At 49.0% G+C, this 57,671-nt stretch carries 44 protein-coding genes and 1 other annotated feature (1 of these 45 running past the window's edge); of the genes, 16 read left to right on the top strand and 28 right to left on the bottom strand.

The features are described from left to right. The 8 genes from infB to BT105_RS09270 all read right to left on the bottom strand — a co-directional run. Positions 1-2,188: the 5' portion of a translation initiation factor IF-2 gene (gene infB, locus BT105_RS09305; protein WP_072300457.1), read on the bottom strand. The gene continues 530 nt to the left of window position 1, outside the view; only the first 2,188 of its 2,718 coding nucleotides appear in the window; its start codon is at positions 2,186-2,188; its stop codon lies off the left edge, out of view. 74 nt (positions 2,189-2,262) lie between these two features. Next, a complete protein-coding gene (locus BT105_RS09300; protein WP_072300456.1) occupies positions 2,263-2,586 on the bottom strand; it encodes a L7Ae/L30e/S12e/Gadd45 family ribosomal protein in 324 nt (107 codons plus the stop codon). After that, on the bottom strand, positions 2,555-2,833 hold the full coding sequence (gene rnpM / locus BT105_RS09295; RefSeq protein ID WP_028514117.1) for an RNase P modulator RnpM: 279 nt from the start codon (positions 2,831-2,833) through the stop codon (positions 2,555-2,557). The genes BT105_RS09300 and rnpM overlap by 32 nt, the downstream gene beginning before the upstream one ends. A gap of 2 nt (positions 2,834-2,835) precedes the next feature. Beyond that, complete coding sequence (gene nusA / locus BT105_RS09290; protein WP_081367852.1) at positions 2,836-4,038, bottom strand: transcription termination factor NusA; 1,203 nt, start codon at positions 4,036-4,038, stop codon at positions 2,836-2,838. Between the two features lie 55 nt (positions 4,039-4,093). Further along, entirely contained in the window at positions 4,094-4,567 is a 474-nt protein-coding gene (rimP, locus tag BT105_RS09285) for a ribosome maturation factor RimP (protein ID WP_072300455.1), read from the bottom strand. 292 nt (positions 4,568-4,859) lie between these two features. Next, positions 4,860-5,309, bottom strand: a complete 450-nt coding sequence (locus BT105_RS09280) for a hypothetical protein (protein WP_072300454.1) — start codon at positions 5,307-5,309, stop codon at positions 4,860-4,862. 268 nt (positions 5,310-5,577) lie between these two features. Further along, the gene (locus tag BT105_RS09275; RefSeq protein WP_072300453.1) at positions 5,578-6,363 is read right to left on the bottom strand and encodes a hypothetical protein; all 786 of its coding nucleotides are present in this window, start codon (positions 6,361-6,363) and stop codon (positions 5,578-5,580) included. Positions 6,364-6,375: 12 nt separating this feature from the next. After that, positions 6,376-6,822: a LytTR family DNA-binding domain-containing protein gene (locus tag BT105_RS09270; protein WP_072300452.1), complete on the bottom strand. Its 447-nt coding sequence runs from the start codon at positions 6,820-6,822 to the stop codon at positions 6,376-6,378. A 430-nt stretch (positions 6,823-7,252) separates the two neighbouring features. Between BT105_RS09270 and BT105_RS09265 the strand changes: the two genes are divergently transcribed. The 4 genes from BT105_RS09265 (at position 7,253) to BT105_RS09250 (ending at position 10,967) form a co-directional block, all read left to right on the top strand. Further along, the gene (locus BT105_RS09265) at positions 7,253-9,670 is read left to right on the top strand and encodes a glycoside hydrolase family 94 protein (RefSeq protein ID WP_072300451.1); all 2,418 of its coding nucleotides are present in this window, start codon (positions 7,253-7,255) and stop codon (positions 9,668-9,670) included. A gap of 397 nt (positions 9,671-10,067) precedes the next feature. Next, a complete protein-coding gene (locus BT105_RS09260) occupies positions 10,068-10,397 on the top strand; it encodes a DUF6442 family protein (protein ID WP_072300450.1) in 330 nt (109 codons plus the stop codon). Positions 10,398-10,411: 14 nt separating this feature from the next. Next, on the top strand, positions 10,412-10,750 hold the full coding sequence (locus tag BT105_RS09255) for a DUF6442 family protein (protein ID WP_024861471.1): 339 nt from the start codon (positions 10,412-10,414) through the stop codon (positions 10,748-10,750). A 7-nt stretch (positions 10,751-10,757) separates the two neighbouring features. Then, positions 10,758-10,967 (top strand): helix-turn-helix transcriptional regulator, encoded by a 210-nt coding sequence (locus tag BT105_RS09250; RefSeq protein WP_028514108.1) that lies wholly within the window; start codon positions 10,758-10,760, stop codon positions 10,965-10,967. A 179-nt stretch (positions 10,968-11,146) separates the two neighbouring features. Here the strand turns inward: BT105_RS09250 and BT105_RS09245 are convergent, their stop codons facing one another. The 4 genes from BT105_RS09245 to BT105_RS09230 form a co-directional block, all read right to left on the bottom strand. Continuing rightward, complete coding sequence (locus tag BT105_RS09245; RefSeq protein WP_072300449.1) at positions 11,147-12,262, bottom strand: hypothetical protein; 1,116 nt, start codon at positions 12,260-12,262, stop codon at positions 11,147-11,149. 368 nt (positions 12,263-12,630) lie between these two features. Beyond that, complete coding sequence (mfd, locus tag BT105_RS09240; protein WP_072300448.1) at positions 12,631-16,095, bottom strand: transcription-repair coupling factor; 3,465 nt, start codon at positions 16,093-16,095, stop codon at positions 12,631-12,633. A gap of 11 nt (positions 16,096-16,106) precedes the next feature. Next, complete coding sequence (gene pth, locus BT105_RS09235) at positions 16,107-16,733, bottom strand: aminoacyl-tRNA hydrolase (protein WP_028514105.1); 627 nt, start codon at positions 16,731-16,733, stop codon at positions 16,107-16,109. Between the two features lie 208 nt (positions 16,734-16,941). After that, positions 16,942-17,706 carry a histidinol-phosphatase gene (locus BT105_RS09230; RefSeq protein ID WP_072300447.1) on the bottom strand — a complete coding sequence of 255 codons (765 nt, stop codon included), beginning with the start codon at positions 17,704-17,706 and terminating at the stop codon, positions 16,942-16,944. Positions 17,707-18,247: 541 nt separating this feature from the next. On the opposite strand from BT105_RS09230, the gene BT105_RS09225 reads away from it, so the two are divergent. The 4 genes from BT105_RS09225 to BT105_RS09210 all read left to right on the top strand — a co-directional run bounded on the left by BT105_RS09225 (position 18,248) and on the right by BT105_RS09210 (position 22,896). Beyond that, on the top strand, positions 18,248-19,687 hold the full coding sequence (locus BT105_RS09225; protein ID WP_072300446.1) for a glycoside hydrolase family 26 protein: 1,440 nt from the start codon (positions 18,248-18,250) through the stop codon (positions 19,685-19,687). 25 nt (positions 19,688-19,712) lie between these two features. Next, positions 19,713-20,390 (top strand): 2-C-methyl-D-erythritol 4-phosphate cytidylyltransferase, encoded by a 678-nt coding sequence (gene ispD / locus BT105_RS09220; protein WP_072300445.1) that lies wholly within the window; start codon positions 19,713-19,715, stop codon positions 20,388-20,390. A gap of 128 nt (positions 20,391-20,518) precedes the next feature. Beyond that, on the top strand, positions 20,519-21,034 hold the full coding sequence (locus BT105_RS09215) for an RNA polymerase sigma factor (RefSeq protein WP_072300444.1): 516 nt from the start codon (positions 20,519-20,521) through the stop codon (positions 21,032-21,034). After that, on the top strand, positions 21,004-22,896 hold the full coding sequence (locus tag BT105_RS09210) for a hypothetical protein (RefSeq protein ID WP_072300443.1): 1,893 nt from the start codon (positions 21,004-21,006) through the stop codon (positions 22,894-22,896). The genes BT105_RS09215 and BT105_RS09210 overlap by 31 nt, the downstream gene beginning before the upstream one ends. Before the next feature lie 377 nt (positions 22,897-23,273). Here the strand turns inward: BT105_RS09210 and metG are convergent, their stop codons facing one another. Further along, positions 23,274-25,259 (bottom strand): methionine--tRNA ligase, encoded by a 1,986-nt coding sequence (gene metG / locus BT105_RS09205; protein WP_072300442.1) that lies wholly within the window; start codon positions 25,257-25,259, stop codon positions 23,274-23,276. A 366-nt stretch (positions 25,260-25,625) separates the two neighbouring features. Between metG and BT105_RS09200 the strand changes: the two genes are divergently transcribed. Continuing rightward, positions 25,626-26,300, top strand: a complete 675-nt coding sequence (locus BT105_RS09200) for a dockerin type I domain-containing protein (protein WP_072300441.1) — start codon at positions 25,626-25,628, stop codon at positions 26,298-26,300. 154 nt (positions 26,301-26,454) lie between these two features. Continuing rightward, complete coding sequence (locus tag BT105_RS09195; RefSeq protein ID WP_072300440.1) at positions 26,455-27,927, top strand: zinc-ribbon domain-containing protein; 1,473 nt, start codon at positions 26,455-26,457, stop codon at positions 27,925-27,927. A 207-nt stretch (positions 27,928-28,134) separates the two neighbouring features. Here the strand turns inward: BT105_RS09195 and BT105_RS09190 are convergent, their stop codons facing one another. The 7 genes from BT105_RS09190 to BT105_RS09160 form a co-directional block, all read right to left on the bottom strand. After that, positions 28,135-29,103 (bottom strand): GTP-binding protein, encoded by a 969-nt coding sequence (locus tag BT105_RS09190; protein ID WP_072300439.1) that lies wholly within the window; start codon positions 29,101-29,103, stop codon positions 28,135-28,137. A 39-nt stretch (positions 29,104-29,142) separates the two neighbouring features. Beyond that, a complete protein-coding gene (locus tag BT105_RS09185; RefSeq protein ID WP_072300438.1) occupies positions 29,143-30,792 on the bottom strand; it encodes a dockerin type I domain-containing protein in 1,650 nt (549 codons plus the stop codon). A 195-nt stretch (positions 30,793-30,987) separates the two neighbouring features. Continuing rightward, positions 30,988-32,010, bottom strand: coding sequence for a sensor histidine kinase (locus BT105_RS09180; protein ID WP_072300437.1), 1,023 nt, complete (start codon positions 32,008-32,010; stop codon positions 30,988-30,990). Continuing rightward, the gene (locus BT105_RS09175; protein ID WP_072300436.1) at positions 32,007-32,669 is read right to left on the bottom strand and encodes a response regulator transcription factor; all 663 of its coding nucleotides are present in this window, start codon (positions 32,667-32,669) and stop codon (positions 32,007-32,009) included. Before BT105_RS09175 ends, BT105_RS09180 begins: the two co-directional genes overlap by 4 nt. Before the next feature lie 308 nt (positions 32,670-32,977). Continuing rightward, on the bottom strand, positions 32,978-34,303 hold the full coding sequence (locus BT105_RS09170) for a hemolysin family protein (protein WP_072300435.1): 1,326 nt from the start codon (positions 34,301-34,303) through the stop codon (positions 32,978-32,980). A gap of 489 nt (positions 34,304-34,792) precedes the next feature. Beyond that, positions 34,793-36,925: a sensor histidine kinase gene (locus BT105_RS09165; RefSeq protein ID WP_081367850.1), complete on the bottom strand. Its 2,133-nt coding sequence runs from the start codon at positions 36,923-36,925 to the stop codon at positions 34,793-34,795. Positions 36,926-36,943: 18 nt separating this feature from the next. Then, positions 36,944-37,612 carry a response regulator transcription factor gene (locus tag BT105_RS09160; RefSeq protein ID WP_072300433.1) on the bottom strand — a complete coding sequence of 223 codons (669 nt, stop codon included), beginning with the start codon at positions 37,610-37,612 and terminating at the stop codon, positions 36,944-36,946. 388 nt (positions 37,613-38,000) lie between these two features. Between BT105_RS09160 and BT105_RS09155 the strand changes: the two genes are divergently transcribed. After that, positions 38,001-38,702 (top strand): hypothetical protein, encoded by a 702-nt coding sequence (locus BT105_RS09155; RefSeq protein WP_072300432.1) that lies wholly within the window; start codon positions 38,001-38,003, stop codon positions 38,700-38,702. A gap of 1,084 nt (positions 38,703-39,786) precedes the next feature. On the opposite strand, the gene BT105_RS09150 is transcribed toward BT105_RS09155, so the two are convergent. After that, positions 39,787-40,953, bottom strand: coding sequence for a nucleotide disphospho-sugar-binding domain-containing protein (locus BT105_RS09150; protein WP_072300431.1), 1,167 nt, complete (start codon positions 40,951-40,953; stop codon positions 39,787-39,789). Between the two features lie 391 nt (positions 40,954-41,344). Between BT105_RS09150 and BT105_RS09145 the strand changes: the two genes are divergently transcribed. Beyond that, complete coding sequence (locus BT105_RS09145; RefSeq protein WP_072300430.1) at positions 41,345-42,337, top strand: GDP-mannose 4,6-dehydratase; 993 nt, start codon at positions 41,345-41,347, stop codon at positions 42,335-42,337. A gap of 130 nt (positions 42,338-42,467) precedes the next feature. Here BT105_RS09145 and BT105_RS09140 read toward each other — a convergent pair whose 3' ends face one another. The 5 genes from BT105_RS09140 to BT105_RS09120 form a co-directional block, all read right to left on the bottom strand. Continuing rightward, entirely contained in the window at positions 42,468-43,334 is an 867-nt protein-coding gene (locus tag BT105_RS09140; protein ID WP_081367848.1) for an alpha/beta hydrolase, read from the bottom strand. A 1-nt stretch (position 43,335) separates the two neighbouring features. Further along, entirely contained in the window at positions 43,336-43,548 is a 213-nt protein-coding gene (locus tag BT105_RS09135) for a DUF3006 domain-containing protein (protein WP_072300428.1), read from the bottom strand. Further along, positions 43,545-44,309 (bottom strand): ComEC/Rec2 family competence protein, encoded by a 765-nt coding sequence (locus BT105_RS15290; protein WP_072300427.1) that lies wholly within the window; start codon positions 44,307-44,309, stop codon positions 43,545-43,547. The genes BT105_RS09135 and BT105_RS15290 overlap by 4 nt, the downstream gene beginning before the upstream one ends. 101 nt (positions 44,310-44,410) lie before the next feature. Continuing rightward, positions 44,411-46,393 carry a YgiQ family radical SAM protein gene (locus tag BT105_RS09125; RefSeq protein WP_072300426.1) on the bottom strand — a complete coding sequence of 661 codons (1,983 nt, stop codon included), beginning with the start codon at positions 46,391-46,393 and terminating at the stop codon, positions 44,411-44,413. A gap of 9 nt (positions 46,394-46,402) precedes the next feature. Next, positions 46,403-47,131 (bottom strand): M48 family metallopeptidase, encoded by a 729-nt coding sequence (locus BT105_RS09120; protein WP_072300425.1) that lies wholly within the window; start codon positions 47,129-47,131, stop codon positions 46,403-46,405. Between the two features lie 385 nt (positions 47,132-47,516). Continuing rightward, positions 47,517-47,760, top strand: a binding site (T-box leader). A 114-nt stretch (positions 47,761-47,874) separates the two neighbouring features. Between BT105_RS09120 and BT105_RS09115 the strand changes: the two genes are divergently transcribed. After that, positions 47,875-50,217 (top strand): AMP-binding protein, encoded by a 2,343-nt coding sequence (locus BT105_RS09115; protein WP_143186567.1) that lies wholly within the window; start codon positions 47,875-47,877, stop codon positions 50,215-50,217. Between the two features lie 181 nt (positions 50,218-50,398). Here the strand turns inward: BT105_RS09115 and BT105_RS09110 are convergent, their stop codons facing one another. Continuing rightward, the gene (locus tag BT105_RS09110; RefSeq protein ID WP_072300423.1) at positions 50,399-50,863 is read right to left on the bottom strand and encodes an NUDIX hydrolase; all 465 of its coding nucleotides are present in this window, start codon (positions 50,861-50,863) and stop codon (positions 50,399-50,401) included. Positions 50,864-51,003: 140 nt separating this feature from the next. Between BT105_RS09110 and BT105_RS09105 the strand changes: the two genes are divergently transcribed. After that, positions 51,004-51,957, top strand: a complete 954-nt coding sequence (locus BT105_RS09105) for a hypothetical protein (protein ID WP_072300422.1) — start codon at positions 51,004-51,006, stop codon at positions 51,955-51,957. Positions 51,958-52,230: 273 nt separating this feature from the next. Here BT105_RS09105 and ppdK read toward each other — a convergent pair whose 3' ends face one another. Then, positions 52,231-54,858 (bottom strand): pyruvate, phosphate dikinase, encoded by a 2,628-nt coding sequence (ppdK, locus tag BT105_RS09100; protein WP_072300421.1) that lies wholly within the window; start codon positions 54,856-54,858, stop codon positions 52,231-52,233. Positions 54,859-55,104: 246 nt separating this feature from the next. Between ppdK and BT105_RS09095 the strand changes: the two genes are divergently transcribed. Together BT105_RS09095 and glmU are read left to right on the top strand one after the other, a co-directional pair. Then, positions 55,105-56,241 carry an alpha/beta hydrolase gene (locus BT105_RS09095; RefSeq protein WP_072300420.1) on the top strand — a complete coding sequence of 379 codons (1,137 nt, stop codon included), beginning with the start codon at positions 55,105-55,107 and terminating at the stop codon, positions 56,239-56,241. Between the two features lie 19 nt (positions 56,242-56,260). Further along, positions 56,261-57,637 (top strand): bifunctional UDP-N-acetylglucosamine diphosphorylase/glucosamine-1-phosphate N-acetyltransferase GlmU, encoded by a 1,377-nt coding sequence (gene glmU / locus BT105_RS09090; RefSeq protein WP_081367847.1) that lies wholly within the window; start codon positions 56,261-56,263, stop codon positions 57,635-57,637. The last annotated feature ends 34 nt before the right edge of the window (positions 57,638-57,671 follow it).

Below are 57,671 nucleotides of genomic sequence, written 5' to 3'. Positions count from 1 at the left end.
TGGAGAGCTTTTCAAGGGACTGCTTTACAGCCTCGACCGAGCCCTGTACGTCAGCCTTTACTACGATAGGAAGCTCCTTTATCTCGCCCTCTGCTATCTGGCTGAACAGGTTATCGAGAGTTACCTTGCGGTATGCGTTGAACTGCTCCTGCTTCTGCTCGTGCTTTCTCTGCTCAACGAGCTCGCGGGCAAGTCTCTCGTCCTCAACTGCGTTGAAGATATCGCCTGCGCTGGGGACTTCTGCAAGACCTGTTATCTCAACAGGTACGGAAGGACCTGCTGCCTTTACAGTTCTGCCCTTGTGGTTGGTCATTACACGCACACGGCCGACTGCTGTGCCTGCGATGATGATATCGCCCTGCCTGAGTGTACCGTTCTGTACGAGAAGTGTTGCGATAGGACCTCTGCCCTTGTCAAGACGCGCTTCGATAACTGTACCCTTTGCAAGTCTGTCGGGATTAGCCTTCAGCTCCTTGACCTCTGCAACGAGAAGCACGTTTTCGAGAAGCTCGTCGATGCCCTCGCCTGTCTTGGCTGATACGGGTACGCAGATAACGTCGCCGCCCCAGTCCTCGCATACGAGGTCGTACTTTGTGAGTTCTTCCTTTATACGGTCGGGGTTTGCGCCCTCCTTATCCATTTTATTGATAGCAACGATAATGGATACGCCTGCTGCCTTGGCATGGTTGATAGACTCAACTGTCTGGGGCATGATACCGTCGTCTGCGGCAACAACAAGGATAGCGATATCGGTGATATTCGCACCTCTTGCACGCATTGATGTGAATGCCTCATGTCCGGGGGTATCAAGGAATGTGATGTCCTGTCCGTTTACGTTTACCTGATAAGCACCGATATGCTGTGTGATTCCGCCTGCTTCGCCTGCTGCAACGTGAGCGTTTCTGATACGGTCAAGGATAGATGTCTTACCGTGGTCAACGTGTCCCATTACAACTACAACAGGGCAGCGCGGCTGGAGGTTTGTATCGTCGTCATCGGTATCGTCGATAAGACGCTCCTCGATAGTCACGATAACTTCCTTTTCTACCTTTGCACCCATTTCGTCTGCAACGATAGCTGCGGTATCAAAGTCTATCTCCTGATTGATAGAAGCCATTACGCCCAGCTTCATAAGCTGCTTGATGACCTCGGTTGCTGTAGCCTTGAGTCGTGTTGCAAGCTCGCCTACAGTAATGCTGTCGGGGATAAGTACCTTGAGCTGCTGCTTTCTTGCTCTTTCAAGCTCCAGTCTCTTGAGCTTCTCAGCCTCGGACTCCTTCTTGGAGAACTGCTGACGTGTTCTCTGTGCGGACTTCTGGTTTATCTTCTGCTTCTTGGAGGAGTAGTTGTCGTTCTTGTGCTTGTTGGAGGCTGCCATCTGGTCGTATCTCTCGTTGTACTTGTCGAGGTCAACGTAGCTTCCTCTTGTATCGACAGTTCTTCTCTGAGTAGAGGTCTGAGCTGTCTCAGAGCTGAATGTTGCGTTGAACTTGGTTCTCTCGCCTCTGTCCTGTGCCTTTGCAGGCTCTGTCTTTTTCTTGTCCTTCTTCTTGTCGCTCTTCTTTTCGGGAGTTGGTGCAGGAGTCTTTGCTTCGGGCTTTGTCTCAGCCTTGGGAGCTTCCTTGACAGGAGCTGTTTCCTGCTTCTTCTCGGGCTCGGCAGCCTTTACAGGCTCTGCCTTTGGCTCGGGCTTTGCCTCAGCCTTGGGAGCCTCCTTGACAGGAGCTGTCTCCTGCTTCTTCTCGGGCTCTGCTGCCTTAACGTGCTCTGCTTTCTTTGCAGGAGCCTCCTGCTTTGGCTTCGGCTCTTCCTTTTTCTCGGGAGCTGCTGCCTTTGCAGGCTTTTCTTCCTTCTTGTGAGCTGCCTTTTCCTTTTTCTCGGCAGGAGCTGCTGCTTTCTTCTCCTCGCTCTTAGGCTCGGACTTCTTTGCAGCAGGCTTCTTCTCAGCCTTGGGAGCTTCTTCCTTTACAGGACGGGGATCGTTCTTTGAGTTGAAGTAATCGTTCAGTGAATCCACGGAATAACGGTTCTTCATGTAGTGCTCAAGAACAGAGTTCATCTCCTCCTCTGTAAGTGAAGAGCCTGTTTTCTTTTTATTATCTCCCTTTTCAGTGAAAAAATCAATTAATTCCTGTGCAGGGACGTTGATATCCTTTGCTGCGTCGCTAAGCTTTATCTTTTTTGCCATAGGCTTTATTTACCTCCATTGTACTATGCCGTGCGTGTCACGGCGAAATTATGATCCGTATCTATATAAACGCATTACTGCGATATTTCGGATATTATCTTTTCAAAACCGTCTGCAAAGCCCTTGTCCGTCACTGCTATGACGGCGGTCTCCTTGCCGCAGAGCCTTCCGATATCGGATTTGCTGATGTCTGCTTCAAGGTGCTTCACCGAGTATTTCTCACAGTAGAAGCGGACCTCCTTGACGGTCTTGGGAGAAGCGTCAGAGGCTGTGAGCAGACACTGTGCTGTGCCGTTCTTTGCAGCTTCTACCGAGCTGTCAAAGCCCTTTACGGTCTTTCCTGCTCTTATACAGATACCCAGCAGATTAATTATCCTGCGGCTGCTCTCCGAGCTCATTCATCATCACCTCGTAAACGCTGTCCTCTATTTTACATGAGAAGGATTTCTCAAAGCGTCTTGCCTTTCTGGCTTTGTCGAGACACTCGCGGCTGCGGCAGATATACGCTCCTCTGCCTGCTGCCTTGCCCTTGAAGTCAAGGCTTATATCGCCCTCGGGAGACTTTACCACGCGGATAAGCTCCATTTTGGGCTTCATCTCGTTGCAGCCGAGACACATTCTCATGGGTATTTTCTTAGGCTTCATAATTATTCCTCGTTTGCAGGAGCTTCTTCCTCTGCTGCTGCCTCGGCTGTTTTCTCGGCAGGAGCTGTCTCCTCCGCCTCTTCCTCAACAGGAGGAGCTGCTTCAAATACAGGAGCTACAAAGTCGGGGCTCATCTCGGGAGCTTCTTCGCCTGTTATGTTGTCGAACTGGGGCTTGATGTCTATCTTGAAGCCTGTCAGCTTTGCTGCAAGCTTTGCGTTCTGTCCCTTGTTGCCGATAGCAAGCGAGAGCTGATTGTTGGGAACGATAACTGTGCAGGCTTTTTCCTCCATAGAGGTGATGACTGTCTTTAATACCTCGGCAGGAGCAAGCGCTCTTGCGATGAATTCCTCGGGAACTTCGCTCCATGGGATAATGTCTATCTTCTCGCCGCTGAGCTCGTTCACTACTGCGGTGATTCTTGAACGCTTAGGTCCGATGCAGGCACCTACTGCGTCTACGTTCTCGTCCTTTGACCATACGGCTATCTTGGTTCTTGAGCCTGCTTCACGGGATATGGACTTTACTTCAACTGTGCCGTCGTATATCTCGGGAACTTCCTGCTCGAAGAGTCTCTTTACGAGATCCTTGTGTGTACGTGATATCTTTACTACAGGCTTCTTGTTCTTGCCGATGATACCTGTGATGTATACCTTTACAGACTTGCCCTCTTCAAGGTTCTCGCCCGGTATCTGCTCGTTGCGGAAGAGATAGAGCTCTGTTCCGTCATATACAACGGTAACTGTACCTCTGCCCGGCTCTACCTGTGATACCTTGGCAGTTATGCACTCGTGCTCCTTCTGCTCGAACTTGCTGAGCATCTGCTCACGGTTTATCTCGCGCAGGTCGCCCTTGATGGACTGCTTTGCGGAGAGGGCAGCCATTCTGCCAAGCTTGGAGATATCCAGCTCCTTCATGATAGTGCCGCCTACCATAGCGTTGGGATCAATAGTTCTTGCAACGTCGATGTTTACCTCGTTCTCGTCGATAGGCTCATCGTCGATGATGTCCTGTCTGATATACATCTCGAACTTCTTGGTCTTGGGATCAATCTCAACGGAAATTCTCTCCTCGCTGTGGGGGTAAGCTCTTCTTGCTGCCTTGAGCATTGCCGATTTAACCTTTTCGATGAGAAGCTCGGTCTCTACGCTGTTTTCTTCACCGAGAGCTTCAAGCGCTCTGAAAAAGTCCTTATTCATGTTCATGTCTGTAAATTCCTCCAGTATATTTTATTTTGGTTTTAAGCAAATATGTTATTTTTCAGAAATCCAGATAAAGCTTTACAAAAGCTATATCTGCCAGAGGGAACTTCTTTTCCTCTCCGCTTTCCAGTATGACGGTCACGCCGTCCTTGTCCGCACCTGCAAGCTGTGCGACTATTTCCTTTTCGCCGTCAACAGCTCTGATGAAATGCACCCTTACGGTGTCGCCCTGACAGACCTCGAAGTGCTCCTCCTTGACAAGCTCGCGTTCCAGACCTGCCGAGCCCACTTCAAGCATATAGCTCTGAGCGATGAGGTCCTTCTCGTCAAGGATATCGCTTATGGGAGCGTTTGCGCGTTCACAGTCCGCAATGGTTATGCCCTCGTCCTGATCGATGAACACGCGGAGATACCACATAGCGCCTTCCTTTTCGTAGCAGACGTCCCAGAGGTAGTAGCCCAGCTCGTCGGTAATGGGCTTGATAAGGTCGTATACCTTTTGTTCCGTACCGCCGAATTTTTTGAATTTCATAGGCAGTTTTTCCCGATATTTCGGGTTTCTCCTTTCTCTGTAATGTAATAGTCCCAATATAAATACTAAAGACCGGAAGGGTTCCGGTCTTTGGGTTTACTATCATCATAAAGTATTATACCACGGTTTTTCGCAAAAATCAAGTGTTTTTCGGAATTTTTTTCAAAAAATCGCAGTTTTTTCCTGAGAGTATAAAAATCCTCCCCCGAAGCCTGTGTACCAGACCTCAGGGGAGCGATTCTATATATAAATTATTAAATCCCTTGTTCTATTCCTATATCAATGATTTTTATCACTTTTTCGTATATATTGTTCCTTTACCCGCAAGAACTATATCCGATTTTAACGGACCAGTATAATCCGGAGTATATTTGCCGCCGACGATCTCGGTACCGGCTAATACAGCAGAGCTGTCTGCTAAAGCATATTCAGGATTTATTGGATCGCCGCCGTGTATCATTTTCCAGACTTCAAATCTTCTTTTTGCTTCCCTCTCTTCGCGTACCTTGATCGGATCTTTTAAAGTATAGGAAACCGAACCTCTTACTATTGTCACATCTTCACTGTTGACCTGTTTGAGAAGTTCCGCTATATAAGCTTCTTCAGCCTGCTTATCAGCCTTTGCCAGACTGTAACTGCGTTCTGCGTATTCCGCACTTGCGGACATTGCACTTGTCATTGGTACTGCGCACATTGCGGCAGCTGCTAATGCTGTTATCATTCTTTTAAAATTGACCTTCATAATAATTTCTCCTTAATTTAAATTTAAAAAATACTGATTCGTAAAATAAAATTATGCCTGTGTGATATTGTCTGTTTTTGTTTGGATTTTGTTTGGATCAAGATTTGTTTTAGGTGTCGCGCAACCCTATGCTTTTATTATACTCATTTTTTTGCGTTTGCATAGATGACATTTGTCACTTTCGCAGTGACATTTGTCACTAAAAAAGTGACATTTGTCACTTCTGTGTACTAAAGCAAACAGGCGGCAAGTGCCGCCTGCTGTATGTTTATTTCCTTTGTCCGTCTGTGTTTTTGCCGAATATATCTTCCTTTGTGAGCACAAGAACTGCTTTCTGCGCCGCTTTTTCTTCCATCTTTTTCTCAAAATCAATATCTCTCGCGTCAGATTCAGGCTCTTCAAAGTAAACACTCACTGTAATCTCTACAGTCTCTATATCATTATCTCCATTCGTACCCAATTCAAGAACATTCAGCTGCTTGTCGAGAATGAACTTCTTTCCGCCGTAACCGTTTCCGCCGCCGTAGTTTTTCCCCTGTATCATATTTCTTTCATATACATATACAGCATCTTTATCTCCCGTATAATCAGCAGAATATACAGCATGGGGCAAAAAGCTCAGCTCCTTGTTTTCAAGGATATAATAATTGATGATGATGTCGCCCTCCTGCTTTGTGTACTTCTTATAGCCGCTTATCTCGTCGCCGAATTTCTTATACTCGGCAAACGGAGTATTTTTCAGCTGTGATATACCATACGAGTGAAACTGAGTTGTCGAGTTCGTTCTGACCGTTATATCTTCTTTATAGCTGAGACTTGCAATACCTGCCATAGCAAGCAGGAACACGAACGCCATTACTATTGTAAGAAAAAGCGTCACTATGAAAAACTTTACAGGCGGAATCATGGGCTTTTTATTTGTCTCTATGCCCTCTGCCGCTTCTTTAAGACGTCTGTTGACTTTTTTCCTGTACAAAACCATAAATACTATCATAGTAACTATTATAAATAAAGCCGCCGCACCAAAGGCTATGATAACTGTTCTTTCCGACATTGTTCTCCCTCCTTATATACCTAAAAATTCCTTGAATATGTAGTAATACGTCCGCGTTACGTCTACCTTTGCGCCGTTTTTCATGGTCAGCAGAAACTTCTGCGACAGCGCAGGACGTATGCTCTTTATGTGCGATACGGACACTATGACTGAATTGCTCACGCGGATAAACTCCTTTGAGTCGAGTATCTCCTCGAGACGTTTCAGCGGCTCGGACAGCTTGTACTCGTCCTCTCCGCAGTATGCCACTATATCATGGGCAAAGCTCTCGATGTGGGATATATCCTTTGTTTCGAGCCTGTATATCTCGTCGCTGCGCCGCGCTATAAGGTGCGACACAGTGACGTTGCTCTCGGAGAGTATCAGCTCGGCACTGTCGTCTATGTCTATGCCCTTTTTTATTAGCTCAGCCGCTATGGAATCGTAGTGTTCGTCGCTTACAAGCAATCTTATCTTCATTTGCTCACATCGCCTCCCTGTATCATTTTTTATATTTTCCCCGCCGCAGGCGGGGAAAATATCCTCAAAGCCCTTAGCAAAAGAATATATGTAATCAGTGGTAATAGCTATTCCCTGTGATTATATTATATTAGACCTCTGTGCAAAAATCAATACGCTATGCATACCTTGCACTCTCCGATTCACAGCTTGCACAGGGCTCTCCCTAAAACGAAATGTATAAACCTCTGTCACGAATATATCAACTATAAGCAAATCTATAACACTATATTACGATTTGTAGTAAAAAACTGCACTTTTATGGCTGATGTTCATAATTTGTTCATCATCACCCCCTTGTCAAATTTTGCATTACATGGTATACTTAGAATGATATTTTATGCCCGAGGCAAGCACTGTCCAAGGGCAGAATGAGAAGGAGAAATGTTTTATGCAGTTTGGACACTTTGACCTTGAAAATAAGGAATATGTCATCACTAACCCAGCGACTCCCGCGCCATGGGCTAACTACCTCGGAGACCCCGAGTACGGCGCTATGATATCCAATAACGCAGCAGGCTACAGCTTCGTTAAGTCAGGCGCTAACGGACGTCTTTCACGCTTCCGCTTCAATTCGGATATGGCGCTCCCAGGACGTTACATCTATATAAGAGACAACGACACAGCAGACTACTGGTCGGCTTCATGGCAGCCTGTAGGCAAGCCCCTTGACAAGTACAAGAGCGAATGCCGCCACGGTACTGCTTATACTGTTATTTCAGCTGAATACGCTGATATCAAGTCCGAAACTACATACTACGTTCCCTACGGAAAGACATACGAAGTATGGAGAGCTAAGATAACAAACAACTCCTCAAAGGAGAGAAAGCTCTCTGTATTCGGCTTTATCGAGTTCACCAACGAGCCTAACTACGAGCAGGATCAGGTAAACCTCCAGTACACACTGTTCATCACCCGCACAAGCTTTGAGGGCGGCAACCGTATCCTCCAGCACATGAACGAGAACACAGGCTTCGACGAGAACGGCTACAACGGTCAGGAGAGATTCTTCGGCATGGTAGGTCAGCCCGTTACAGGCTGCTGCGGAAGCCTCAGCGACTTCATCGGACCTTACAGAACTTTCTCAAATCCTATCGCTGTCGAGAACGGCAAGTGCAGCGGCGTTATGAACTATAACTCCAACTCCTGCGGCGCTCTCCAGAGCGATATCACTCTTGCTCCCGGCGAGACAAAGGAGTTCATCTTCGTACTCGGCGAGCGCAAGGATCCCGAGGCTGCTGCTATCCTCGACGAATACAAGGCAGCAGGCAAGGTAGACGCTGAAGTAAAGCAGCTCAAGGACTACTGGCACGGTCAGCTCTCTAACTTCAAGGTAGAGACTCCGTCAGACGAGTTCAACAACATGATAAATGTATGGAACGCTTACCAGTGCTTCATCACATTCATCTGGTCAAGAGCAGCTTCATTCGTATACTGCGGTCTCAGAAACGGCTACGGCTACCGCGATACTGTACAGGATATTCAGGGTATCATTCACCTTGATCCCGAAATGGCAGCTGAGAAGATACGCTTCATGCTCTCCGCTCAGGTAAGCAACGGCGGCGGTCTCCCGCTTGTTAAGTTCGACCACAACGCAGGTCACGAGACCTGTCCCGACGAGAACGACGAGCACAGCGTTTACGCCAAGGAAACAGGTCACCCATCTTACCGTGCTGACGACGCTCTCTGGCTCTTCCCCACTATCGTAAAGTACCTCGGCGAGAGCGGCAATAAGGGCTTCCTCGACGAAGTTATCACATACGCAGAAGAAGGCGGCGGAAAGGCTACTGTTTACGAGCACCTCAAGAACGCTATCCGCTTCTCTATGGAGCGCCTCGGCAGTCACGATATGCCGGCAGGTCTCCACGCTGACTGGAACGACTGCCTCCGCCTCGGCGCACAGGGCGAGTCCACATTCGTGGCATTCCAGCTCTACTACGCTATGAACGTTATGCGCGACATGGCTAAGGACAAGAACGATACAGACTACATCGCATACCTCGACGGCGTTCAGAAGAAGCTGGGCGACGCTCTCGAAAAGTGCTGGGACGAGGACAGATTTATCCGCGGTATCCGCGACAACGGCGTTATCGTTGGTGCAAAGAAAGATCCCGAGGCTAATATGTGGCTCAATCCTCAGAGCTGGAGCGTAATCTCACGCTTTGCTTCCGAAGAACAGGCTGAAAAGGCTATGAACAGCGTTCACGATATACTCAATACACCTTACGGTGCTAAGCTCCTCGAACCGCCTTACAAGTACCACCACTTCAAGGGCGCTCTCATGCAGGTATTCAACCTCGATACAAAGGAAAACGGCGGTATCTTCTCACAGTCACAGGGCTGGCTGATACTTGCAGAGGCTCTCCTCGGTCACGGTGACCGCGCATTCGAGTACTTCCTTGAAAGCTCGCCTGCCGCTATGAACGACAAGGCTGAAATTCGTGTTATGGAGCCATATGTTCACGGTCAGTTCACCGAGTCGAAGGCTTCTCCTTACGAGGGACGTTCACACGTTCACTGGCTCACAGGTACAGCTTCTACTGTAATGGTAGGCTGTGTTGAGGGTATCTGCGGTATGCGCCCCGACCTTAACGGACTTGCTATCGCTCCGTCTATCCCTGCTAAGTGGGACGGATTCAAGATTGAGAAGAACTTCCGCGGCAAGAAGCTCAACATCACTATCAACAACTCCGCACACGTTCAGAGCGGCGTAAAGGAGCTCACTCTCAACGGCGAGAAGCTTGCAGGCAACTATGTTCCTGCCGATAAGCTTGCCGATGTTAATGAGATAAAGGTAGTTATGGGCTAACAGAACTAAGAACTAAGAACTAAGAGCTAAGAATTAAGGCACCGTAAAATTACGGTGCCTTTTCATTTTTATAGTATGATATGTAGGGGAGCCCGCCCTCGGGCTCCCGACATGGATTATACGCCTATCACGGGCTGTCGGGGACGCCAGCCCCTACATATGGTCATTTATAGCCGCTGCAAGACCTTCGGGCGGCGTTCCGCCGCCCCTACAGGCTAAGGGCTTTATTGTGCATATGCAACTATTCGATGACCGCCTGATTGGTAAAAATCACGAAAATGACAAGTTTGCTTTGCAAAGTCTTGACAAGTACACTTGGCAGTGCTATAATACAATTACCAAGTATACTTGTCAAAATCTGACAACAAAACTTTGCATGATATGGGAGGTAACATTTATGAATAAAGAAGAAATACTCGCTAAAAGCCGACAGGAAAACAAAAACCGCGATATCGCAGAGATAGACCATTTCAAAAGCGCTGCAAGATTCGCTCTGATAATCAGTATGGCTTTCACGGTATTATGGACTATGCTGTCCCTGATCGCTACACAGCGTGTTAATTATGGTATTATCGCTGTAGAATTCTGCATGTCGTTCTCAATGTGGCTTTACAGAGCAATAAAAAGCAAAAAAGCCTCGGATATTTTATTGGCAACAGTCTCGGGCTTAACCTTTCTTATCCCCGCTTTCATCGGAATATGCGAGCTTTTCGGCTTCAAAACATAAGGCGGTGAGAGCACATGAACAAAAAAGATATACTCAAAAAAAGCAGGAAGGAATTCAAAAATCAGGATCTGCCCGAAATTGAAGAAATAAGAAAAATGTCAGTTTTTTCTCTTGTAGCAGTTGTGATTTTCGCATGTGTTATCGTTCTTGCGGAAAAGCATGTTTACGGTGAGTACAACATCGGACTGATGACAGTTGTTTTCAGCGCTCCTGTTATTATGGGACTGTACAGGTGCTTCACAAGCAAAAAGAAGCATAAGCTGCCCATAATTGCAGCCACCGTATGGTTCGCGCTGTGGTTCGGATTTTTAGCATTCTGTGAAATTACTTCACTTATGGACTATAAGAGGTGAGCACATGATAGACGATTCACTTATACTCCGAAACCGCCTCAAAGAAATACGCAAGGAGCAAAGACTCTCGCAGGACGAGCTTGCGAAAATGGTGGGTGTTTCCCGTAATACCATAAGCTCCATAGAAACGGGACAGTTCAGTCCTACGGCTAAGCTTGCACTGATACTCTGCATTGCTCTTGATAAGAAGTTTGAGGATATTTTTTATTTTGATTGAATTATAAAAATACATTCAAAAGGCGTCCTTTCTTGCAGGACGCCTTGCTTCTTTTGGCTCCGTAAGCGATGTACAATAAACACTCTTTATAAAAGTGAGCGCGTGAAGCAAGCGACAACGCGGCAAGGGTGCAGCGTCACGCTGCAAAAAAGCTCCCGAAAATCGGGAGCTTTTTCATGTCATTTTTTCTTTGCTTCTTCGATAGCCTTGGAAGCTTCTTCAATAGCTGATTTCGCCTTTTCGGTGTCCTCTTTCAGCTTTGCCTCGGCTTCGTCTATCTTTGCCTTTACCTTTTCGTATTCCTCGGAGTTAGCTATCTCGCTCTTTGCCTTTTCAAAATCAGACTTCATGTCGGCAACTGCCTTTTCATAGTCCGCTTTCATTTCTTCCTTAGTCTTTTCAGCTTCGGCTTTCATTTCTTCCTTGGTCTTTTCAGCGTCAGCCTTTGCATTCTCAACTGCCTCGTCGAACTGAGCCTTTGCCTCGGAAGCCTTCTCCTTTGCAGCGTCTTCAAGCTGCTCCTTTTTTGACTTCTGATCAAGAAGCGGTATGGACTTGCCGTCCTCGTCATAGAACACGATATTGTCAATGTACATATCGGACTCGTTTGCTACGCCCCAGCGCATGATAAGGAAGTTTGCGTCTTCCATATCCTCGTTCCAGCACTGTCCGCTGTCAGCAAGAAGGAACTTGAATACCGCATGGACGTTGCCCGAGGTCTCGAAGTTGTACTCGCCGCCGCTGAACTCCTTGAAATCGTACCACTTTTCCTGTGCGGTAACTGTACCGCCGCCGCCGCCTATCCAGCCCGGAGCTCTTACTCCGTCAGCGTCGTCGGTCTTGAGGTGGTCGGCTGTAGCCTGAGCATACATATCAAACTCAATGCTACGGACCTTTGCTGCGCCCTCATTTCCGAGAAGCTTCGTTGCGCTGATGCCTATTTTCTGCACCTTTCCTTTGAGGGGAACGGTATTGTCGTCGGTGAATTTCAGCATTTTATTGCCCATGAGCTCCACAACGGAAAGCTCGCCCTTTGCGCAGTCATCGTCGTCGCCCTTTGCAAATGCAAAGTCGAAAACTCCGTCGTCAAAGGTAACCGTATTGGGATCTGTAGCCTCTACAGGCTTCGGAGGCTCTTCTTCTGTAACTTCCTCGGCAGTCGCTTCTGTGGGAGCTGCCGTAGTCTCTTTATTGCTGTCAGGCTTGCTGTCGGACTCCTTTTTCTCTCCGCAGCCTGCCGCGCAAGCCGCCAGAGCAAAAGCCATAGCGCCTGCGATAAAGCTTTTATAGTTCATAATGTCACTCCTTTTTATATCTTACGGAGCTCTCGCTCCTTTTGTGTTTACACCAACATTGTAGCACAAATGGTCATTCAAGTAAAGTCTTTTCTGTTAATTTTTATGATTTTCACGCGGTTTTCACGTAGGGACGCGCATTGCGCTTCCGAGCCGTTAGCCTTTAGCCATTAGCTTGCAGAGACGAGTTCCGCTCGCCCGAATAAATTTGCCGCATATCCCGACGGGCGCACACTGTGCGCCCCTACAAAAAAGGCGAACCATGCGGTTCACCTTTAATTATGAATTATCCATTGGACGGGCGGATAATATCCGCCCCTACTAATGGCTAAAGGCTCGGGACGTCGAGGACGCCGTCCCCTACAGTCTTAGTTCTTTTCCCTATTTTGGTAGATTATCTCCACGGTGTCGCGCATCATATCGAATGGGCGTACCTTAGGCGATATCTTCACCGAAACATAGGACTTACCTGCGCCGTTGAAGGCTATCCTGCCCTTGTATGCCTGCTGGAGCGCTACTATCTGGTCAGGCACAAGGTACTCGGTATAGAAGTACATAGCGCCGTTTTTCTGAGATATTTCGGTGATTCCGAGATGCGCTGCCTTGTTTCTCAGCAGCGACACGTCGATAAGTCCCACAACGGACTTAGGCGGCTCACCGTAGCGGTCTATGAGCTCGTCGATGAGGTCGGTCTTGTCGCTGTCCTCGTTGACCAGCATTATCTTGCGGTACATATCTATTCGCTGATTAAGGCTTGAAATGTACTTTTCGGGGATATGTGCGTCTATCTGAATATCCACAAGGCACTCGGGCACCTTTTCGGGCTGTATGCCCTTTTCCTCGGCTATGGCTTCGGAGAGGAGCTGTAAGTACATATCGTATCCAACAGCTTCCATATGTCCGTGCTGTCTGCCGCCCAGTATGCTTCCTGCGCCTCTTATCTCAAGGTCGCGGAGGGCTATCCTAAAGCCGCTGCCGAACTGGGTAAACTCCCTCATGGCGTTCAGTCGCTTGGTGGCTATCTCCGTCAGAACTTTGTCGCGCTGATAGGTGAAATACGCATAGCCGCGGCGGTTTGAACGTCCCACACGTCCGCGGAGCTGATAGAGCTGGGAAAGTCCGAAGCGGTCGGAATCCTCGATGATAAGGGTATTGACGTTTGGTACGTCCACGCCTGTTTCGATGATAGTGGTGCAGACAAGGATATCTATCTCGTGCTCCACAAGCTGCTCCCATATGTCGGACATCTCGTCCTCGCTCATCTGTCCGTGTGCAACTGCGATACGGGCTTCGGGCAGCATTTCCTGCAAACGCGAAGCACAGGCGCGGATAGTCTCCACGCGGTTGTGGATATAGTAGACCTGTCCGCCGCGGCGGAGCTCCCTGACGATAGCTTGGACTACTGTGCCCATGTTGTACTCGATGACGTAGGTCTGGACGGGGTATCTGTCCTGCGGAGGTTCTTCAATTACCGACATATCACGTATGCCGCTCATAGCCATGTTAAGGGTACGCGGGATAGGCGTTGCGGAGAGCATGAGAACGTCCACACCCGTAAAGCTCTCCTTGAACTTCTCCTTGTGGGCAACGCCGAAGCGCTGCTCCTCGTCGATTATGGCAAGTCCCAAGTCCTTGAAAACTACGGACTTCTGGATTATCTTGTGTGTGCCGATGATGAGGTCTATACGTCCCTGTTTAAGCTTCTTGATTATCTCCTCCTGCTGTTTCGGGGAGCGGTAACGGCTGAGGAGCTCTATCTGCACGGGGAAGTGCTCGAAACGGCGGAGCGCCGTCTGGTAATGCTGATAGGCGAGCACCGTTGTAGGCGCAAGGATAGCGCACTGCTTGCCCGAAAGTACGCACTTCATGGCAGCTCTGAGGGCTACCTCGGTCTTGCCGAAGCCTACGTCGCCGCAGAGCAGTCTCTCCATAGGACGGGGGCGCTCCATGTCAGCTTTTATCTCGGCAATTGAAGTTAGCTGGTCGTCGGTCTCCACATAGGGGAAACGCTCCTCGAAATCGCGCTGTATCTCGTCGTCGGGATAGAATGCGAAGCCCACGCTCTTTTCGCGCTTTGCATAAAGGGCAATGAGCTCGTGAGCCATGTCCTTGACGGCGCGTTTTACGTTGCTTCTGGTCTTCTGCCATTCGCCCGAGCTGAGCTTGTTCAGCTTCACGCCGCTGTCGTCCCTTGGACCGATGTATTTTGACACCATATCGAGCTGTGTTACGGGGATATAAAGCTTATCCGTGCCTGCGTACTGTATGGTGATGTAGTCCTTGGTAACGCCGTCCATTTCAAGCTTGCGGATACCGATGAATCGTCCGATACCGTGTCCCGAATGAACTATGAGGTCGCCCTCGGAGATGTCCGCAAGAGAGCGTATCTCCTCGGCTTTGTTCTTCTTTTTGCGGCGCTTTCTGCGGACTGCGTCCATAGAGCGCCCCTGTGTGATGAGAACGGTCTTGTTCTCGGGATACTCGAAGCCGCCGCCGAAGCTGCCCGACATGAGCACAACTCTGCCCTCGGCAGGCTCGATGTTATGCTCCGCAAGGTCGCAGGGTATGCCCTTTTCGGTGATATCCTGCTGTATTATAGGGAGCGTCTTGTCGCTGCCTGCCGCAAGTATCATGCGGTAGCCGCGGCGCTTGTACTCCTCAAGGTCTTCGATGAGCTGCTTCATCTCGCCGCTCCACGGTGCGGTCTGCATTGCCTCGAAGCTTACCAGTCTGCGGAAGTCAATACGCTCGCCGCCCTGCATGAAGCTGCTCATGTACAGGCAGACGCGCTTCTCGGCGCGGTGCTGTACCTCGGGGAGCTCCAGCACATAGCCGTCAAGTCCCTTGCAAAGCTGACCGTCCTCCATGAGTATCTTTACGTCCTCATTGTGACGGGTGAGTATGCCTGCGGCGTTGTCCATAATGTCGGAATAATCGCTGAAAAGTACCGCTCCGTCGATATAGTCGAAAACCGTGGAGGGCTCGCCGTATACAAGTGGGTAATACTTGACGCTGTGAGCCAGTATCTCCCCTGCCCTCAGTCTGTGAACGTCTGCGCCCAAGTGTTCGCGGACTGCGTCCATGCGTTTGCCGCGCACCTTTTTGCAGAGCTCCTCTATCTTGTCGGCAAGCTCCTCGTTGTCGTAGAGGACTTCTCCTGATGGGTATATCTCCACCTTGTCAAGGGAGTCCGTGCGGCGCTGGGTATCGGTCTCAAACTCGGAAATGCTGTCTATCTCGTCGCCCCAGAGCTCGATACGGACGGGCTTGTCAGCCTGCACTGGGAAGATGTCAAGGATAGAGCCGCGAATGGAGAACTGGGAAGCTCCCTCCACCTTTTCGCAGCGCTGATAGCCGCACTTTGCAAGTGTCACCGCAAGCTCTGTGAGGTTTACCTCCTGTCCCTGCGTAAGCTCGATACCTGCGGCAATGAGGACTCCCACAGGGATAACTGGCTGCATGACAGCCTCGATACTCGCGCAGATAACGCTGCAACGACTTTTAGCCGCCTTTATGAGGGCGGCTATACGCATATGTTCGTATTCGTGATTGGTGCTGTCAACGGGAGTGAAAACCAGCTCCTTTGACGGGAACAGCACTGCTTCTTCGCAGCCTGCCATCATGTTGATATCGTCGCAGAGCTTTTTCGCTTCGGCTTCCGTGCCCGTTATAACAATGTCTATCTTTCCCCTGTCCCCGAGAGCGTAAATGAGCTGCGCCCTGTGTATATGGGAAAGACCTGTCACGGAGACAGGTGAGATGTTTTTGTCAACAGCCTCCCGCAGGCTCTTGAAGCCTGCAAGCTCGCTGAATATTTTTCTGAAAAGTTCCATTTGTTTCTCCGTTAGGAATTGTACTTGTTCATGGCTTCGTCGGTCTTGTCCTGAACCATGAGCTTTATGCACTCGCAGGCGTTTTTCGCGGACTCAGCCATTTTCTCCGAGTCCTCCTTGCCGAACTTGCCCAGAACCCACTTTGCAAGGTCATAGTCGGGGTGGGGCTTCTTGCCAACGCCCATTTTTATGCGTGGGAAGTCGTCCCTGCCCGTCAGCTCGCATATGCTGCGGAGACCGTTGTGTCCGCCGTGGCTGCCCTTGCGGCGTATGCGGAGCTTTCCGCAGTCCAGCGATATATCGTCGCATACGACTATAAGGTGGTCAGCTTCTATCTTGTAGAACTCCAGCGCCTGCACGATAGCTTCGCCGCTGTTGTTCATGTAGGTGGTGGGCTTCAGCAGCAGGCAGCGCTTGCCCTCGATAGTGACCTCGGCAGTCTTGCCCTTGAATTTAAGGCGGTCTATCTTCTCGCCCAGCTGCTCCGCCAGCATATCCAGCACCATGAAGCCTGCATTATGTCGGGTGTTCTCGTATTCAAGCCCCGGATTGCCAAGACCTGCTATTACATATTCTATTTTACCTCTTGCCGCATTAGAATTTGCGGAAATCCTGTCGAACACATCAAAAATACTCATTTTATCTTCTTCTCTCTTAAATTTATATCCGTAGGGAACGCCGCCCTCGGCGTTCCGATGTAGTGGCGGATAATATCCGCCCCTACACGCCATACAATTATATTCATCACGCGGACTACCAATGGTCGTCCCTACATTGTTGTTACACGGGCGCACACTGTGCGCCCCTACAAGCAGCGGAACGGCGAGGGCGCCGTTCCCTACAAAATCATTCAAGACCGCTCAGCGACTCCACCAGCTCCAGCTTCATCAAGTCCGCAAAGGCTTTGCCTATTTTCATTATGGAGGAGTCATTCAAAAACCCGGGGATATGTGCGTCACAGCCTATTATAGCCTTGTTGCCTACCTTCTGCGCGATACGGAAAAAACGCTCCGACGGGTAATGCTTGTTGTTCATCATGCCAAGCATATTTATCTCAACAGGGATATCCTTTGCTTTGAGATACTCGCAGAGCCGCGTATAATGCTCCTCGTATGCCTGCTTGCTGCCTGTGAAGTCCAGCAGGTCGGGGTGCGCAAGATAGCGGTATCTTCCCGAATCCATGCCCTCAATGATACGGTCAACGTACTCCCTGAGAAGTCCCTCGTCGCTCGTTGGCACTCCCATGTACTCGCCGCAGTTCTCGGGGTTGTTGAAGTGCTGTCCCATTATCATATAATCCAGCGGATAGTCAGCAAGAAGCCTGTCCTGCGCCTCTATGAGCTGCGGTATGAACTCCGCTTCAAAGCCGATATAAATGCGGATATCGTCGGCGTACTCCTTTTTCAGCGCGGTCAGGGACGCAAAATAGCCGTCTACCTCCGCAGGAGTCATTCTTATATGTGAAACATATCCGTCCCCGAACACCCACGGGCAGTGGTCCGCAAAGCCAAGCACATCGAAGCCGCCTTTGATAGCGCTTTCCACGAATTCCCTGTCTGTGCCCCTTGCGTGTCCGCAGCGCTCGGTATGGGTATGATAATTAGCAAGCATAAACAGCTCTCCTTTCAAAGTATGATTATACCACTTTCCGTGAAAAAATTCAAGTGTAATGCAGGACGGTTTATGTTGACATCTTTTCGGCGGTATATTATAATTAATCTATAAATCATGATATACTAACTTGCCGAGCCCACGAACGGGATTCCAAAGGGACTGTGTTCCTTTGGCGGAGTCCAGAGGCAGCGCCTCTGGTGGGGCGTGGGGCAAAGCCCCGCAGTTACGAAGGCGCTTCGCAAGGGTGAATTTCAAAAACAGTCCTGTGGACTGTTTTTGAAAGAGGGTGACTCCCCACGGGGTGGGGAGATGTCGCAACGCGACAGAGGGGACGGACCCGATTAGGGTGCCTTGCAAGTGAAGGCGTCCCTTAATGGGCTGTCGAGGACGCCAGCCCCTACAAATGGTTATTTGAAGTTGATTCGTCAGGCTCGGAACGCCGAGGGCGGCGTTCCCTACACATGGTTGTTTGAAGCCGTTTCGTCAGGTGCGGACTGCCAAAGGCAGTCCCTGCAAATAAATACTCGGGAGGGATACAATGGACAAGATATTCTCCGTAAAACTGAATAAGGCTCGGTGCGCCGCGGATATCGGCGACGGCAGCGAGCGCGGCGAGTACGTCCCTCAGGACTACATTCTCCGCAGGCTGGGCAGACCCCACCGCGCTGTCAGTCTCATGTACTGCTACTACCCGCTGGACAAGGAGTTCCCTGCCCGTATCTCGGAAGTCCCAGACATGAGAAAGGCGCGTTTTCAGTGGGACTACCCATATGATGACTATTTCCCCTACCTCGGCGGTCTCAGCGGCAATATCGACGGTGAGCCCTTTGCTTCAATGCGCGATATACGCCGACACGGTCAGGACGTTATCCTCACCCTCACCATTGACCCCTTTGTCTCCGACGAGCACCTCGCCGCTATCGGCGATGACCTGCGCCCGTTCGGCAGGCTCTTCCTGCGTATCAATCACGAAGCCACGGGAAACTGGTTCGAGTTCAACAAGCGTGCGACCTATCAGCAGGTAGCGGACTTCTACTGCCGTGCCATACACATCATAAAGGAACACGCTCCAAATGTGCTGACTATCCTCTGCATCGGCGGAGTCGAGGACCTGAACGCTGAGGAAATGGTAAAGGAAAAGGAGTTCGCACAGGCTGTCCGCGAGACCGATATCTGGTCGGTGGACAAGTACATCTCCCTCCACTGGGGATTCCCCTTTGATATAGCCGAAAGGGGCGGAAACTCTCATCAGCGCACCTCCGTAAAGGACATTTTCGAGATGATAAAGCGGAGCTATGAGCGCTTCATGTACCTCAACGGCGGCGTTCCAAAGCCCATGCTGGTGTCGGAGCTCAACTCCGACGGCGACGTGTCGGGAGCATACGGACAGGCTGAGGATATACAGCGATTCTACGACATGATAGAAGCCGAAAACGCCGACTGGCTGTCGGGTGTGACATTTTATCAGTTCCGTGACCGCGGCAGGCTCGGTCTGGAGATACAGGACGTGAACCACCGCGATACAGGCGTTCCACAGCCTGTTATGGACGTTTACAGGGAGATAATACACCGTCCCCGTTTTATGCCGACTATGGTCAAGGGAGAAGAAATTACCCTGCCTGTGAAACTGCGCTGGGGCAGCTCCGAGGACGCAGAGGGCATTGCCATACCTCTGCATTTCGACGGCGAGCCTCACTTCTGCGAGCTTCACTTCGAGGATGATTCAAACCTTATGATAGAAGTAAACGGACAGTGGTTCTACAAGTCTCCCGAGGCTAAGATAATAGACCTTATGCCTGCATTTTTCGGCAAAACGATAAACGCTCCCACGGATATGGAGCTGAGGATATTTGCTCCCCCTGCCAGCGGCGAGAACGACCTGTCGCTCCCCGACGGGCTGTACAATTATTACTGTACGCTGGAGAAGCTGCCGAAAATACGCATAAGAACAGCTCCCACAGAGCCGCGTCCCGATTAATCAGTTTAAATAAAGGAGAAATAACATGAAAACATCAGTTGTAATAGTTTGCGCAGGAAACTCCACCAGAATGGGCGGAGTAAACAAGATACTGCTCCCACTTGGCGAGCGAAAGGTCATAGGCGTTACCATGCAGGCTTTTCAGGCTTGCGAGAGCGTCAGCGAGATAGTCATAGTTGCCCGTGAGGACGATATCCCTGCTATCAAGGCTGAGGCGGAAGCCGCAGGGATAACAAAGCTCAAAGAATGTACCACAGGGGGCTCTACCCGTCAGGAAAGCGTTATCAACGGCGTCCGCAAAATATCAAAGGATACCGAGCTGATAGCTGTTCACGACGGAGCACGTCCCCTTGTCAAGCCAGAGCACATCGAAAAAGTAATCAAGGACGCTTCTGTTTTCGGCGGCGCTACACTGGGAGTCCCCGTAAAGGACACTATCAAGACCGTTGAGGGCGGACTTATCACAGATACTCCGCCGAGGAAGTACCTCTATATCACTCAGACTCCGCAGATATTCAAGAGAAAGCTTTATTTCGAGGGCATTGATTTTGCACTCGAACACGGGCTGGACTTCACCGACGACTGCCAGCTCGTAGAGGCTATCGGCGGCAAGGTGGCTATGACCGTGGGAGATTATACAAATATCAAGATAACTACTCCCGAGGATATAGCTATCGCGGAAATCCTGCTTAAACAGAAATGAATTTGTAGGGGACGCCGAGGGCGGCGTCCCCTACAAGATAACAAATAAAAATTTTTCAAAGAAAAATTTTTATCCCTGCACAATTCTGTCTCCCCCATGTGTGTTATATGTGAAAGGAGGTCACTGCAATGAATAACGAAAACACAGCATTATATGCTTTCAAAAAATACGGAAACACCGTTCTGCGCGCTGCTTTCGCTTTCAGCGGCAGCTACGCCGAGGCAGAGGACATCGTTCAGGACGTTTTTCTTTCACTGCACACAAATCCCCAGAACTTTAACAGCGACGAACACTTAAAAGCGTGGCTTCTCCGAGCCGCTATAAACAAATGCAAGAATTTCCGCAGAAGCTTCCGCTTCAGCAGGACCTGCTCCATTGACGACCTTGAGCACTCAGAGGTCATCTGCGAAATGGATACCGAAAGCCGTGAGCTCAGACAGCAGATAGCGGCTCTGCCGAAAAAATACGCAGAGGTAATATTCCTGCATTACTATGAGGGCTATTCAATCAAGGAGATAGCTTCTATGCTGAATAAAAACGAGAATACCGTGGGTTCGCTGCTCAGACGAGGACGGGAAAAGCTCAAAGCAGAACTTGAGGAGGAGGGAGATCTATGTCAAGTAAAGATTATAAAAACGCTCTGAACGATATCCGTCTGAGCTCGGATTTCTGCGCAAAAATGGAGAAACAGCTCTTGAAATCCAACTTTGACGACGACGGCTATGAGGAAGTAGAAAATCACGTCGAGGTCATCGAGAACAAGGGCTTCAAAAAGTATCTGGCAGCAGCGACTGTTATCGCTGTTATCGGAGCTGTCGGCGGCGGCGGTTATATGAATCTCAGAGGCGGTCTCGGCTCTGACGCGCAGTACGGCGTGGAATCAGAGGTAGAGGAAGTGTCCTCCGAGACAAAAAACAGCGACAGCGTATTTGATTTTCCCTTTGCTTCTATAGAGCTTAAAGGCGCTACCTTTATTTTGCAGGAAACGAACTACGGCAGCATACATTCAAAGGTGCCTGTTGTCGCTTCTTATGATATGGCGGCTCAGCTCATTGAGGTATTTTCTCAGGTGAACTGGAACGAAAGCAAAAGTGTAACATATGCTATAAATATCCCCGATGATAAAGACGACGACAATAATTCCGAGGCAGATGAGCTTTTAACTGCTATCAATGCTTCTTTAAACGGCGAAAATATCACATTCAATTACGTATATAACGAAGATTATTACTATGTGCATATGTATGAAAGCGGTATGATAAATGTATACATTAGAAGCACAAACAACGGACTCGAAAAAGAGCTCGGATACAACATGACGTCCGAACAGTACAAAGAAATAAGGACGATTATCTTCGGCAAAGAAGAAAACAAGGCTTTCTTTGCAGGCATAAATGCTGACCTCAGCGGCGTAAGATACGCCATAAACGGTCAATCAGGCACTGTCACCGATGAACAGGCAAAATATCTCGCCAAATGCCTGAATGAAATGTCAGATACCCTGCTTTCCGAGGGACACAAGGAGAGACCTGCCAACGAAGAGCCTATTTCTCTCTTTATCAAGGACGACGCTTACGATTGCAGAGTAGACTTTTACTCCACCGGCGAAGCCTTCAATAAAAAGATGATAAACTCCACAAACGAGATAACAGAAAGAGCCTATATGTTCAATCCTATCATTTACAGCGACATCAAAAACATACTCGCAGGTTTGGACGATATACCCTGTCCTGTGGATATCGCAGATATGGACGGCACTTTGCTTAAATGCACTTTTGATAATAAGTGCAATGTTTATACCCTCGATAAAGAACAGCTGAAACAATTGCAGTCACTGCTGGAGAACTGTAACTGGAAGCCCGAGCTGTATACCACTGCTATAATGGGTTCATCTGCATTTGCCGAAACTTCATTTTATAATAACAGCATTGTCCTGAAGAATAAAGAGCAGTTTTTGTTCATATACTCGGGCGGCTTGGCGATATACTCCGATAAAAACGGAACGGCGTCATCTATGCCTGATATCTACCGTATCGACCATATCGACGGCATTGACCAGCTTATCTCCGAGATAAAGGCGATGAACAGCAAGATGACTCCGCTCAGCACTAACGAGCTCATCAACAGGGAGCTTGATATCTGTCTCAGCGGAGATATAGCAGAAGTCAACATACGCGGCACCAATTATCCTTATACAGAAAGCGGACGTAAGATACCGACAGCAAGACTCCGTGAAGTATTTGAGGGACTTGAATGGGAAGAAATGGAATTCAAGGAATATGACGATGAAAGCGACATCTACGATGAGATCTATTCTCAATATGACGATGAAGACGGAACTGAGCTAAAGCTCTACATGATAAATCAGAACTCGGTTTACAAAATGTTTGGTATCAACAATCTGGGCACCTACACCAATCAGGAGACAGGCCGCGGCTACCGCTGCAGCGAGCCCGAAAAGGTTGCAGAAAGGCTGGATAAGCTGTACGAAGAATATAAAAAATAACTCCTGCAAAAGCTTTGATACATGATATAGTGAAATAGAAAAACTCCGCTTCACAGCGGAGTTTTTTTATGTGTATCTGCTATGTAGGGCTGGCGTCCACGACACCTCTTTTCGCCCGAACGACAATGCTGTGTATCCCGACGGGTGCTCGGAAAGCGCACCTACTAATCACTACTCACTTTGGAACGCCGAGGGCGGCGTTCCCTACAGAGCGTTATCCACGCTCTAATCGTATCCTGCGGACTGCCAAAGGCAGCCCCTACAGGCTAACGGCTAAGGGCTCAGACGCGCAATGCGCGTCACTGCCTACTACTCACTACTTACTATTCACTACTCACTATATACTGAAAAACGGCGCAATAATGCGCCGTTTTTTCTTATCTTATCTTAGAGCCTACAGGTATGCTGTCATCTACGAAGATGACCTTTACTCCGTCGGGAGTATCTGCGGCGCATATCATTCCGTTGCTGTCAACGCCTCTCAGCTTTACAGGCTTGAGATTTGCTATAAGCTGGAGCTTTTTGCCGATGAGGTCCTCGGGCTGATAGTACTGCGCGATACCCGATACTACCTGACGTCCGCCCATGCCGTCGTCAAGCTGTAAGCACAGGAGCTTGTCGGACTTCTTCACCTTTTCGCAGGCTACTACCTTTGCAACTCTTATCTCTACCTTTGCAAAGTCATCGATAGTTATCTCGGGCTTCAGCTCGATAGGCTCGGCAGGCGCCTCGCCCTTTTCCTCTGATGAAAGCTTTGCCTTTGCTTCTTCCATGTTCTTGGTGAGGATAGCGTTGAGCTCCTCTATCTCCTTGTCAACGTCGATCCTCGGGAAGAGTATCTCGCCCTTGTGAACTGTAACGTTTGCAGGAAGTACGCCGAACTTGTCAAGCTTATCATACTCCACATCTGCTTCGGAAGCGCCTATCTGCTCCCATACCTTCGGCATTGTGGTAGGCATGAAAGGTGCAAGAAGTGCAGATGTAACACGGATAGCTTCAAGGAGATTGTAGAGAACAGCCGCAAGACGGGCTTTCTTTGTGTCGTCCTTGCCCAGCTTCCACGGCTCGGTCTCGTCGATGTACTTGTTTGCACGGTCAACTACCTTGAATATTTCTTCAAGTACCTGCTTCAGCTTGGTCTCGTCGATGTACTTGTCTGTCTCGGCAAGAAGTCCTGTGACTACTGCCTTGAACTCGTCGTCCAAAGCGTCGCTCTCGCGCTCTGTGGGGAGAGTTCCGCCGAAGTACTTGTCCACCATTGCAACGGTACGGGAAACAAGGTTTCCGAAGCCGTTGGCAAGGTCGGAGTTTATGCGGTTTATCATTATCTCGTTGGAGAAAAGGCTGTCTGCGCCCAGAGCCATTTCGCGGAGGATATGGTATCTGATAGAGTCACAGCCGTAGCGCTCGCCCAGTACGAAAGGATCAACGACGTTGCCCAGTGACTTGGACATCTTCACGCTTTCGCCGCCCTTGCTCTGCATGGTGATATAGCCGTGTACAGCAAGGTGCTTAGGCAGTGGCAGGTCAAGTGCCATGAGCATTGCAGGCCAGATGATAGCGTGGAAACGCATGATGTCCTTTGCTACCATGTGAACATCGGCAGGCCAGTACTTCTCATAGTCATTGTGTGCGGAGTTCTCATAACCGAGAGCTGTGATATAGTTTGAAAGGGCGTCTATCCATACGTATACAACGTGCTTGTCGTCAAAGGTAACAGGTACGCCCCACTTGAATGTGGTTCTTGATACGCAGAGGTCCTCCAGACCGGGCTTGATGAAGTTGTTTACCAGCTCAACAGCTCTTGTCTTTGGACGGAGATAATCAGTCTCGAGAAGAAGCTTCTCTATGCGCTCTGCAAAGGGAGACATCTTGAAGAAGTAAGCCTCCTCCTTGGCGTACTTGACAGGTCTGTGACATTCGGGACAGCAGCCGTTCTCGTCAAGCTGAGAGTCAGTCCAGAAGCTCTCGCAGGGAGTACAGTACTTGCCCGAATATTCGCCCTTGTAGATATAGCCCTTGTCGTAAAGTGCCTTGAATATCTTCTGAACGGCTTCTACGTGATAGTCGTCAGTGGTACGGATATATCTGTCGTATGAGATGTTCATATATTTCCACAGGTTCTTGAACCTGTCAACGATGACGTCAACGTACTCCTTGGGAGTTACGCCCTGCTCGGCAGCCTTCTGCTCAATTTTGAGACCGTGCTCGTCAGTGCCTGTGAGGAACATTACGTCATAGCCCTGCATTCGCTTGTAACGGGCGATAGAATCGCAGGCAACTGTGGTATAGCAGTGACCTATGTGCGGATTGCCCGATGGGTAATAAATCGGCGTTGTGATGTAAAAGGGTTTCTTTGACATAAAAATCGCTCCAATCTGAGTGTAAAGATTCCGTTTCCGAATGAAAGAAACGGTTAACTTATATTATATCACGTTTTTTGCAATATGTCCAGTGGTAATAGTGATTATTGTAGGGGACGCCGCCCTCGGCGTCCCGAAGTGATCAGTTTTTAGTGATCAGTTGTCAGTCCTTAGCCTGTAGGGGCTGCCTTTGGCAGTCCGCGAATAACATATTTTTTCATCCACGGGCGCACACTGTGCGCCCCTACACTTAGTTCTTAGCTCTAAATTCTAAAAACCGCAATATATAAGTTGACAGTACTGATTTTTTGCGCTATAATGGATTTACAGAATCCGTTTTTTCCGACATAAAAGGAGGCTTTTACAATGAAGATATCAAAGCTTTTCGCAGGCACTTTAGCAGGTATGCTTGCGGCACTTTCACTTGGTTCGGCTGTCAGCGCAAATGCGGCTGACCTCGGTCTCGGCGATCCGTCAGGCGACGGCATCATCAATGCTGTGGACGCTTCGTATATTCTGTCCCTTTACGCCGACTTTGCCGTAAATAACGCCGATATCACTCAGGAGCTCCTTTCGCTCTGCGACGTCAACAAGGACGGCAGCGTGAACGCTATGGACGCTTCTTACGTGCTCTCATACTACGTTGACCAGTCACTGAACGACACCGATATCTCCATTGAGGAGTTCATTGATGAATTTATCAGCGAGCTGACTGCATGGGAATGGCCGGATACCAGTTCGTTGGATCCTCAGGATCCGTGGAACCCGTGGGTCCCGTGGAACCCGTGGAACCCGTGGGATCCGCAGAATCCACTTGATCCGAATAGCGATCAGTCGTCATGGCTTCCCGAAAACTTTCCGGAAGCAGACAGCCCGTGGATATGGGTAAATAACCCGGCAAATCCGTGGGGATCCATGAACGACCCCGAGCAGTGGGCAGAATGGATCAACGCTGTTCCCCAGACCGAAATCGAAAACTGGGCGGCAGATACTTTCGATATGCTCAAAGAAATTGATGATACCACAAACGAAAACGAATAATTAAAGCCCGCTTCGGCGGGCTTTTTGTCATTGTATCCGCTTTTTTGCCGAAAATACCCATGTGTAATACAATGTTACAGTTTTTTTACTTGACATATTTATTGGTATGACTTATAATTGTAATAGCATTTACGAAAAATACAGGAGGGATATTATGCTATGCAAAAAATGCGGCAGTGAACTGCCAAACGACGCTTTATTCTGCACAGAATGCGGTGCCCGTATCGAAAACGAGCCTGCTCCCGATGTACATACCGACGACGAGCCTACTTCCATTCTTCCTCACCTTGAAGAGATCATCGCCGCCAACGAGGAAACTCTCAGCCTTACCAGCGGCGAAGCAGAGCTCCTCAACGACGAGCCGACGGAGATACTCAGCACCTCCGAGACTATCGAGCTCCCAGAGCCGGAGCCTGTGACCGAGCCGGCTCCCGAGCCTGTTACCGAGGTCTTTACAGCTCCAGAGCCTGAGCCTGTTATCGAGGAAAAGCCTCAGAAGCCTGCGGAGTTCCCCAAGCAGGAGGCTCCTGCCGCTCCCGTAAGCAATAACGGCTTCAACGACAACAGCAATACAATGAAGATACCCGTTCAGCCTATACAGAGCAGTATCGCTCCTCCCCCACCTGTACAGCCGCCAATACCGCCTGTACAGCCCGAGCCTGCACCTGCTCCAGCACCTATGCCTCAGCAGGAGGACAAGCCAAAGGCTCGCAAGAAAGTCGGCGGCGGACGTATCTTCGGAGCTTCGCTGGTAACTATATTCACTATAGTTTTCCTGCTGGCGTTCAGCATTAGCCTTGCGGTAAAGATAGGCGCTAACGGCAGTGTTATCCGCAAGAGAGCAGAAAAGCTCAACGCAAGCACTACCCTGTCGGCTCAGTTCGACGGCAAAGAGCTTGCAAAAACTCTCTATGATTCAATGGGCTTCCGCACAGCTACAAAGGGCGCGGCTGACGAGGCAGGCTTCAAGAGATACATGATGAATACGGACTTCCGCGAATACGCAGGAAGAGTTGCCAAGGACTACCTCGACTACATCATCGACGGCAAGGGCGGCAATCCGTCAATTACCGCAGAGGACTTCGTCAACGACTTCCTCAGAACAAACAAGAATGCGGCTGTCAAGGAGTTCGATTACGAGCTCACCGACGACGGCTACGAGCTTATCGAGAAGAACCTTGAAAAGGACAACTTCAGCGACACCCTGAGCGTCAAGGAGTGGAGCAGAAAGCTTGGCTTCGACGTTGACAAGTGCAGCTATGCGTTCTCATTCATCACTATCGGCATTCTCGGCGGACTTGTGATACTGTTCCTTATCTGGACAGCTGTTATACTTGCAAAACGCGCAAGATACGTTACAGGCTTCTTCGCAACCGTTTTCAATATCGTAGGTCTGCTGATGTTCATATCAGGACTTGTGATACTTATCGGTTCTGCTGTAGCGTTCACATTTACTCATAATGTGGGATTCTACCTGACAGAAACACTGCTCCTGCCATTCACCTGTATGCTCCTGATAATCGGAGCTGCCGAGCTCTTCCTCGGATTCATATTCAGAAAGTCCAACAGAGCTATAAAGAAAAAGGCTAAGAAGGCAGCAGCAGCGGCGGCTAAAGCCGAGAACTAAGTTCAATGCATAATTAAAGGCGAACCAAAAGGTTCGCCTTTTTGTTTGCTTGTAGGGGCGGCGTTCCGCCGCCCGCAAATCTCACAGTAATTACAAATGACGATTTGTTTTCATTGATGCGGACGAGCTGTCGAGGACGCCAGCCCCTACAAATAGTCATTTATAGTTGTTCCGTCAAGCTCGGGCGGATAATATCCGCCCCCACAGTCAGATAGAAACGTAGTCGCTGTCAGTATTCAGCGGTTTCAGATATTCGTCGATACGCTCACGGGAGACATTGTCCCCGATGACGATGAGCACGGGCTGTCCCTCTGCGACCTCGGCTGTCTCCGTCTTTTCACGGGTAGCGTTTATTTTCAGCCAGCCGTTATCCACAGGCAGGGCTCCCTTGATACGGAATATCCTGCCGCAGCTCTCGTCTGCGAATATATCGGCGATAAGCTGTTCCACGCACTCTCGCGGCACGGCGATATGCATGAAGTAGTGAACGGAGCTCTCTATATCTTCGGGGCTGAACTTCTTCACGTAGCTCGAACCGCGGTAGCCTGCGCTGCCGAAAAGCCTGTAGTCATCTTCGGTAAAGCTCTCCCAGTCCTTAGCTACAACGTCGCAGAGCGTAAGTCTGCGGTCACAGCGTATATCCTCCAAAGCGCGGTTCACATGGTCGAGTATGGACTGCACAAGCTCACTGTCGGCTTCACCGCGGAGCTTGCTTATCACTATCTTTCCGCAGCAGGCTGCCTCTGAACCGAGAAGATACTCCATTTGCGGCGAGAGCTGCTCCTCCATTTCGCTGTCGACGATAGTGAGGACGCTGCCTATCTCAAACCAGTTATCCAGCGGTGAGTCGTGGAGTATATCGAAGAATTCGTCCATGTCGAATATGCCCGAGGGCTCCACGATAACGCGGTCAAAGTGCTGCATACCGAGAGATATGAGCTGTGTCTTGAAGCGCCGCCTGTGGCAGTCCGCGTCGCAGCCTCCTGCTATCATTTCAAGGCGGCAGCGCTCGCCTTTCAGCTCCTGTAACATGAGCATATCAATGTTGACAGCGCCGAAGTCGTTTTCAAGTATGGCGATATTCTCGCCTCTGTCTATGCAGTTTCGGGCGTATTTCAGCAGAAAAGTGGTCTTTCCCGAACCGAGTATGCCCGTTATAAGGTCTATCTTTGTCATTTTATGATTTCCGTTTCTGTTTAGATGTTTTATGGCGCATTACGAACCCACCTGCGATATGGTTATGGTATAGGTCGCGCCGCTGAGGTAATCGGGATCGTTGGCGAGGCGACGTTCATCGCCGCCCCATGCATCAGCTCCCGAGAAAGGATCGGGCTCATAATTTGGATTCGGGCGCAATTCTGATATCTTCACTTTAAGCCCCGTATCCACGGTCAAGCCGCCCTCCTCATCGTACCACCTGAACTCCTCGTTGGCGCTGTCGATAACGTCCCTGTAGTTGAGACCTCTCACGCCGGGATAGAACATTCCGCTGTCATTCACAAGGCGGACAACGCGCTGTTTTTCGTCGGTTTTGTCGTAGTCGGGACTGTTTATGCCGTATTTGTAATCTTTTCCGAACACTCCGTCGGATATCTCCGCATTGCAGTGAAGTATGCGGACTCCGCCGCTTTTCGAGAACAATGTGCTCCGCAAACCGTTTATGAAGCAGGCTGAATTATTCCCCTCGCCTGTGATAAACTCAATGACGAAGTACTCACCCAGCAAGCCCTTTTCACTGTCCCTCGGGATAAGGATACAGGAGGGCTTCTGCTGTGAGGAATTCAGCGTAAAGGACTGCTCGCCGCCTGTGTAGAACTGTATATCCTCCTCGGTTATCCAGCCCAGCATGAGCTTTGAAAATGCGGACAGGTCGCCGCTGCCCTCGTCCATGAGCTCGCTGCCTGCGGAGCCGCTCATACTGCCGATATCACTGCCTGTCTCCTGATTTGTGCCGTAATAATCCGTAAGTCCCATAGCGTGGCAGAGCTCATGGGCTATCTTGGAATTTGTGCCTGCACGGTCATGCCTCCAGTACGGAATGACGCAGTATGAGCCCAGTTTCACTCCGTCATAGGTATCACTGCCGTAATACTTTGCGGAAAACGGCCACCAGTCGGGAATCTTGTCGCCGTTATTGTCCATTTCCAACAGCTTTTCGGGAACTATTATCACCATGGAGTCCAGTATGTCATCTCTGTTCGCGTCATAAGCGCTCAGGTCAAGCTTTTCTGCGTATTCCGACATTATTTCCTCAGCCAATCCAAGAGAATTGTTCTTGACATAAGTCTCCGCAGGCTCTTTCGCCCTGTAGCTCATAACGTCGCATTCAAGGTACATTTTTCCGTAGGAAGCGCGGTCAAAATAGGCAGGGACGCTCTCCAGAGGGTAAAAGCTTTCGTCTTTGTCTTCAGCGCCGAAGCAATTCTGCTTCACCTGCTCTGCAAAGTCAGTATCCTCGCAATAATCGGGGAACTCCACAGCAAATACGGGTATCCTGCTCCTGCCCATGCCTGACATCGCAGGCGCAAGCTCGCTTACGGGAGCTTTTTTGTCCAGCCCCTTTATCTTACTGAGAAGCAGACGTCTAAGGGCTGTCAGGTCAAAAATATCCACTCTGCCGTCCTCGCAGATATCGGCAGTCTCCGATACATTCAGCTCCGAATCTCCTGCACCTATGAGCCACTTTTGCAGCAGCACAAGGTCTGATATTTTTATCTGTCCGTCGCAGTTCACGTCGCCCTTTTCATACTGAGAAATGTCAGCAGCGGCAGCGATACTGCCCGTAGCTTCCCCACCATGTACAGCGTTTGCGGCAGGCTGAAAAAGCAGCGCAGCAGCCGCAGCTCCTGCAAGAAGCTTGCTCATATCATTCACCCCTTTTTTGCACCGTTCATGCTTTTTATACTTCAAATATACTATAACTCCGTGAAAAAGTCAATCGTTTATGGCTTGTCAATTTGTAGGGAACGCCTTCACTTGCAAGGCGTTCCCTATATCCTTTGGAATCCCGTTCATAGGCAAAAACAGCTTTTTCGATAAATTAAGGAGCAATGAATCAAATCATTGCTCCTGCATTTTATAAAAATCGTTCTTGGCAAATGCCACGGTAAACTCGGTATACTGCCCCTGCTCGGATTTTACGGAAATACTGTGCCCGAGCCTTTCGCACAGGCTCTTCACGATGTAAAGTCCCATACCCGTGGACTTTGCATACAGACGTCCGTTTTCGCCTGTGAAGCTCTTGTCGAACACGCGGCTCAGGTCATTTTCGGGTATGCCTATGCCGTTGTCGCGGAAGTGCAGCAGCACACGGTCAGGGAGCTCCTCTGCGCTTATTTTCATAACGGTCTCGCGCCCCTCAACTGTGTATTTCAGGCTGTTTGCGATGAACTGTCCAAGCATGAATTCCAGCCACTTGCCGTCGGTCATAACGCTTATGTCAAGCCCCTCGGTCTCGATAGAAGCTCCTGCAAGCTGGATATCCTCGCGCTTTTTCAGAGCCGTATTGGAAACGGTGCGCTTCAGGGAGGTCTCCTTGATGATGTAGTCCTTTTCGGCGCTCTCGGAACGGGCATAGTACAGCACCTGATCGGTATAGCCGTCTATGCGGCGGAGCTGCTCCAGAAACTTGTCCCCAAGCTTGTCGCTGTGATTGTGCGCCATGAGCTGTAAGCTTGCCACGGGGAGCTTTACCTCGTGCACCCACATCTCGATAAATTCGCGGAAGTCAGCGGAGCTCCGCTTATAGTCCGATACGTTCTCGCACATGGCTTTATTAGCCTGACAAAGAACCTCATAGGTGAGCCTGCCCTCTAAGAAGTCGGGCTCTTTTACCATTTCGTGAATAAGGTACTTTTTGTCCAGTATATCAAGCTTCTGAATAAGCTCGTCATAGAACCGCCTTTTACGCAGAAAGCCCACAAGCTCCTCTGTTATGACGAACAGCAGGAATATGACGGTGATAAATGCCATAAGCTGACCGCTTACCCTGTATGCTCCCAGAAACAGCAGTATAAGCCCGAATGAGACCGCTGCGATAACGTAAAACCACAGCCTGTCCATGATATAGTCGCGAAATCTCATCTCAGTATGTACCCCTGCTTCTTGCGCGTTTCGATAGCGTCCTCGCAGCCAAGGTCTGCAAGCTTTGAACGCAGGCGGCTTATATTAACGGTGAGGGCGTTGTCGTTGACGAACTCGTCGTTGTCCCACAGCGCCGTCATAAGCTCGTCACGGGTGACGATAGAGCCGCGCCTGTCCAGCATAAAGCGGAAAATTATCATCTCGTTCTTGGTGAGGATAAGCTCGCGGCTGCCGTCGGTCAGACAGCCCTTGGCGTCGTTGACCTGCAAGCCGTTGTAGGACTGGACTGTCACCGAACCTGCGGAACGTTTCAGCACAGCGGATATCCTCAGCAGCAGGATCGTGGGATTATAGGGCTTTGTGATGTAGTCGTCGGCGCCGTAGCTCATGGAGAGCACTTCGTCGGTCTCGGAAGTCCTGCTCGTCACCATGATAACGGGAGTATCCGTTTCGCTGCGTATCTCCTTGAGAAGCTGTTCGCCGTTAAGGTCGGGGATATTTATGTCCATGAGGATAAGGTCGGGCTTTGCGGAGAGTATCTTTGCCTTTGAGTTGCTGAAATCCGTAAGGTATTCGGCTTCGTAGCCCGAATTGCGGAGAAGCTCGGCGAGCTCCTCACGGATAGACCTGTCGTCCTCGACAATGAAAATCTTGCTCATATTTCACCTCTGAATTATTATTGTTTTAATTATAGCACAAATGAGCGGATAAAACAAGCCTTTAGCTGTAGGGAACGCCGCCCTCGGCGTTCCGTAAATTGATGATTGAGAATGTAGGGGCTGATGTACACAGCCCGAATAATTGCTTTGTAACCACACGGGGCGATGCAGGCATCGCCCCCTACACATTTTTACGTTATATCATGGGCTGTCGAGGACGCCAGCCCCTACAAAAAAGGCGAACCGATCGGTTCGCCTTTAATTATGCATTATGCATTGAACGGGCGCACATTGTGCGCCCCTACACATTACTCGTCTGTTTCGTCGGTCTCGACGGGCGGCAGCTTCTCCACGCGACAGACCTCGATTCGGTGGTGCTTTACCTCGACCACGTTTATGTGAAGTCCGCCTGCTTCAAGCTCCAGCTGTGTGCCGTCCTTGGGTATCTCGCCAAGCTTCGCTATGACGTAGCCGCCAAAGGTCTCGTACTTGTCCGCAGGCAGCGTGACATCAAGCTCCTCACAGACATCGCTGAGGGAGCTGATACCGGGAACTGTCCACTGAGTATCGTTTATCTTTTCAAGTCTTACAGCAGGCTCGTCCTCGGGATCGTCGGCGAAGTCGCCAACAAGCTCCTCAACAAGGTCGGTAATGGTGATTATACCGCTCATGCCGCCGTATTCGTCAACTACTATTGCGAAGTGGTCTGCGCCGCGCTGCTTCATCTGGTCGAACAGGCGGTCAGCCTTCATGTTCTCGTGCACAAAGCAGGGCTCGCGGACAGCCTTTTCCATGATGTTGTCCTTGCTCTTGTCCTCAAGTCGGAAATAGTCCTTTGCATTGAGAACGCCGATAACGTTGTCCACGCTCTCGCCGCACACAGGGAACGAGGAATGACGGGTGCGGTGTATGGTCTCCTCCCAGACGCTGATATCGTCGTCGCTCCATAGCACGTCAACGTCTGTACGGTGAGTGCAGACCTGCTCCGCGGTCATATCATCAAAGGCGAAAACGTTCTTGATTATGCGGTTCTCGTCCTCGTCGATAGTACCCTTTTCCGCGCCTGCGTCGGACATCATGAGTATCTCTTCCTCGGTGACTGTGTCGTCGTCGCTGTTGGGATCAATGCCCATGAGCCGCAGTATACCGTTTGCGGACACATTCAGCAGCCATACCAGCGGTGCGAAGAATACTGCCACGAAGTTTATGACTCCGCTCATGGCAAGAGCTATCTTCTCGGGATCCTTCATTGCAAGGCGTTTAGGCACCAGTTCTCCGAAAACCAGCGTAAAATAAGAAAGCACCAGTGTGATAAGAACTACCGACACCTTTTTGATAACAGCCGCAGGTATTCCTATGCCTGTTTTGACCAGCGCAGAGGTAAGGAGCTCCGCAAAGCTGTCTGCGGCAAAAGCGGCGCCTATGAAGCCTGCCAGTGTTATAGCTACCTGAATAGTTGCAAGGAATCGTGTAGGCGTATCGGTAAGCTTTTTGAGTCTCACGGCTTTTTTGTTGCCGCTGGCGGCAAGCTTTTCAAGCCGCACATCGCTTGTGGAGATGACCGCCACCTCCGTACAGGCGAAAAGCGCGTTCAGCGCGATAAGTATTATTTGCAGAATTATCTGCCCTAACATATTCATATCCTCCGTTAAAATATCTGTATTTGTCTATATGTCTATAACCTCATAAAGGCACAGCCTAACACAAACGATAGTGCAGACCATGCCTTGATAATACATATTTAACGAAGTATGTCTCGTAATTATAAGGATTACTGCCGTCAGGGGCACCGTCCATTATGTGTTTCATCTCCTGTTCTTATAGTAGTATATGTAATTATAGCACATATTTTACGAAAAAGCAAGTCTCGCGGATAAAAATTTAGCTTGTAGGGGACGGTGGCTCCCTACAGTGTAGGGAGATGTCAGCATAGCGACAGAGGGACGCGGCTTCTGTTGGAAGTCCTCGACGTCCCGCAATTGCAACGGAACTCACGGGCTGTCGGGGACGCCAGCCCCTACATACGGTAATTCGGAGCCGTTCGTCATCACGGGCGGCGGAACGCCGCCCCTACAATTATGCATTATGCATTAAACAGGGCGCGATAAATCGCGCCCTGTCTCTTACTGCATTGTTACCATGAAGCAAACGCTCTTGCCCGGCTGGTTCATTACGTGTACCTTGAACTTATGCTTATCGATAACCGACTTCGCAATAGCAAGTCCCAGTCCGTAGCCGCCTGTGGAGCGGTTTCTCGACTCATCGCTGCGGTAGAAACGCTCGAATATCTTCTCGGTATCCTCTTCCTTGATGCCCTGACCTGTGTTGTATACCGAGAGGAGCTTTCTGTCGCCCACTCTCTTAAGGGATACTCTTACCGTACCGCCGTCGTTGGAGTACTTCAGCGCGTTGTCGATGAATATAGCTGTCATCTGCTTGATATGCTTCTCGCTTCCGCTGAGCATGATATCGTCCTCGACGTTGACCTCGAACTTCTTGTTGTTCTCAAACGCCTGACACTCAAATGGCAGTGCGGTATTTATTACCGCCTTGCTGAGATTGAAGTACTTGCGCTCGAAATCAGTTGTATTGTTCTCCAGTCTTGTGAGATTCAGCAGGTCGTTGACCAGCACGTTCATACGTTCTGTCTGAGCCTTGATGTATTCAAGCCACTTGTTCGCGCCTATCTCCTCGGAAAGTACGTCTGCATTTGTGGTGATGACTGCAAGAGGAGTTTTCAGCTCATGGCTTGCGTCTGATACGAACTGCTTCTGCTTCTCGAATGCTACCTTGATAGGCTGAATGCTTCTCAGGCTGAGGAAATACGCAAAAACAGAGAGAACGACCAGCGCTATAAGACCTATAATTATAGTTGTGCGCTTGAGCTGCTTGAGCATATCCATTTCGGAGCTCTTATCCGTAAGCACCATGATAGTGCCGTTTGACTTGTCTGTCTGATAGAACTGATAGCCGTTTATCATACCTGTATCCTTGCCGTTGTCAAGGATAGTTGTTATGTAGTCCTGAGCTCCTATAGAGTCAAGCTTGTCATTGTTGAGAGTCGCAAGGTAATTGCCCTTTGTATCCGCCATGATAACAAAGAAATCTATAGAGCCGAGAGTCTTCGGGATAGGCTCTACCTTTGAATATGCCATAGGGTTTGGCTCTGAGGCAGGTGACGCCATAGCTGTGGGAGCGCCGCTGCTTTCGCTGTTTGAAAGAACTGTAAAGCCTTCCAGCACAGGCTCGCCTGTATAGACGGTATTCACAAGAACAGCCTCGCCGCCGAAGCTCTGAGGCTCTGCGATAAGCTCGTCCTCAGCTTCTGCGTTTTCATCGTCCAGCGGCTCGCCGTTTTCGCGGTAGCGCTTGTATTCCTGCTTATCCTCGTATATCTTTATACCGTTTTTATCAGGCTCCTTGCTGTTCATCTTGGGAGTTCCTGCCATGCCGCCGTTCCACTGCATCCACGGGTTCCACGGGTTCATCTGGTTCCACGGGTTCCACGGATTTGTCTGATCCCACGGGTTCCACGGGTTATTGGGATCGTTGCCGCCGTTCTGCTGTCCCCAGTTGTTCCAGTTGTTCCAATCCTGCTGCCCTTGCTGACCGCCGTTGTTATTATTCCAGTTTTTCCAGAAATTATCCCAGTCCTGCTGGCTCCAGTTGTTCCAGTCAGGCTGTCCCTGCTGGTTCCAGTTGTTCCAGTCCTGCTGTCCCCATGCAGCCCAGCTCTGCTGTCCGCCTGACGGCGCAGTGGTCTGAGCCTCTGAGGGCTGAGTCTCGGGGGGCTGAGTTTCAGCAGGCTGCTCCTCGTGCGGCTCCTCGTAGTACTCGGGCTCGTCGGTAGTGAACTGCTCGATGAACTCTGTGCTCTCATCAGTTGACGGAACTGCCTGAGTAGTCTCGTCAGCCTTTGTAGTCACAGTAGTCGCTGTTGTAGTCGTCGGAGCCTCTGTGGTGGTCGGCTTGGCTGTTTCAGAGGGCTTCGCAGGCGGATTGCCGCCCTTGTCGCGCTTTTCACCCTTTGGCTCAACAGGCTTGGTATATGTAAATGTTGAGTTCTTGTCGTTATACTCGATACCCGAAGCTATCTGCATGAGCACTTCCTTGGACTGCCCTCGCATTACCTCCTTGGTGATAACATTTATAGAACCGATAAGTGCAATGAAAACAGCAAGGAGAATACTTACGATCATAGTGAAAAGCTTCATCTGGGCTTTTCTGAACATCCGATCATGAGGTTTCCTTAACATTGCGTCATTCCTCCTTCATCATTCAAGAGAATAGCCTATACCTCTTGCGGTCTTGATCTGAACAGGAGCGGATATTACCGAAAGCTTTTTTCTGAGGAATGATATGTAGACCTCGATGTTGTTGTACTCAACATCGCTCTCATAGCCCCATATCTTCTCGATTATACGCTCCTTTGGAAGTATCTGGTGAGGATTTGATATAAGGAGCTCCATTATCTGGTACTCCTTGAGCGAAAGCTTAACGTCGCTGCCCTTCCACATTACCGAGCAGGTGCTCTTGTTAAGCTCAAGTCCGTTATAATCCAGTCTGTTTTCGTCAACTATCTCGCCCTTTCTCCTGGTGAGCGCTCTCACTCGCGCAAGAAGCTCACCGGTAACGAAGGGCTTTGTAAGGTAGTCGTCTGCGCCGCAGTCAAGACCGTTGATCTTGTCCTCGATCTCGCTTCGTGCGGTGAGCAGAAGAACAGGCGTATTTATATGCTCGCGGCGGAGATTCCTCAGCACCTCCATACCGTTCATGCCGGGAAGCATGATATCCAGTATAATGCAGTCGTAAACTCCCGTCAGAGCATTATCGAGTCCGTCAACGCCGTCGTAAACGGTATCGACGTTGTACATATTTCTTTTAAGTATCTCCGACAGAGCGTCGGCAAGCTGTATCTCGTCCTCAACAACGAGAAGTCTCATATGAATACCCCCTTGAATGCCATTATATATGTACGGCATATATCTGTAAAAGCGGACACCATTCCACTCTAACTATATTATACCACAAAATATTGAAATAAGCTTAAAGGAATTTTAAGTTTAACAAATTAATTAGGAAAAAAATCGGTGATGTTTTTGTGCATATCAACAGTTTTGCTTTTAAATTGCCAGTAGGCGTTGACTAACCTATAAATTTGTGTTATGATTGATTACACAGATGAGTGAAAATAATTTACTGTTTTTACTCATTATATAGAAAATATATAGGTCCATATACACAGACGATACAAAAAACAGAGAAACTTCAGGCACTGTTACCCTTGTTTTTGCAGTCGGCTGTTCCATATCAGATGGGAGGGGCAAAGATATGTTATCACCTATAGAACGAAAAAAGGCAGGCTTTCCACTGCTGACATCTCACGCTTCTGAGATGAAAAAATATGCGGAAGTTTACAGCCTCTTCGTTGACAAGGGCTACTCCAAGGAGCTGTGTGAGGCTTACGCCGACGCTTTCATCGACAACGTCAAGAAACCCACCTACTTCGATATAATCCAGATAGCATCTCTTTACGATAAGATATACGATAATAAGACAGCTTATTTTTATCTTGAAAAGCTCATAGACAAAAAGCTCAGCGGCGACGAGAAATTCGGCTACTGCACCGAAATGCTCAGCACTATCAGCAAGATAGGAAACTGGCGCGACGCCGAGGAGTTCCGCACGCTGAACATAAGCTTTTTGCAGAAATACTGCGAAAAGACCTGCCTCAAGCGTCAGGCTAAGCTCTATATCTCGCTTGCGCTGGCAGACTGCGCCGCAAAGAATTACCGCGACGCTCTCAAGCTCCTGAAATTCGGCTATAAGCCGCAGGGCAGAAACGATTCCATGCTTCTTGAGATTATGATAACCGCAGTCTACATATTCGCAAAGGCTGACGATATAGAAGGTCTGGAGGGCGCTCTCGCAAACGCCAACGGCTGTCTGAAGCTGTTCAAGGACTTCGATTTCTCGTGGCAGGAGGAATACTACCACAAGAGGATCAGAGACGCCTCACAGGGCATACTGTAAAACATGAGCTCCGAGCTGAACCTCGGAGCTTTTTTATGCCTTGGAGTCCGCAAGACTTGGTTAAAAAATAAAAAGATATCAAAATTTTTCAAAATTTCTCCAAAAATTTTCCCTGCACAATTTTGTATTACTTTTAACCATAGCCAGTTTTATCAGTTCGCAGCTCAAATTATCACCTTAGTCAAAAGATGTTGTAATTGTGCTGCATTTTTTGTCGAACCCCGAATCAACGTATCTACGTAGATTTATCGATACGGTTTTTGTTCTGTACAAAAATCAGCCTTATTTTTTTATTTTTATGACAAAAAACTGATTTATTAAAATCAGTAATTTAGTTCATAATTACTTAATATAAAATATAATACTAAATTTAGCAATATAGTCCTAATTTTGAGCAATATAATCAATTGAACTTAGCGCCGTCATGTTTTATAATACAATTGTTGGTAGAGGATAACGCCGAAAAATCGGCTTCTCTACCGCCACATAATTTCAACAGATTTTTATGTGTCCTGTAACAAAATCGGCAAGTATATCTTTCTTTTGCTTGATCCGGTATCAAACTCCGCCGGATCCTCGGTCTTACCACTTCGATCCAGCACACATCGGACTTACTTCAACTGCTATTAAACATTAATGCCTATAATATGTTTAATCGCCTAAAGCAGTTCACGCATCGCTTGAAACGACCAAACAAGCATGACATCACAGCAAGAAGATATATGGCACTTCGGAATATGTGCTGCCGTAATGACAACTGCGTATAGAGGGTGCGCAGGCGTCACTCAATAGCGACCTTGATTGGCTTTTTGAGAGGGTGTCAATGAAGGTCGTTATTATTTTGCAATCCTGTTCTATACCTATATATAAAAGGCTGCCGCATGGCAGTCTTTTTTCGTGGCGGGATTTTTAATGCATAATCAAATGCGAACCAAGCGGTTCGCATTTTTGTAGGGGCGAGTTCCGCTCTCCCGTGCTATATCGCTGTAGATGTGTAGGGGGCGGATACTATCCGCCCGTTCAATATAAATATGTAATCCGTAAAAAAGCCGACAGGTGTTCCCTGTCGGCTTTTCTTGTCAAATCAAGCAAATATCTCAGCGTAAAGTGCTGTTCTGTTGCTTCTTGCTTCGTTGAATGAAGCGATTATCTTATCTGTGCCTGCCTTGAAGTTCTCTCTGTTAGCATAAGCGTCATCAACAGCCTTCTTGATGATATCAGCTGTAATGTCTATCTCATGCTTGTTGAGAGCGATACCTGCGTTAAGTTCTGCAACTACCTTTGCAACGTCAAACTGGTCAACAGCCTGCGGTACAAGTACCAGTGCAGCGCCGCTTGCAAGACCTTCTGATGTTGAGTTGAAGCCTGCGTGTGTGATAAATACATCTACCTGCGGTAAAAGCTGAGTCTGGGGTACATAGTTGTAGATAGTGAAGTTATCTGGAATCTCCTTGAATGTCTCCTCGATATTTACAAACTTACCTACAGACATTATTACCTGATACTCGTCCGAGTCCTTGAAAGCTTCGATACAGCGGTGATAGAACTCCAAGTCCTTGCCGAAGATAGTTCCCAGTGAGATAAAGAGGAGCTTCTTGTTTTCGTCCTTCTTGAAGTCAAAGCTCTTGTCAACGACTCTCTGCTCGATGTGTGGTCCGAGGAAGTAGCACTTGTCATCTGTATCCTCAGGTCTTAAGTGGAAATACTTTGATGTCAGGAGTATCTTCTTGAAGTTGTTTGGAGTGAATATAAGTCCGACGAAGTCACGGAGACTGATATTGTATTTAGCGTTTGTTGCCTGTAAACCTATCAGTCTTGCGTTGTCAAACTGGTTCTCGTCTGTAAGAATGAATGAAGGGTAGATCATTACAAACTTAGCAGGATCGATCTTTAAGACCTTGTTCATTTCTTCAATGTCGAAAAATGCGTCGATGATATAGTAATCGTACTCAGTCTTATCATTCATAAGCAGAGTCATAACAACGTCTGTTGCCTTGCCTACCATGAATGAATTTATAGCGAATGGTGGAACATTTGGAGGTAATCTTTTAGCAATTTCACTTACATCTGCTGAATAAACTACTTTCTTTACAGGAACTTCGTTTAATCTCGGTGCAAATTCGTCTGTAACAAAACAAGTCACATCATGACCTAATGCGGCTAATTCTCTTACGACCTCAACACTTCCTGTAAAGTGACCGTGTAAGATACCGTTTAAAACGGCAATTTTTTTTGGCTTGATCTCGCTCATGTTTTCTTTTCCTCCGTTATGTTTTTCTATAGGATTTTGCTTCAAGGAAATAAGCGGCTCGGTACCGTTTATTTCCACGGCGCTCAGACACGCTGATTAAAATTATAGCACACTTCATAGAGAAAATCAATACCTTTTTTCGACCTGTTCCTATATAATTTTCAGGCGCTGATGGTTCAAATTTTTACGACGTATTTCGATGATTATTAACAGTTTTTTGCCCAAGTTCTTAAAACAATTAATACTTGACAAAATTCGACGAATATGCTATACTACTCATTGTTTCAGTGTTTTCCACAGCGAGGTGTCAGACTTGATTTTTAGCCAAAAATTCACGCTGTGGTCAGAGAAAATTGACCGAAAAGTCAAAAAGAAAGAGGATAGAGAAGAAATGAATAGCAAAGACATGAAAAACAAGCGTGTGTTTATAACAGGTGCTACAGGATTTGTAGGAGCACACATCACAAAGCACCTTATCGAACTCGGTGCAAACGTTACCGTACTCATCGAGAGATGTGACAGCACAAGCTATTTCAGCATCTGCGGACTGGACAAGAAGGTCAACGTATACTACGGCGATATCAGCAACGGCGCTCTCATCGAGCAGATAATCGTTGAGCAGAAGATTGAGTTCATCTTCCACCTTGCTGCTGTAGCTCTTCAGGACTTAGCTTACAAGATGCCAAAGGTGACTTTCCAGGTAAATATCGTAGGTACATACAATATCTTAGACGCCGCAAGACTTCACATGGATACAGTCAAGGCTGTTCTCGTTGCTTCAAGCGATAAGGTTTACGGCGACAGCGATGTACTTCCTTACAACGAGAGCATGATACTTCAGGGCAGCAATCCTTACGACGTATCAAAGGTTTGTCAGGATATGCTGGCAAGAAGCTTCTACCACAGCTACAAGCTCCCTGTTGCAGTAGGAAGATTCGGCAACATCTACGGTCCAGGAGACAACAACTTCAACAGACTTATCCCCGGAACTGTACAGAAGCTCGAAAACGGCGAGTCTCCTGTTATCAGACACCCTGCAAACGGCGTATTCAAGAGAGACTTCCTTTACATCAAGGATATCGTCAATGCTTATATGTATATGCTTTACAACATCGAAAAGGAAGGCGTTGTAGGAAACGCATTCAACTTCGGTACAGGTATCGCTACAGACATCGAGACTATCGTTAACAAGATAAAGGCTATAATGAACTGCGAGAATATCGAGTCTGTTATCCAGCAGAGCGATGTTAACGAGATACTGATACAGCAGTTAGATCCTACAAAGGCATTTGAGCGTATCGGCTGGAAGGCTGAGTACTCTGTGGATATGGGACTCGCTGAGACAGTTGACTGGTACAGAAACGTATACTTCAAGTTAAGCTGAATATAACAAAAAGAAGCCGAATAAATCGGCTTCTTTTTTATGCCTGATACGCAATTGCAGGGGGCGTCTTTACGCCGCCCGAATAAATATCATGTACCCAGACGGGCGGATAATATCCGCCCCTACAAACTCACATCAATTCCTTGAAGAAATTGCACTCGTCGTCATTTGCCTGCGCAGCAAGCTCGGACTTCACATCGCAGTGGAAAACGTGTCCCAGAGGATGTTCCTCGTCGCCGTAGAGCTTGTACCTGTACTTCACGCCTACCCTGTCAAGGCTCTCCATGAGCGCCTTTGGCTCCTCGCGGAGGAAGTCCTCGTTGGAGGTCATGATATAACAGGGCGGAAAATCCTTGTTCACAAGGTCAACAACGCTGAACTTATCAAGGATAGCAGGATAGTCCTTCTTCTCAAGGAAGTCCTTCATGGACTTGATGATACCTGCGTCCTTGGTCTGATAGATACCGCAGTTGAGAGCCAGTCCCCTGAACTTCAAGCCCTCGGGAACGGTAAAGCTGTACATCTTTGCGTACTCCTTATCTGCGCAAATGCAGGCATAAAGGGCGATACCCATTGCTCCTGCGGAGTCTCCCACAGCAAAGAGGTTATCAAGGTCAAAGCCGTACTGCCCGGCATTCTTCATCACCCATTCAAAGACCATGTTGGTGTCCTCAAAGGGCGCAGGAAAGCGGTGTTCGGGAGCAAGCCTGTAGGAATAGTTCACCACTGCAAAGCCGTGCTTTGCAAGCTCCATGCAGTAAAACTGGTAGACCTTTTTATCGCCGTATACCCAGCCGCCTCCGTGAAAGCTGACGATAACGGAGATTTTTCCGCTGAGAGCCTTGGGACGGTACACGTCCAGCACCTGCCAGTTCTCGTCAGAGCCGTATTTTATATCGTCAAAGCGCTCTATCTCAGGCGGAGTTGTCAGTCCCTCGTCGCGCTTTGCGTCGCTTTCTTCGCACATTTTTCTGAATATCTTACTGCGTATGGACATATCAATTCTCCTTTTGTAGTTTTTTCAGCTTTTCACGCAGTTCCCTGCGGCGTTTCTCCGCCGCTTTTTTATTTATGGTATAAGCGCCGTTTTTCAGCTCCACCACGTCCCCCTCACGGGCTTCTTCGGGGAGCATATCACGGAGAACGTTCTTCATGCCGTTTTCCGTTTCAAGGACTGCGTATTTTCCCTCAAATCTGTCGATTATGGTCATTTTTTCTCCCTTTCGCAGGTTATCTTCATATCCGCGCCGTTGGATTCCGCAATAACAGTTCCGTTTACGTCTGTTCGGCAGACCATATCCGCGTATCTTTCAAGCCTTTTCACGGTGCTGTCCGCAGGGTGTCCGTAGGGATTTTCCTTTCCGCAGGAAATGACCGCTGTCTGCGGACGGATAATGTCTGTAAACTCCGCTGTTGAGGAATGAGAACTGCCGTGGTGTCCTGCCTTATAGAGCACGACCTTATCCAGCCTGCCGCCGCTTATCATAGCCGCTTCGGACTCAGCCTCAGCGTCGCCTGTGAACAGGCATTTGTTGCTGCCGTGAGTGAGCATAAATGCTATGGAGTAGTTGTTCAAGTCCTCATAGAAGCCGCCGTCGGGAGCTATTATCTCCGCCCTTGCACTGCCGATTTCAAGGACTTGTCCCACCTTAGCTTCTTTTACGGGGACGTTCTTCGCAGCACAGCTGTCCAGAAAGCGCTCATAGAAAACCGCAGTCGGTATCTGCTTGTCGGGGATATGGGGCACAAGGACTTCGCCGACGTCGAAAACGTCGATGATATGATGCATACCGCCCATATGATCGGAGTGCGGGTGGGTTGCGATGATGTAGTCGAGCCGTCCCACGCCAAGCTCCCGAAGATAGTCGGTCACGCGCTCCGAGACATCGTTTTCGCCGCAGTCCACCAGCATAGTCACGCCGTTTGCGGCGATAAAGGTGCAGTCGCCCTGCCCCACGTCGATGAAATGCATGACCAGCTTGTCCTCATTGGGAAATGTGTGGGGCGGCTTGCGGAAATACCGCCAGCCAAGAAATATCAGTATTGCCGCCGTTATCAGCAGCCATAGCAGGTTCAGTGCTTTCTTTTTCCGTTCTGCCCGTTCTTTTTCCCGTTTTTCTGCCAGCTCGCGGAGGTATTGTTTTTGCTGCGTGCTGAGCCTGTATTTCTCTCCTGCTGCCTTGACGAAGCTTTCCGTGTCTTTGAAGTATTTTGCCACGACTTGTTGTCACCGCCTTTTCGGGGAGTACCGCCCTGTCCGCGGCTGTCGTCCGCCACAAGGCATTTAGGCGACGTACCGATGAGGTCACGGCGTCCTGCGGCTCTGAGAGCTTCAAGGACTATCTCCTTGTTCTGTGGGCGGAAGTATTGCAGCAGAGCTCGCTGCATAGCCTTTTCCTTGGGAGTTTTCGGCACGTAGACCTTTTCCATTGTGTAGGGATCCAGCTCCGTGTAGAACATCGCCGTGGAAATAGTTCCGGGCGTCGGATAGAAGTCCTGCACCTGCTCGGGACGTATCTTGTTCTCTTTCAGGAAGAGGGCAAGGTCTATGGCTTCGTTGAGGGTGCTGCCCGGGTGCGAGGACATGAGGTAGGGCACAAGATACTGTTCCTTGCCCATGCTCTTGGTTATCTCGTAGAAGCGCTTCTGGAAACGCTTGTAAGCTTCGATGTGGGGCTTGCCCATTTTGTCGAGGACTACCGCGGAACAGTGCTCGGGAGCGACTTTTAACTGACCGCTGACATGGTGCATTATGAGCTCCTTCATGAACTCGTCATCCTTGTCCTCGATGAGGTAGTCGTAGCGTATGCCCGAGCGGATAAACACTCGCTTGACGCCCTTGACCTTGCGTATCTTCCGCAGCATATCAAGGTACTCCGTGTGGTCTACCTTCAGTGCAGGACAGGGCTTGGGAGCAAGGCACTTCTTGCCCATGCACAGTCCCTTTGAGAGCTGCTTGTCGCAGGAGGGGCGGCGGAAGTCCGCCGTAGGACCGCCTACGTCGTGTATATAGCCCTTGAAATCAGGCATTTTCGTTATGCGCTCAGCCTCGGCAAGCACCGACTCCACACTGCGGACGGTGATACGTCTGCCCTGATGAAGTGCGATAGAGCAGAAATTGCAGTAGCCGAAGCAGCCGCGGTTATGAGTGATAGAAAAGCGCACCTCCTCGATACCCGGGACTCCGCCGAGAGCCTCGTATGAGGGGTGTATCGCCCTTGTGTAGGGCAGTGAGTAGATGTGGTCGAGCTCCTCGGTGGTAAGGCTGTAGGCAGGGGGCAGCTGTACCAGCATCATCTTGCCATGGCGCTGGATTATGGTCTTTCCGTAGACCTCGTCCTGCCAGTCGTACTGTATCTTGACCGCCTTTGCGTACTCGGGCTTGCTGTCCCGAACCTGCTCGAAAGAGGGGCACTGCGCAGCACCGAGGGGCGTGTTCACGGGCTCTGTGAGATAGCAGGTGCCGCGTATATCGTGCATATCCTGTATGCGTTCACCTGCCGCAAGACGGGTGCACATCTCCTGTATCTGGTGCTCGCCCATGCCGTACATCAGCAGGTCGGCGCCGCTGTCAACGAGAACGGAGGGGCGAACTGCGTCGTCCCAGTAGTCGTAATGTGCAAAGCGGCGGAGCGAAGCCTCCAGACCGCCTATAGCTATGGGGATATCCCCGAAGTATTCGCGGAGCTTCTGGCAGTAGACTATAACTGCGCGGTCAGGGCGCTTGCCTGCCACGCCTCCTGCGGTGTATGCGTCGTCGGAGCGCTTTCTCTTAGCCGCAGTATAATGAGCTACCATGGAGTCGATATTTCCTGCGGTCACAAGAAAGGCATACTTAGGCGCACCGAAGCGGCGGAAGTCCCTGTCGCTGTGCCAGTCGGGCTGTGATATGATACCTACCGTAAAGCCCATGCTCTCAATAAGACGGGTAACGATAGCCGCTCCGAAGCTGGGGTGGTCTACGTATGCGTCGCCTGTAATATATATGTAGTCGAACTGCTCTATTCCCAGCTCGTCCATTTCCTTTTTAGTAGTAGGCAGAAAGCCCTCGTACATGGTATCACCTCACAGTATAACTGTTTTTTCAAGCTCAGCCTTGGCTGAACGCCATTGGGGAAACTCCGCTCCCAGCAGGGCGTAGAAGTCCTTTGAGTGGTCAGGGTGTATAAAATGGCAGAACTCATGTGTGACTACGTGCTCTATGCAGTGCCGCGGAGCTTCGATGAGCCGCCTGTTCAGAGTTATCATGCCCCTTGTGTAGTGACAGCTCCCCCAGCGGGAGGTCATGGAGCGTATCTTTATCTGGGGCATTGCAACGCCGTATTTCACAAATTTCTTGTGTGTTTCAAGGACTATTTCAAAGAATACCTCTTTGCACTGCTTGTCGTACCAGCCGTCCGCAAGCTTCTTTACGCGCTGAGTATTGCCCGTGTCCCTGATGTGGATTTGGAGCTCCTCTCCGCAAAGCTCCGCATACTCGCGGCTGTCGGGTATAAGCGATAATTTCAGCTTGCTGCCCAGGTACATGAGTTCCTCGCCGTCGGTATAGCTGGGGGGAGCTTTTTTCACGTCGCGCTCTGCGAAGTACACAGCCGCTCTGCGGATATGCTCGCTCCTGCTGATGATAAAAGCCTCTATTTCACGGACGGGAACGCGCTTTGACGCGGAAACGTACACCGAGCCGTCGTGCTTTACCCGAAGATTTATATTTTTCACTTTTTTGCGTTCAAGGGTGTAATCCATTGCTCCCAGCGGAGTCATCACACGCCTTGTTTCAGTAGATAATGTTTTCATTTTATTCTCCTATGAAACAATTATATCGCAGTAACGCCATTGTGTCAACCGTTTATATCCGCCTGTCAGGGGACGCCTTCTCTTGCAAGGCGTCCCCTCCCGAAAAACAATTCACTGGATTGTTTTTCGATTCACCCCTTGCGAGGCGCCTTCGGTTCTTGGGCTCTGCCCAAACCTGCCAGAGGCTCTGCCTCTGGACTCCGCCTAAGGAACACGTCCCTTAGGAATCCCGCTCATATTCTCAGCAAGTAAATTCGGGACGGATATTTCTACTTACTACTCACTATTTTCTAAAAACTAATCACTAAGCACTAAGGACTGAAAAATTGCAGTGCAATTTTTCAAAAACCCCTTGACAAATGCTCTTTTGTGTGATATAATCCAAACATAAGCTATGAGGAAGACAAGCAAAGTATCGCCAATGTCTACAGAGAGCCGACGGTTGGTGCGAGTCGGTGATAAGCAGTGCTGTGTATCCCTTCTGAGCCGAAGTGCTGAAAATCTCAGTAAGCGCTTCCGTGATTCTGCGTTAATGAATAGGACTTGCTGGAGTCTGAAGTGGTGTTACGCAATAGCGGCACAATTTGAGTGGTACCGCGGGTATTCAGTTAATGATACTCGTCTCAAAGAACTTCTTTGAGGCGAGTTTTTTGTTTTTGCGGTACTTACATCGGAATATTTCTAAATGCCCGTTTCATTTTCCAGTATTGATTATTTTTAAAGGAGAGCTTATTATGAACGAGATGACGAAATTACAGAATGCAGAAGTAAGGATCAAAGAGGTAGCAGAGCGTATCTCGCACCTGCGTGAGGACCTCGGCATTTCCGTTGAGGAAATGGCTGCTAAGACTGATTATTCCGTTGAGGAATATAAAAAGCTGGAATCAGGCGAGCAGGACTTCAGCTTTACTTTCATCTATAAATGCGCAAATACCTTCAATGTTGAGATAACAGACCTCATGGAGGGTTCAAGCCCTGAGCTCAGCGGCTACACTGTTACAAGAAAGGGCGAGGGAGTTCCTATCGTCCGCAGAAAGGGCTTTACCTACAACCGCCTTGCTTCCAAGTTCAAGAACAAGACTGTAGAGCCTTTCCACGTTGTTATCCCCTACTCCGAGGAAGCCCTCTCACAGCCTCTCCACATGGCAAGCCATGCAGGTCAGGAAATGGATATCGTTATCAAGGGCACTCTCCGCATGACAGTCGGCTCGCATACCGAGATACTCCACGAGGGCGACTGTATCTACTACGACAGCTCAATGCCCCATGACGAGATAGCTCTCGGCGGCGAGGACTGCGAGATATACGCATTCGTTATGCCTCCCCGCGGCACAACAGGTATGGCTGAATACAAGGAGCACATCGCCGAGCATCAGCTCACAAACGTTGACAAGGCAGGTCTCCTCCACCCTGTAGCAGAAAAGTTCGTTCAGTGCGAGACCAATGAGGCGGGCATACTCAGCGCAGTTCACTTCCAGAATGAGGATAAGTTCAACTTCGCATACGATATCGTTGACGCAATGGCTGAGAAATGTCCCGACAAGACAGCTATGATATATGTTGACGTCAACAAGAACGAGCGCCGCTTCACATTCAAGGATATCAAGAAGTATTCCTGCCAGACCGCAAATTACTTCAAGTCTCTCGGTATCAAAAAGGGCGACCGCGTAATGCTGGTACTCAAGCGCCACTACCAGTTCTGGTTCTCTATCTTGGCTCTCCACCGTATCGGAGCTCTTGTTATCCCTGCTTCAAATATGCTCAAGGAGCACGATTTTGAGTACCGCTTCAATTCCGCAAACGTATCCGCTATCGTCTGCTCTGCCGACGGCGATATCACTGCCGAGGTGGATAAGGCTTGTGCAGTTACAAATACTATAAAGACAAAGGTCAGCGTAAACGGTCAGCGCGAGGGCTGGCATGATTTCAATGCTGAGCTCCCTGCATACAGCACTCATTTCGAGCGTACTGACGAGACTCCCTGCGGAACCGATCCTATGCTCATCTTCTTCAGCTCGGGTACATCGGGCAATCCTAAGCTCGTTCTCCACAGCTATCAGTACCCCCTCGGTCACTACGTAACAGCCCGTTACTGGCAGAACGCCGATCCTAACGGACTTCACTTCACTATATCCGATACAGGCTGGGGCAAGGCTCTCTGGGGCAAGCTCTACGGTCAGTGGATGTGCGAAGCCGCTGTATTCGTGTACGATTTCGACCGCTTCCACGCAGACAGCATACTCCCAATGTTCAAGAAGTACAATATCACTTCATTCTGCGCGCCTCCGACCATGTACCGCTTCTTCATCAAGGAGGACCTCTCCAAGTATGACCTTTCATCACTGAAATACGCTTGTATCGCAGGCGAAGCCCTCAACCCCGAGGTGTTCCACCAGTTCTACAAGGCAACAGGTATCAAGCTCATGGAGGGCTTCGGACAGACCGAAACTACCCTCTCTATCGCAAACGTTGTGGGCATGGAGCCTAAGCCCGGCAGTATGGGCAAGCCCAATCCCCAGTACGACGTTCAGGTGCTTCTCCCCGACGGCACTCCTGCCGCAGTGGGCGACACAGGCGAGATATGCATAAAGCTCAAGGGCGACAGCACCACAGGCTATGGCGTTCCCGGACTTGCACTGTGCTACTACGGCGACGAGGAGAACACTGCCGAGACATGGCGCGACGGCTACTACCACACAGGCGATACTGCATGGGTTGACGAGGACGGCTATTTCTGGTACGTCGGACGTGTTGACGACGTTATCAAGTCCTCGGGCTACCGTATCGGACCATTCGAGATAGAGAGCGTTCTCATGGAGCTCCCATATGTGCTTGAATGTGCAGTTACAGGCGTTCCCGACGAGATAAGAGGTCAGGTAGTAAAGGCTACTATCGTTCTTACAAAGGATAAGACAGGCTCGGAAGAACTGGTCAAGGAGATAAAGGATTACGTCAAGAAGCGTACCGCTCCTTACAAGTACCCGAGAGTGGTCGAGTTCGTTGAGGAGCTGCCAAAGACCGTAGGCAGCGGAAAGATACGCCGTGCAGCTATCCGCGAAATGGATAAGGCTAAATATCAGAAGTAATATCAAATCAAAAAAGCCGTAAAGAAGTTTTAGCTTCTTTACGGCTTTTTAAATAATAAAGAATAGAGAATATATAAAAAATAAGAATTACGGTGTCCGCTTTGCGGACATATTGATAATAATATCGCCGAAAGGCGATACCACTATTATTCTTTATTATTTATTCATTATTCTTTCTTCTTTATCTTGATTTTATGCACTCCCTTACCTTTTCAAATATCCTCGCCTTTATTTTCAGCGGCGGTGTGTTCTCGGGGAGCTTGTCTATGGAGAAAAACCGCTGTTCATAGGCTTCTTCCTCCTGTACCTTCATCTCTCCCGTGAAATCGCGGCAAATGTACAGTATCCCTGCAAGATATACCTTGTCGCCGTTGGGATATTCGTAGTAGGAGTCCTCCCCCGACATATCCATAAGAAATTCAAGCTTTCCGCAGGCAAGCCCCGTTTCCTCAAGAACTTCTCGGCGGGCACATTCCTCGAAGCTCTCCCCCAGCTCCATAGAGCCTGCGGGATAGTCCCAGTAACCGTTGTCGGTACGTCTGCCGAGTAGTATCTCGTTCTTATCGTTGAGAAGTATGACTCCTGCTCCTGCCATGATAATCGGTCGGCTGCCGAGTGTCTTGCGAAGTTCTAAAATGTAACCCATTGCTGTAGCTCCTTTGTTCATTTGATTTGATTATATCACATAAGAACTGTAAAGTCAATCAGCGGCAAAAGTCATGGTTGCATTTTCCCAAACAACGTGGTATACTATTATTTGTGATTTTAAAAGAAAAGGTGACCTGATTGCAGACTTTCAGAAAAGCGCTCCCTGTGGCACTGTCGCTTATACTGGCGGCAGGTATGGTGGCCGCCGCGGAGCTTTTACACAATAAAGAGATAATCTTCCCAGAGATAACGGCTGTCGCCATAGGAGCGCTGACTGCTCCGAAACAGCCATGGAACGTATCAAGGCTAAGGCTTCTGCCGACTATGACCGCAGCCGCAGTTATCGGCGTAGGACTGGCGTTTCTGCCGCTGCCCGCTGTTGTAAAGATACCCCTTGCCATGATTTGCGCAGCCGCTTGCGTTACGGTATCGGAAACGGAGTTCCTCCCTGCCATATCAGCCTGTGTTCTGCCTGTGCTGCTGGAAACAAAAACTCCCGTCTACATAGGCTCGGTAGTCGTGATGACCTCGCTGATACTCATCACTCAGCTGGTACTCGAAAAAGCAGGACTGCGCGAGAAAAACGTGTACGTCCCCGTCAAGCTCGACAGACAGCTGTTCATGCTCCGCGCAAAGCAGATAGCCGCAGCAAGCATGATCTGTATACTGCCTTTGCTGACAAAGGAGATATTCTTCATAGCACCGCCCCTTATCGTGGCTTTCTTCGAGATGTCAAAGCCCGAAAGCAAGCTGCTGGGACGCCTGCCTCATGTGTTTGCGCTCATAATGCTGGCAGCTGTCAGCGGAGTCCTCTCACGCTTTGTTCTCACCGAAAAGCTGGAACTGCCCCTTGCAGTATCGGCTGCCGTATCATGCGCAGTGATACTCGCCGCCGTGTGCAGGATAAAGCTATATTTCCCACCCTGCGGAGCAATAGCAACTCTGCCATTCATCATACCCGAGGGCGCACTTTTTAGTTTCCCATTTGAAATAGCCGCAGGAACACTGGTATTTATTGCCGCTGCTTTTGCGCTTTCAAAGGAGCAGCGCATAGTTTTAAGAGTAAAGAAATTATTAAGACCGCAGAATTAACTGCAACACTAATATAGAAGTTTTATGCTTATTATTGAGAGAACCCCTTTTGAAAAAAGGGGCCCTCTGACAGAGGGGCGCGCCTCCGTCAGAGGAACCTTTCCTCAGAAAGGTTTCCCCCATAATTAACATAAGCTTCGATATTAGTATCGCAGATAACTGCGGTCTTTATTACAGCAAAAAGTCCTCACAGCCGAAACTGTGAGGACTTCTTTTATCCGTATGAACACAAAACGTTAAAAACGTCTATAAGGTATACTGTATATACTCTAATTACTTCTTGTCAGCAATTGCAGCCTGAGCAGCAGCGAGACGAGCAATTGGAACACGGAAAGGTGAGCAAGATACATAGTCGAGGCCGATCTTGTGGCAGAACTCAACAGATGTAGGATCACCGCCGTGCTCACCGCAGATACCGCAGTGGAGCTTAGGATTTACAGGCTTACCGAGCTTGATAGCCATTTCCATGAGCTTACCAACGCCAGCCTGATCGAGCTTAGCGAAAGGATCGTTCTCGAAGATCTTCTTGTCGTAGTAAGCGCCGAGGAACTTGCCAGCGTCGTCACGTGAGAAGCCGTATGTCATCTGTGTAAGGTCGTTAGTACCGAAGCAGAAGAAGTCAGCGTTCTTAGCGATCTCGTCAGCTGTAAGAGCAGCTCTTGGGATCTCGATCATTGTACCAACTTCGTACTCGAGGTTAGAACCAGCTTCCTTGATAACAGCGTCAGCAGTCTCAACAACTACCTTCTTAACATACTTGAGCTCCTTAACATCGCCAACGAGTGGGATCATGATCTCAGGCTTAACTGTCCAGTCAGCGTGCTTCTTCTTAACGTTGATAGCAGCCTTGATAACAGCCTTTGTCTGCATAGCAGCGATCTCAGGATATGTTACAGCAAGACGGCATCCTCTGTGGCCCATCATTGGGTTGAACTCGTGGAGAGAAGCAATGATGTTCTTGATATCCTCAACGGACTTGCCCTGTGAATCAGCGAGAAGCTTGATGTCAGCCTCTTCTGTAGGAACGAATTCGTGGAGAGGAGGATCGAGGAAACGGATTGTAACAGGGCAGCCCTCAAGAGCCTCATAAAGAGCCTCAAAGTCAGCCTGCTGCATTGGCTCGATCTTAGCGAGGGCAGCCTCACGGCCCTCAACTGTATCAGCACAGATCATCTCACGGAAAGCAGCGATTCTGTCTGCCTCGAAGAACATGTGCTCTGTACGGCAGAGACCGATACCCTCAGCGCCGAGCTCTCTTGCCTTCTTAGCGTCAGCAGGAGTATCAGCGTTTGTACGAACCTTGAGAGTTCTGTACTTATCAGCCCAAGCCATGATTCTTCCGAACTCACCTGCGATCTGAGCGTCAACTGTAGCGATAACGCCGTCGTAGATGTTACCTGTTGTACCGTCGATCGAGATATAGTCGCCTTCCTTGAAGGTCTTGCCGCCGAGCTCGAACTTCTTGTTAGCTTCGTCCATCTTGATATCGCCGCAGCCTGAAACGCAGCACTCACCCATACCACGAGCAACAACAGCAGCGTGTGATGTCATACCGCCGCGAACTGTGAGGATACCCTGTGCAGCCTTCATACCTGTGATATCTTCAGGAGAAGTCTCGAGACGAACGAGAACGACCTTCTCGCCCTTAGCAGCCCACTCTACAGCGTCGTCAGCTGTGAATACGATTTTACCGCAAGCAGCTCCTGGTGAAGCACCGAGGCCCTTGCCGATAGGAGTAGCAGCCTTGAGAGCCTTTGTATCGAACTGTGGGTGGAGAAGTGTATCGAGGTTTCTTGGGTCGATCATTGCAACAGCTTCCTGCTCTGTCTTCATGCCCTCATCAACGAGGTCGCAAGCGATCTTAAGAGCAGCCTGTGCAGTTCTCTTACCGTTTCTTGTCTGGAGCATATAGAGCTTCTTGTTCTCAACAGTGAACTCCATATCCTGCATATCGTGATAGTGATTTTCGAGAGTCTGGCAAACTTCCTTGAACTGAGCGAAAGCCTCAGGGAATGTCTCAGCCATCTGCTGGATAGGCATAGGAGTACGAACGCCTGCAACAACGTCCTCGCCCTGTGCGTTTGTGAGGAACTCACCCATGAGCTTCTTCTCACCTGTAGCAGGATCACGTGTGAACGCAACACCTGTACCGCAGTCGTCGCCCATGTTACCGAATGCCATTGACTGTACGTTTACAGCAGTACCCCAAGAGAATGGGATATCGTTATCTCTTCTGTATACGTTAGCTCTTGGGTTGTCCCATGAACGGAATACAGCCTTGATAGCGCCGATGAGCTGCTCCTTAGGATCGTCAGGGAAGTCCTTGCCGATCTTAGCCTTGTACTCAGCCTTGAACTGGCCAGCGAGCTCCTTGAGGTCGTCAGCGTTGAGCTCAACGTCCTGTGTAACGCCCTTCTTAGCCTTCATTTCGTCGATAAGCTCTTCAAAGTACTTCTTACCAACTTCCATAACTACGTCAGAATACATCTGGATGAATCTTCTGTAGCAGTCCCAAGCCCATCTTGGATTGTTGGACTTTTCAGCGATTGTGTTAACAACTGTCTCGTTGAGACCGAGGTTAAGGATTGTATCCATCATACCAGGCATTGAAGCTCTTGCGCCTGAACGAACAGAAACGAGGAGAGGATTCTCCTTATCGCCGAACTTCTTTCCTGTGATTCCTTCCATTTTAACGATATACTCGTTGATCTCTGCCATGATCTCGTCAGAGATTCCGCCGTCCTCATAGTACTGAGTACAAGCCTCAGTTGTGATTGTGAAGCCCTGAGGAACAGGGAGACCGATGTTTGTCATCTCAGCCAGGTTTGCGCCCTTACCGCCGAGAAGCTCTCTCATGTTGGCATTACCCTCAGAGAAAAGGTAACAATACTTATTTGCCATTGGTGTATACCTCCATTTTTAACATTTCCGAATATTGTCCCGAAAGGGTACAATATCCGAGTTATACATATTATAACACATCTTAGAAAAAAATACCATATATGTGATGACAAAAAAAAGGCGTTAAAAACGCTGCACTTTGTACAAAAATCAACAAAGAAGTTTGTTTTCTTCAAAAAAGGCTTGCATTTGAAGTTAAAGTATGTAAAATTAATAATATAACGCATATTATAAGGAGAACAAAATATGAAAAAAATCTCAACACTTATTCTCGGCAGCATGCTTGCCCTTTCACTGGCTTCCTGCACGGACAACAATGATACTCCCCTGTCCTCTGCTGAGGTCACAACAGCAGAGACCACAACAGAAGCCGCCACCGAACCCACTACGGAAAAAGCGACCAAGCCCACTGTTGAATACTACGACGGGCTTATCTGCTCGGATAATATGACCGAAAAGGAAAAGGAGAGGTCAAGCTTCCGCGAATTTACGCTGCTTGATCCCGATAAGGCTTTCACTATAGGCGAATGCGGACTGAACTCCTATTACCTTTATGATTCGGATAAATCCAAACTAAAAAAGATAAAGGACTCTTTCCGCGAGCTGACCATATACGACGAACAGCTTGACCAGCAGTTCCTTGTGCACATAACACTTCCGCCGAATTATGACAAAGACAAGGAATACCCCGTGGTATTCATCACTGATTCGATGTATCATCTGAAAAAAGTTCCCGACCTCTGGAAAGTCATAGACGAGGGCGAAGCCGCTCCCGTTATATTCGTAACTCTCGGCTACGATTACGACACACGTGAGGATCTTGAACGCTTCAACAAATTCATTTTGCAGGACAAGGAGTTCCTTGATTTCATCACCGACGACCTTATGAAAACTATCTCACTTAATTACAAGGTAGATGCTTCACGCTCGGTATTTTTCGGGCATTCTTTCGGCGGAGCCTTCTCGCACTACGCTCTGTGCAATTCCGACAAGTACGAATATCAGCCATTTAAGGACTACATAATCGGAAGTCCTTCGTTCTACATATACTTCTATCCCGACTCAGAGTATTACGATAACAGCAGTATCGAAGACCCCTACGCTTATCAGAGGGAGTTCGACTACTTCGACCGCAACGAAACTATGGATAAAAACGTGTTCATATGCGCAGGCGGCAGAGAAGCCTATAACGACCTTAAAGACGCCGGCGACCTCAAACTTATCCCCGAGGAAGCAAAGGATCTCTACGAAAGACTTATATCTCACAGCGTAAATGCGGAGCTGAAAATATATGAGGATTGCTACCACAATAATTACCTTGCAGATATGCTCAAGGATTACCTGAAACAGAATTTCCCGCCAGAGGATAAAACTCAAAATTGACATACAGGAGGAATTTATCATGAACAAAGCAGTTATTTTAGCAGGAGGACAGGGCAAGCGCATGAAAGCGGAAATGCCAAAGCCTCTTTTCAAGGTGCTCGGAGAGCCTATGCTCCGCTGGGTAATATCAGCCTGTGAAGCGGCTGGCCTTGCCGATATATGCGTAGTTAAGGGCTTCAAGGGCGAGATGATAGACGAGTATCTCGGCGGCAAATACACCACAGTATTGCAGGCTGAGCGTCTCGGCACAGGTCACGCAGTACAGCAGGCTATCCCATTCCTCGAAAAGGACAAGAGCGGCAATACCCTTGTATTATGCGGCGACGCTCCATTTATCGACGAGGAAACTATCAGAAGCTCCCTCGAAATGCACGAAAAGCAGAACAACGCCGTTACAGTTATCACTGCGGAGCTTGACGAGCCTTTCGGCTACGGCAGGATAATCCGCACAGAAAACGGTATCAGCGGTATCGTGGAGCAGAAAGACGCTACCGACGAGCAGAAAGCCATAAAGGAAGTAAACTCGGGCGCTTACTGGTTCAGAACAGCCGACCTTGTGGAGCTTCTCGGAAAGCTTGACAATAACAACGCACAGGGCGAGTATTACCTTACAGATACAATTTCCATAGCCATTTCCGAGGGCAAGAACGCAGGCGCATACAAGTCCGACAACGCCGACATCATCAAGGGCGCCAATGACAGAAAAGATTTACTGGAGCTCAACAACTATGCCCGTATGGCAGTTATCGAGAAGCACCTTGCAAACGGCGTGGAATTCACCTGCACAGACGGAGTAGTCATCGAGCGCGGCGTTACTATCGGCGTGGGCACAGAGATTCTCCCCAACACTATTATCCGCAAGAATACAACTATCGGCGTCAACTGCAAGATAGGTCCCAATACAGTAGTCGAGAACTGCAAGCTGGGCGACGATGTAAACCTTCACACCGTACAGGCATACGAAGCCGAGATAGAATCAGGCGTAAAGATAGGACCATACGTACATATCCGTCCTGACAGCGTCATCAAGTCAGGCACAAAGATAGGCGACTTCGTAGAGATAAAGAACTCCGTTATCGGCGAAAAGACCGCTATCGCACACCTTGCATACGTAGGCGACAGTGATATCGGAAAGCGCGTAAACATCGGCTGCGGAACAGTTACCGTAAACTATGACGGTATCGAAAAGAGCCGCTGCGTTATCGGCGATAACTGCTTCGTAGGCTGCAATACCAACCTCATCGCACCTGTAAAGCTTGGCAAGGCAGTTTACACAGCCGCAGGAACTACCGTAACAAGGGACGTTCCCGACTATGCACTGGCTATCGACAGAGGCGTGATGAAGATAAACGAGGGTTATACCCTCCGCAAGCTCAAAACCAAGCTTGGCAAATGATTAATGTAAGGGCGGATATTATCCGCCCTTTTTG

Source organism: Ruminococcus flavefaciens, assembly GCF_900119075.1.
In the GTDB taxonomy this organism is placed as follows: domain Bacteria; phylum Bacillota; class Clostridia; order Oscillospirales; family Ruminococcaceae; genus Ruminococcus; species Ruminococcus flavefaciens_Q.
Note: the sequence above shows the minus strand (reverse complement) of the source record. Positions and strands in the feature narration are given on the sequence as shown.

Excerpts from the sequence above, each read along its gene's own strand:
- BT105_RS09300 (WP_072300456.1), bottom strand. The coding sequence starts at position 2,586 with ATGAGCTCGGAGAGCAGCCGCAGGATAATTAATCTGCTGGGTATCTGT.
- rnpM (WP_028514117.1), bottom strand. The coding sequence starts at position 2,833 with ATGAAGCCTAAGAAAATACCCATGAGAATGTGTCTCGGCTGCAACGAG.
- nusA (WP_081367852.1), bottom strand. The coding sequence starts at position 4,038 with ATGAACATGAATAAGGACTTTTTCAGAGCGCTTGAAGCTCTCGGTGAA.
- rimP (WP_072300455.1), bottom strand. The coding sequence starts at position 4,567 with ATGAAATTCAAAAAATTCGGCGGTACGGAACAAAAGGTATACGACCTT.
- BT105_RS09280 (WP_072300454.1), bottom strand. The coding sequence starts at position 5,309 with ATGAAGGTCAATTTTAAAAGAATGATAACAGCATTAGCAGCTGCCGCA.
- BT105_RS09275 (WP_072300453.1), bottom strand. The coding sequence starts at position 6,363 with ATGTCGGAAAGAACAGTTATCATAGCCTTTGGTGCGGCGGCTTTATTT.
- BT105_RS09270 (WP_072300452.1), bottom strand. The coding sequence starts at position 6,822 with ATGAAGATAAGATTGCTTGTAAGCGACGAACACTACGATTCCATAGCG.
- BT105_RS09265 (WP_072300451.1), top strand. The coding sequence starts at position 7,253 with ATGCAGTTTGGACACTTTGACCTTGAAAATAAGGAATATGTCATCACT.
- BT105_RS09260 (WP_072300450.1), top strand. The coding sequence starts at position 10,068 with ATGAATAAAGAAGAAATACTCGCTAAAAGCCGACAGGAAAACAAAAAC.
- BT105_RS09255 (WP_024861471.1), top strand. The coding sequence starts at position 10,412 with ATGAACAAAAAAGATATACTCAAAAAAAGCAGGAAGGAATTCAAAAAT.
- BT105_RS09245 (WP_072300449.1), bottom strand. The coding sequence starts at position 12,262 with ATGAACTATAAAAGCTTTATCGCAGGCGCTATGGCTTTTGCTCTGGCG.
- mfd (WP_072300448.1), bottom strand. The coding sequence starts at position 16,095 with ATGGAACTTTTCAGAAAAATATTCAGCGAGCTTGCAGGCTTCAAGAGC.
- pth (WP_028514105.1), bottom strand. The coding sequence starts at position 16,733 with ATGAGTATTTTTGATGTGTTCGACAGGATTTCCGCAAATTCTAATGCG.
- BT105_RS09230 (WP_072300447.1), bottom strand. The coding sequence starts at position 17,706 with ATGCTTGCTAATTATCATACCCATACCGAGCGCTGCGGACACGCAAGG.
- BT105_RS09225 (WP_072300446.1), top strand. The coding sequence starts at position 18,248 with ATGGACAAGATATTCTCCGTAAAACTGAATAAGGCTCGGTGCGCCGCG.
- ispD (WP_072300445.1), top strand. The coding sequence starts at position 19,713 with ATGAAAACATCAGTTGTAATAGTTTGCGCAGGAAACTCCACCAGAATG.
- BT105_RS09215 (WP_072300444.1), top strand. The coding sequence starts at position 20,519 with ATGAATAACGAAAACACAGCATTATATGCTTTCAAAAAATACGGAAAC.
- BT105_RS09210 (WP_072300443.1), top strand. The coding sequence starts at position 21,004 with ATGTCAAGTAAAGATTATAAAAACGCTCTGAACGATATCCGTCTGAGC.
- metG (WP_072300442.1), bottom strand. The coding sequence starts at position 25,259 with ATGTCAAAGAAACCCTTTTACATCACAACGCCGATTTATTACCCATCG.
- BT105_RS09200 (WP_072300441.1), top strand. The coding sequence starts at position 25,626 with ATGAAGATATCAAAGCTTTTCGCAGGCACTTTAGCAGGTATGCTTGCG.
- BT105_RS09195 (WP_072300440.1), top strand. The coding sequence starts at position 26,455 with ATGCTATGCAAAAAATGCGGCAGTGAACTGCCAAACGACGCTTTATTC.
- BT105_RS09190 (WP_072300439.1), bottom strand. The coding sequence starts at position 29,103 with ATGACAAAGATAGACCTTATAACGGGCATACTCGGTTCGGGAAAGACC.
- BT105_RS09185 (WP_072300438.1), bottom strand. The coding sequence starts at position 30,792 with ATGAGCAAGCTTCTTGCAGGAGCTGCGGCTGCTGCGCTGCTTTTTCAG.
- BT105_RS09180 (WP_072300437.1), bottom strand. The coding sequence starts at position 32,010 with ATGAGATTTCGCGACTATATCATGGACAGGCTGTGGTTTTACGTTATC.
- BT105_RS09175 (WP_072300436.1), bottom strand. The coding sequence starts at position 32,669 with ATGAGCAAGATTTTCATTGTCGAGGACGACAGGTCTATCCGTGAGGAG.
- BT105_RS09170 (WP_072300435.1), bottom strand. The coding sequence starts at position 34,303 with ATGTTAGGGCAGATAATTCTGCAAATAATACTTATCGCGCTGAACGCG.
- BT105_RS09165 (WP_081367850.1), bottom strand. The coding sequence starts at position 36,925 with ATGTTAAGGAAACCTCATGATCGGATGTTCAGAAAAGCCCAGATGAAG.
- BT105_RS09160 (WP_072300433.1), bottom strand. The coding sequence starts at position 37,612 with ATGAGACTTCTCGTTGTTGAGGACGAGATACAGCTTGCCGACGCTCTG.
- BT105_RS09155 (WP_072300432.1), top strand. The coding sequence starts at position 38,001 with ATGTTATCACCTATAGAACGAAAAAAGGCAGGCTTTCCACTGCTGACA.
- BT105_RS09150 (WP_072300431.1), bottom strand. The coding sequence starts at position 40,953 with ATGAGCGAGATCAAGCCAAAAAAAATTGCCGTTTTAAACGGTATCTTA.
- BT105_RS09145 (WP_072300430.1), top strand. The coding sequence starts at position 41,345 with ATGAATAGCAAAGACATGAAAAACAAGCGTGTGTTTATAACAGGTGCT.
- BT105_RS09140 (WP_081367848.1), bottom strand. The coding sequence starts at position 43,334 with ATGTCCATACGCAGTAAGATATTCAGAAAAATGTGCGAAGAAAGCGAC.
- BT105_RS09135 (WP_072300428.1), bottom strand. The coding sequence starts at position 43,548 with ATGACCATAATCGACAGATTTGAGGGAAAATACGCAGTCCTTGAAACG.
- BT105_RS15290 (WP_072300427.1), bottom strand. The coding sequence starts at position 44,309 with ATGCATTTCATCGACGTGGGGCAGGGCGACTGCACCTTTATCGCCGCA.
- BT105_RS09125 (WP_072300426.1), bottom strand. The coding sequence starts at position 46,393 with ATGTACGAGGGCTTTCTGCCTACTACTAAAAAGGAAATGGACGAGCTG.
- BT105_RS09120 (WP_072300425.1), bottom strand. The coding sequence starts at position 47,131 with ATGAAAACATTATCTACTGAAACAAGGCGTGTGATGACTCCGCTGGGA.
- BT105_RS09115 (WP_143186567.1), top strand. The coding sequence starts at position 47,875 with ATGACGAAATTACAGAATGCAGAAGTAAGGATCAAAGAGGTAGCAGAG.
- BT105_RS09110 (WP_072300423.1), bottom strand. The coding sequence starts at position 50,863 with ATGGGTTACATTTTAGAACTTCGCAAGACACTCGGCAGCCGACCGATT.
- ppdK (WP_072300421.1), bottom strand. The coding sequence starts at position 54,858 with ATGGCAAATAAGTATTGTTACCTTTTCTCTGAGGGTAATGCCAACATG.
- BT105_RS09095 (WP_072300420.1), top strand. The coding sequence starts at position 55,105 with ATGAAAAAAATCTCAACACTTATTCTCGGCAGCATGCTTGCCCTTTCA.
- glmU (WP_081367847.1), top strand. The coding sequence starts at position 56,261 with ATGAACAAAGCAGTTATTTTAGCAGGAGGACAGGGCAAGCGCATGAAA.